Source organism: Methanocalculus alkaliphilus, from assembly GCF_024170505.1.
Classification (GTDB): Archaea; Halobacteriota; Methanomicrobia; order Methanomicrobiales; family Methanocorpusculaceae; genus Methanocalculus; species Methanocalculus alkaliphilus.
This window is the reverse complement of record NZ_JALJYG010000006.1, coordinates 1-55,705: the sequence shown is the minus strand read 5'-3', so window position 1 is coordinate 55,705 and position 55,705 is coordinate 1. Positions and strand designations below refer to the sequence as shown.

The following is a 55,705-nucleotide window of genomic DNA, read 5'->3' as shown; positions in this document are numbered from 1 at the left end:
GATAACGATCATCACCACCGTACTTGCAGTAAGCACCAGCAGGCATACCATCGGATGGATGGCTGAGGTGCCAAGCAGGCCATACCGGATCCCCTCGACACCATGGGTGAGCGGGTTTAGAAGTGTCAGGGGTATCACCCATTCGGGGAGGCTGGTAATAGGAAAGAGTGCGCCGGAGAGGCCGAATATCGGGAAGATCACAAAGTTCATGATCAGCTGGAACCCGTGCATATCCTCCATCTTCGAGGCGATGGCAATCCCAAACGCGGCGAAACAGATGCCGATCAGTGTCATGAAAAGGAATGCGATGAGAAATCCCCGGTATGTAGGAATACCAAGTCCGATGAAGAGCGATAAGACCAGGATCAACGCCCCCTGGATGACAGCGGTCGTCGCCCCGCCGGCGGTCTGGCCGAGCATGATCTCAAGCCGCGATACCGGTGCAACAAGCGTCTCCTTGAGGAATCCAAACTGTTTGTCCCAGATGATCATAATTCCCGAGAAGACGGAGGTGAAGAGTACCGCCATTGCGATGATCCCGGGCACCAGGAACTGGAGATAGTTCTCCCCGGTACTGCCCGGTATCTGCACCACCTCATTCAGCCCGAATCCAAGAGCCACCAGGAAGAAGACCGGCATCCCGAGGCTCCCGACGATCCGGCTCTTTGAACGGAGATAGCGCTTCATGCTCCTGAGCCAGAGGGTATAGACGATATCCATCCTCAGTTCCTCCTCGGCATCATCATCCGCATCCGGTCCACCGCACCCGCCTCTTCCTGCCGCATCTCCCTGCCTGTATAGTGGAGGAAGACATCCTCAAGAGTAGGTTTTCTGATCGAGATGGATGCAATCGTATAGCCATCCCGGCCGATCAGACCAAGGAGGTCAAGGAGGTGATCTTCAGCAGATCGGACCCGGATGATCACCTGCCCGTCATACTGTTCCGCACCCAGAATCCATGGGGCCGTGATATCGTCTGCAATTCTGCCTGCATCGGGGGATGTGATGGAGACGACGTCCTCACCAACCATACTCTTCAGGGTGGCAGGTGAGTCCATCGCAACGATCCTGCCCCGGTCGATGATCGCAACCCGGTCGCAGAGGCGGTCCGCTTCATCCATGTAATGGGTGGTGAGGATGATGGTGATCCCCTTTGTCCGGTTCAGGTTCCGGATATACTCCCAGAGATGGTTTCGGGTCTGGGGATCAAGGCCAAGAGTCGGTTCATCCAGGAAGAGGACAGACGGCTCATGAAGGAGACCTCGCGCTATCTCCAGCCGCCGACGCATACCACCGGAGAAGGTCTTCACCAGACTCTCCTGCCGGTCTTCCAGCTCGACAAGCCGGAGCATGGCACGTATCCGCTCCTCCCTGAGCACCTTTGGGATGCGGTAGAGCCTGCCATGGAAATCCATATTCTCCCACGCGGTCAGCTCCTCATCAAGGCTCTGATCCTGGAAGACAACACCGATGGCTTTCCGGACGCCATCCTGATCGTTTTGGATATCAATACCATTGAGAGATGCCCGGCCCGATGTCGGTTCAAGGAGGGTGGAGAGCATCGAGATGGCTGTCGTCTTCCCGGCGCCATTCGGACCAAGCAGACCAAAGATCTCACCTTTTTCTATCTCAAAGGAGATGGCGTCGACTGCAGTAAAATCCCCGAATCGTTTCGTGAGCCCCTCTACAAGAACTGCCGGCATATTCTATCTCCTCCTATCGATCAGAACCAGAAGGCTGCATCATCAAAACCTGATGAGTATCCTGATCAACAAAAGAACGTGCCAGGCGATATGGCTTGCGGAGTTGCCAACCATCGGAACGTCATGAGAGATGGAACGGCCATATCGGATCGCAGAAATCCCCCCATATACCTTTATTACCCGACCCAACAATCTAAGGGACAGGTATGCCGGATGAATGGAAGGTGACGATCACGGTAACCCTGAAGGTCGGCGGTGCATCAACGAGGAAGGAAGCGGAGAAGGCAGCACTAGAACGGCTCTTTGCCCTTCTGAAGAGTGGCGCGGAGATCCCCTGGGATACAACCGTTGTTCCGTTGAAGGAGCACAGGGGCGATGAGCCGGTATTCGGGGTACGGTGGGAGTAAAACCCCTCCGGCTGATTCGCCACCCCGTTTTTGGATTAATGCACTCCGAGCACCCTTCTTATCTCCTTACCCCGCCAAGATCGATCACCAATGTATGATCTCGTCGTCGTTGGGGGAGGACCAGTCGGGGCAACCGCCGCCCGGTTATCTGCTCAGGCGGGCCTCTCCACACTCCTTATTGAAGAACACGCCACAATAGGCGATCCTGTCCAGTGCGCCGGCCTCCTCAGCTCATCAGCCTTCGCCGAATGCGAGACCTCTGAACAGTCAGTGTGCAACACCGTCTCGGGGGCCCGTATCGTCTCCGGAGCAGGGGATGAGCTCCTCTTTGATGCAGAGGTCACAAAGGCCTGGGTCGTGGACCGATCCGCCCTCGACCGGGAGATGATGATGGCAGCCGGCGATGCCGGTGCTGAGATCCGGGTGAAATCCTATGCACGATGGAGACGGCCGGGACTGATCAGCATCCAGGGATCGGGCGGATATGAGGAGATCCCCCACCGGATCTGTATCGCCGCCGACGGGCCACGAAGCTCCATCGCACGGGCGGCCGGGCTTGGAAGACCCCGATATCTCCTCTCCGGCATCCAGGCGGAGATACCACATCAATCAGATCCACGGTATGTTGAACTTCACCCGGATGCATCCCCTGATTTCTTCGGATGGGTGATCCCGATCTCCCCGACACGTGCCAGAGTGGGGCTTTGCGGAGCTGCGGATGTCGGGGAACGCTTTGCCAGGTTCATCCGAGGATATACCGATACATCCGTACATCTGGCCACCGGGGCGATCCCCCTTGGTCCCCTCGAACAGACCTATTCGGATCGCCTGATGATCTGCGGGGATGCCGCCGGCTTCCCCAAGCCGACCTCGGGCGGGGGTATATATACCGGAATACGGTCTGCCCGCCATGCTGTTGCCACCACCATCAGTGCTCTCGAATCGGATGATGCCGGAGAGACCAGCCTATCTGAATACGAAGATCTCTGGAAGGCGGACTTTGGGCGTGAGCTCTCCCTTGGACTCCGCCTCTTTGAGATGCGGGGGAGAATGTCCGAGAGTGATATCAATATCGCGATCCGGAAGCTCTCCCAGCCCGATATCCTCCGGATCATCGTGGAGGAGGGGGATATGGACAGGCCGGGCCGGCTCATCTGCCGGCTGATGGGCAGGCCCGATCTCCTCACACTCTTTGGGAGGATCGGAATGACGACCATCCTGAGGGGCCTCATCTGATCCCCCCTTCTAACCATATCCTTCATCTCATCAAAGCGCAAGATCCATATCTATGGAGAGTAAATTCGGGCGTGGTTTCGTTGTGAACCTGGTCCTCCTGAGCAAACACTTCGCCCTACCCCCTGAGCAGGCCTTCTATGGCGCATCGGATCACCTCACCGAGATGCAGATGCCACCACGATTGAAAGGCACCGAGGCCGAGGAACTGATGATGCGCCTCAAGAAGATCGTCATCTGGCATAAGATCGGGATCAATGATAAACAGGATGCCGAAGCCGCGCAGAAAATCATCAAACGGCTCGTCATCGCAGTTGATAAGGAGCTTGGAATCGACGATCCGGATATGGGATCATTTGACTGATTCCCGCCCTTTTCCATTGAATAGGGAACTATATCATCCCTGAGAGCCAATATATATGTCAGAGCAGACGGCATCTCCCCGTCTGCAGAGATAACGGCAGTTATACCATTATTCAAAAAAATAAACCCATATCTGCCCTGATCGGAGCCATGCATGAATAGTACATACAACGCAGAACAGATCACCGTTTTAGAAGGTCTCACTCCAGTGCGAGAGAGGCCGGCGATGTATATCGGGAGCACGGACAGCCGGGGTCTGCACCATCTCATCTACGAGGTTGTGGATAACTCCATCGATGAAGCGCTTGCCGGGTATTGCAGCCACATCAGCATCCAGATCAACACCGACGGATCCTGTACCATCGAGGATGACGGGCGTGGAATTCCAATCGATATCATGCCAAAGTATGGGAAGAGCGCCCTCGAAGTGGTGATGACCATCCTTCATGCCGGAGGGAAGTTTGACAAGAACTCCTACCAGGTATCGGGAGGTCTTCATGGCGTTGGTGTATCGGTCGTCAACGCCCTCTCGGAATGGATGACCGCCGAGGTCTTCAGGGGAGGGAAGATCTATTCGATACGGTTTGAACGGGGGGTGGTCATATCACCGATATCATCTGTCGAAGAGTCCGAGGAAGAGCAGAAGCGCCGCCTGAAGGATCGGTATGGATCTGCAGCCTCATCGATGGATCTCAATGATCCCACCCTCCTGAGCGGAACCCGGATCACCTTCAAACCGGATGCCTCAATCTTTGAGACGACCCACTTTGATTTTGATGTCATCAGCTCCCGGCTCAGAGAGCTTGCCTTCTTAAACAGCGGCCTGAAGATCCGAATACTGGACAAGCGTAGCGGTGATGGCGAAACCTTCCATTACGAGGGGGGAATCATCGAGTTTGTCAAATACCTCAATGATGGCAAAGAGGCGATCTACCCTGATGTCATCTACTTTGGAAAGAAGGATGAAGAGAATAAGATCGAGGTGGATGTTGCCATCCAGTATAACACGGGATACAGCGAGTCCGTCTTTGCTTTTGTAAACAGTGTTAACACACGCGAGGGTGGAACACATCTTGAAGGCTTCCGCTCCGCACTGACCCGGGCGATCAACACCTCAGCGAGGAAGAAGAATCTCCTCAAAGGGGATTTCTCCCTCAAAGGTGATGATGTCCGTGAAGGGCTCTGTACGGTTATCAGCCTGAAGATTGCAAATCCCCAGTTCGAGGGGCAGACGAAGATGCGGCTTGGTAACTCCAATGTCAAGGGTATCGTCGACTCTCTCGTCTATAGCTCACTCATCGAGTATTTTGAGGAGCATCCAAAAGTCATCACCATCATTACCGAGAAGGCATCCATGGCTGCACGGGCACGTGAGGCTGCACGAAATGCCCGTGAGCTTGCCAGAAGGAAGAGTACACTTGAGTCCTCCGGACTTCCCGGGAAACTTGCCGACTGTTCAGAACGGGATCCGTCAAAGAGTGAGATCTACATTGTTGAGGGAGATTCGGCAGGCGGATCAGCCAAGCAAGGTCGAAACAGGCGATTCCAGGCGATCCTCCCACTGAAGGGAAAGATCCTCAATGTTGAGAAGGCAACCGAGCACAAGATCCTTAAAAATCTCGAGATTAACGCCCTCATATCTGCAATCGGAACAGGGATCGGGACGAACTTTAATCCTGAAAGGGCACGGTACCATCAGATCATCATCATGACCGATGCGGATGTGGATGGAGCACATATCAGCACTCTCCTGCTCACGTTCTTCTACAGATATATGAAAGAACTGATTGAACTTGGTTACATTTACATCGCCCAGCCTCCCCTCTACCGGATTGCCAGGGGGAAGAACGAGCGCTACGTCTTCCGTGAAGATGAGATGCGAAAGGCCCTCCAGGAGATGGGGGAGACCGGCGTCCATGTTCAGCGATACAAGGGTCTTGGTGAGATGAATGCAGACCAGCTCTGGGAGACGACGATGAATCCTGAAAAGCGTGTCCTTAAGCAGGTGATGATCGAGGATGCCATCCATGCAAACGATATCTTTGAGAAACTCATGGGCGAGAATGTCTCGGCACGAAAGGACTTCATCAAACGCCATGCAGGAGAGGTGAAGAACCTTGACATCTGAGGAAGGAAGAGCACACATCATCCCGGTTGCGATCGAGGATGAGATGAAGAAGAGTTACATCGATTATGCGATGAGTGTCATCATCGGCCGTGCCATCCCTGATGTCCGCGACGGGTTAAAACCGGTCCACCGGAGGACGCTCTATGCGATGTGGGGGACCGGGAACACCTCGGATAAGCCATTCCGGAAATCGGTCAAAGCCGTCGCAGCAACGATGGAGAACTACCATCCCCACGGAGACTCGGCGATCTATGATACCCTCGTCAAGATGGCCCAGCCTTTCAGCTATCGATACACTCTTGTTGAAGGGCAGGGGAACTTCGGATCCATCGACGGTGACTCGGCCGCGGCGATGCGATATACCGAGGCCCGCCTGACAAAGGTCGCAGAGTCGCTCCTCATCGATATCGAGAAGCAGACCGTTGATTTTACGCCGAACTTCGATGGTTCAACGACAGAGCCTGTTGTTCTCCCGTCACGGGTTCCAAACCTCCTCGTCAACGGGACGAGCGGGATCGCAGTCGGGATGGCGACAAACATGCCCCCTCACAATCTCGGCGAGGTCTGTACCCTTGTTGAACGGTTCATCGAGGATAGCAGCCTTCCGCTCAATGAGATCCTCTCGATCCTCCCGGGCCCGGATTTCCCGACCGGCGGGCAGATCATGGGAAGGGACGGTATCGTCAACGCCTATACAACAGGATATGGACGGATTATCGTCCGTGGTGTCGCGGAGATAGAGATTGGGAGACGTGAAACACAGCATATCATCATCACAGAGATCCCCTACCAGGTCAATAAGGCACGACTCATCGAGCACATAGCAGAGCTCGTCCGTGAGAAGAAGATCGAAGGAATCAGCGATCTCCGTGACGAGTCAGACAAGGAAGGCATCCGGATCGTCATCGATCTCAAGAAGGGGATCAACGCAGATGTCATCCTGAATCTGCTGTACAAACATACGCATCTCCAGACGACCTTCGGTGTCATCAACCTTGCAATCGTCGATGGGCAGCCGAAAGTTCTGCCAATCACCGATCTCCTCCGCCACTTCCTTGCCCACCGTGTCGAGGTGATCAGGCGGCGGTCCGAGTTTGAGCTGAAGAAGGCACGTGACCGGAACCATATTCTTACCGGCCTTCTGATCGCCCTGGATCGGATCGATGAGGTGATCGCAACCATCAGGGCATCGCCATCCGTTGAACAGGCGAGTCTTGCCCTCATCGACCGATTCTCCCTCGATGAGATACAGGCAGACGCCATCCTGAAGATGCAGCTCCGCAGGCTGGCGGCACTTGAACGGCAGAAGATCGAGGATGAGAAGAAGGCGCTTGAAGCAGAGATTGCCCGACTTCTTGAGCTCCTCTCAAGCGAGGCGAACATTCTAAGGGTGGTAAAGGAAGAGACAGCCTCAATCCGTGAGCAGTTCTCTGATCCGCGCCGGACGGAGATTGCCGAGAGTGCGGAATTCCTTGATAAGGAAGCACTCATCGAAGAGAAGCAGGTCTTCGTCGCACTCACCGAACAGAACTACATCAAGAGAATGCCCCTTGAGACCTACCGCCAGCAGCGGAGAGGTGGCCGTGGCATCATCGGGATGTCAACGAAGGAAGAAGACTGTATCGCCTCCGTCTTCGTTGCGTCAACCCATGACTATCTCCTCTGCTTCTCTGATAAAGGGAAGGCGTACTGGCTGAAAGTCTATGATATCCCCGAGGGATCACGGACATCACGCGGCAAGGCAATCGTCAACCTCCTCGAACTGAACAACGAGACGATACAGACGGTTATCCCGATCTCCAGCTTCAGAAGCGATCATTTCCTCTTCTTTGCAACGAGGAATGGAACCGTCGTCAAGATCGCTCTTGATCAGTTTAAGAACCCAAGACAGTCCGGAATAAACGCAATCAAGCTCAGGGAGGGGGATGAACTCGTCGATGTCAAATGGACCGACGGGGGGCGCGAACTTATCCTGACGACCCGGCATGGTCAGAGCCTGCGGTTCCATGAAGAGACGGTCCGGGCAGTCGGCAGAGGCGCGATGGGGGTCAAGGGGATATCACTCCGTCATGGCGACCAGCTCCAGGCGGTTACCGTCGTTGACTATGACCATCTCCTGACGATCACCGAGAAGGGATATGGGAAGAGGACAGAGTTTGAAGAGTTCCGTGGACATGGACGTGGAACCCTTGGTGTCCGGAACATCGTCACCGACACCCGTTCCGGAATGGTGGTCGCCTCACGTTCAGTCGCAGATGCTGATGAGATCATCGTGATGACCGCATCAGGGATCGTTATCAGAACCCCGGTCGACGGAATCACCATTCAGAAGCGGAGCACACGAGGTGTCCGGATTATCCGGCTTGAGGATGGCGACCGGGTGACAGGCTTTGCGACCATCACCGCAGACATGCTCCCTCCTGAAGGTGAGGAAGAGTTGGGTGACGAACCCGACGACGACCAGAAAGAATAGATGTATGGGAGGGTATATCCCTCTCCCATGTACCAGACCCGGATACAGATCAGGACCTCCGGTGAAGGAGATATCATCAATATCACCGCTGCTCTTTCTGATGCCGTGTGTACAAGCGGCATCCAGACCGGGGTCCTTCACCTCTTTGTCATCGGATCGACCGCTGCCCTGACGACGATTGAGTATGAACCCGGTGCCCTCGCGGATCTCCGTGATGCCCTTGGGCGGATCGCGCCGGTCAGTGCTCAGTATGCCCATGATGCCAGGTGGGGCGATGGAAACGGGAGATCCCATGTCCGGGCAGCCATCCTCGGCCCCTCGCTCTCTATTCCTGTTTCAGAAGGAAAACTCCTCCTTGGAACATGGCAGCAGGCGATCCTTGTCGAGCTGGATATCCGTCAGTCACGGGAAAGGATGATCGTCATGACGATCATCCCCTGAAAAAAAGTTAGTCGAGTGGTATTGATTCAAGCTGTGAGACGAGCTCCCAGATACGGGTCCGTGCATGCACCGGCATGTTTGGATCATTGCTGACCTCGTCGATCTTGGAGATTGCTGTTGCAGCCCTGAGTCCGGGAGCATCTGATTCATTCAGAAGAATAAGCCGGGTCTCATCTGCAATCCTGCGGATATTCCTCGGAATGGTATTATCCTCCGTCATCATCTGCAAAATCTGTACACAATTTCGTATTGTATTGTCTGTTGGTACCAATGAAAGCCCTCCATATTGCCCTCTACTATTCCCCTCATAGGTTTATATAGTTTCATCACTCATCAGATGATTCTTTATCTCTTCTGCACCATAGTACTCCGGTTCAGATGGCAGAAATTGACGAAATTATGGCAGATTACCTTTTGAAGGGTGCAAAGATGCTTGCGAAGACCTGTCCGGTCTGCCATGCACCTCTCTTTGAGTACAAAGGCGAACGGCTCTGCGTCCTCTGCGCAAACACCCCCCAAAGTGAAGATAATGAGGATCTCCCGCCTGCGCCCCTGCAGGAAGAGAAAAACGATTATAAAGAGCCGGTGATTGAGGAGATTGCAAAACCCCCGGTTCCCCGGACAACCCGGCCGTCATCGGCAGAGGAGGCGATAACGTCCTCGATCAGCATCCTCTGTCAGCGGATGGCAGCAGAACCGGATCCCTCCCGGTGTCTCATCTATATGCAGACGATCAGGGAAGGGGCTGAGTCGATTCGGATTCTCCGGGGAGAGTAGATCCCTCCCCCGGATCCACCTTTTCATCAAAAAGTGTCGTCTGTTCGGACTCCTGCCTTGTTCTATCCCTGAGTCTTTTCACCCCGCTTGCCATCGCCTTCTCCTTCCGGTTGCTCACCCACCGGTTCGCTTCATCTGAGGTCCCTTTGGTGACAAGAACGATAATCCGCCCTGCACTGCTCCTCCCGGTCCTCCCCTTCCGCTGGATACTCCTGATCTCGGATGGTACCGCCTCATAAAAGATGACAAGATCGGTGGATGGGATGTCAAGACCCTCCTCTCCGATTGAGGTGGCAACAAGGACCGGGTACTCCCCCTCACGGAACCTGTGGATCGCCTCAATCTGCTTCTTCTGCGAGAGCCCCTTCTCCTCAGCCCGTGATGCCTGGCCAACGAACCGGCAGGCCGTGATCCCCTCATCTGAGAGATAGTTGACGAGCATCGTGACGGTATCACGGTAGCTGGCAAAGACGATAGACCTGCTCTCCGACTCATTAAGGAGGAGATCATGAATGATATCTGCGGTGATCCCGGCCTTTGGATGGAGTTCACCGGTGAAGCCGGAGACGATCCGCATCACCTCGGAGAATCTGTGATCCTGTATCATCCGCTGGCTCGCCCTGCTCCCCTTCTTTGACCGCCCTTCCGAGTCGAGCTTCCCGATATAGGAGCGGAGTGCGGTTGATCCCTGTGACTCGGCGAGGATGACGGCATGCCGCAGTTTCATAATCTCAGCAGAGAGGGACGCTGCCTGGTATGCGGTCGGATCACCGGCAGCGATCCGCTCCTGAATTGTGGCATTGAGCTGGTTGAGGGCCTTCATCGAGAGATTCTGCCTGCGAGGGAGGGAGTAATTCAGCCCGGTGAGCGTCCCCAGACGGGTATCGATCATCCCTTCAATGAGGGTCACCACCTGTCTGAGGGGTTCGGGGAGAGGTACCGCGATATACTCCACCGTCCGTTCGTGGATATACGGGATGACATCGGCATCATTCTCATCCCGTGTCTCAACTCTCGTGATCCCAAGATGCGTACAGATCTCAGCAACCCGTGCCCTGTCACTCCCGGGGGATGCAGTCATCCCAAGGATGAGGGGATCTCTTCCGGTCTGCATATACTCCTCTGCAAGATAGGTATATGCATACTCACCGGTTGTACGGTGGCACTCATCAACGATGAGAAGAGAGACGTCCGAGAGAGAGTACCTCCCGGAGATGACATCATTTTTGATCACCTGTGGTGTTGCACAGCAGATTCGGCATCGCCTGAATATGTCAGCACGCTTCTCCGGTTTTGTATCCCCGGTGAAGCTGACACAGGCATCATTCTCCGTCTCCTGAAGGGCAAGGGCATTTTGAAAGAACCGCAGGTGCTGATCCACAAGCGGTTTTGTCGGGGCAAGGAGGAGAACCTTCCCATCGGTATTCAGGAGGCGTGAGGCGGCGACGAGGAGGGCGACGACGGTCTTGCCAAGACCGGTCGGAAGGACAACCAGCGTATTCTCCTCGAGTGCCTGCATCGCGATGGCAAGCTGGTACTGCCGTGACTCGACCGTCCCTGGTTTGATGAGAGGGTGCTGGATCGTCTTCATCGATAGAAAAATCAGGGTGCGGGGAAGGTCATCTCCCCACGTACCAGACGCCGGACAGTGACAGGAATTTCCTGGATCGGGATCCGGATCTGCTGCATGCTGTCACGGTCCCGGAGTGTCACCGTGCCATCCTCTTTTGACTCATAGTCAACGGTGATGGCAAATGGTGTCCCGATCTCATCCTGCCTCCGGTAGCGCCGTCCGATTGCTCCGGAGTCATCATATTCTGCGAGGATGCCTTCTGTTTTGATTGCATCGGTTATCTGTCGGGCGATGGTATCAAGGCCGTCGCGGGTCATCAGCGGAAATACCGCCACCTGAATCGGGGCAATCGACGGAGGAAGCCGGAGGACGCTCCGTGCCTCCCCCTCAACCTCGTCCTGGTAGAAAGAATGCTCAAGCACAGCATAGAGGATCCGGTCAATACCATAGGATGGCTCGATGACGTGCGGCCTGACCTCTTCACCACGGACGAGGACCTCTTCGTCGCGGACATCATAGAGTTCGGGATCGATCTGGATAATCTCCTCATCCAGAGTGATCCGCAGACCATCATCCCCGGGTATTCCGGCGGCAATCTTCTCACTGACCTCCTTGGCCCGTCCTTTAAACCTTGGTCCAAGAAGCCCCATCTTCGGAACCACTGCAACCCTCCTCTCCATTCGGGGTTCCGGATACTGGATGAAGACGGTCATCTTCTCACCGCTCACCTTCGCATGGGCAGAGAGATCATAGTCTGTCCGATCAGCAATCCCGACCGCCTCGACCCAGCCAAACCGGGCAGAGAGATACTCGGCATCCCAGCAGTCTGCCGCATAATGGGCCCGCTCATCAGGGAGGTGCTGGCGGAATCTGAGCTTCTCCCTATCGACGCCGATCCTGACCATAAAGTCATGGGTCAATGCGAGATAGTAGGCGACGTACTCATTTGCCACGAGGCCGCACTCGACAGCTTCACGCATTGTGACACTGACCGGATCAAGGCGTTCCACCTGGTGATCCATCCCATAGAGCGGCATCTCATAGTCTGCATACCGATCGAAGTTCGGATGATCCTTCTCCTCGGGATGGACAAAGATCTCTGCTTCAGCCTGGGTAAATTCCCTGAGCCGGATCATCCCCTGCCGGGGTGATATCTCGTTTCGATAGGATCGCCCAATCTGAACAGCTCCGAATGGGAGTGAGTCGCGGTAGAATCTGAGGAGACGCCCAAAATCCGTGAAGATCCCCTGTGCCGTCTCGGGACGGAGATACCCTGTCCGGCTTCCTCCGGGACCAATCGAGGTGGTAAACATCAGGTTGAATGAAAAGACCTCGATATCAACGAGCGGTTTTTTACATGAGACACAGCTCTTCCCCTCGAGTTTCTGCGTCAGCTGCTCTTTGCTCAGTGATGAGGCATTTCGTATCTCGTATTCCTCTGCGACATGATCTGCCCGGAAGAAGTCACGGCAGTGGGGGCACTGGAACATCTTATCTGAGAATCCCTTGACATGGCCAGATGCAAGATAGATAGGCTCAATACCGACGGTCGGGCACTCAATCTCATAGTACCCTTCCATGATGATGTAAAATTCACGCCAGACATCTTCGATCCGCCTCTTCATCATCGCTCCGAGGGGACCATAGTCGATGAAGCCGGCAACAGACCCATAAATCTCTCCCGACGGCCAGACAAAACCCCGGCGACGTGCAAGATCGATCACCTTCTCATATATATCCACCATTGATATCACGACTCTTCCTCATCTATTGGATGACACCGTATTTGATATGATTGCCATTTCAAATAACCAGCAAACTATTTAACCTGTGAGCCCGATGAGATGTGAATACCGATACAACAGGTCGTTACCACATGGCTACCAGCAGTAAACAGAAAGATCTTCTCAAGCTCTTCGCCGATATCACCAATAAAACAACGATTGTTGAGCCGATGAAGAAGATCCACGGAACCCTTCGGGATCAGGACGCAGTTGAACGAGAGATCGCCCTTATCATGAGAGAGATTCTGGAGGCGGGCCATTTCAAGACACGTCTTGAGCCGATTCAGCTCGCGCGTCTTATCGCCCTCTATCATGCCGGGAAGAATGATACGGAGATTGCACGAAGCCTCGGCGATGAGAAGCTCTCAAAGACGGTTGCACGGGCCCGTGTCCGGCTGAAGCTCTTCCGTGATCTCGATTTTAAGATGCCGTTTGATCCGGCCCACCTTGAGGAGCTTGTTGCATCAGGGATCACGATGAAGGAGGTCTCAGAGAAGCTCGGCATCAGCCCTTCAACACTCAGGGAGTACCGGCACGTGATCGATGAACAGAAGGATACAACCCTTGATCCCTATCTCGAAAGAATCCGAGATGTCATGGAGGATCGCGATCTGACCGAGCAGATGACACTTGGTGTCACCAGGGACAGCCTTGGCGATGCCATCGATACAACTGAGGCTGAGATGGCCGATCTCACCTAACCTTTTTTTCGTCACCCCCCTCATCTGAATGCATGTACCTGACCTATCTTGGACATGCATGTATCCTTTGTGAGGGAACCCGCAGGGTTCTCATCGACCCGTTCATCCCCTCCGGAGAGCCGGCACCGGATGCCGATATTATCTGTGTGACCCATGCCCATGCAGATCACCTTGGCCAGACGGTCAGTCTTGGAAAACCGACGGTTGCACCCAATGAGCTGGCAAAATATCTTGCAGAGAAAGGAATTCCAACAGAGGCGCTGAATATCGGCGGTGGAGTTGAGATCGACGGAGTTCGCATTGTGATGGTTCCTGCCCTCCATTCATCATGGATCGAAGATGCCGGCTCCGGATACTATGGTGGGCCGGCCGCCGGATATATCATCACGATGGATGGCATGACGATCTACCATGCAGGTGATACCGCCCTCTTCTCGGATATGAAGCTGATAGCCGATCTCTATCATCCTGATGTCGCACTCCTCCCGATTGGAGGAAGATTTACGATGGGGCCTGAGGAGGCGATGGTCGCCGCACGGTTCATCGGAGCCCCGCTGGTCATTCCTATCCATTATAATACCTGGGAGAAGATTGCCCAGGATCCCGTTCCATTCAAGGAGGCCATCGAAATCACGACAGATATGAAGGTAGCGATCCTCAATCCCGGTGACCGGATAGATCCCTCGAATCCGAAAGATATTTTGCACAGATGACCTACCCTTCAGTATGAAATGGTATCTTATCCTCATCCCCCTCCTCATCCTGACAGCCGGATGTGTCGGGGCTGAACATGGAGAAGACGTACCGCCGCAGGCCCCCGGGGTCTGGGTCCATGACTCGGGATCTCCTGTCTTCCTCTTCCAGTTTCATCCCGAAGGAGGAGCACAGATATGGTTCATGGCACTTGATGACCCGGCCCGGCCCGGCCACCCGGTGATGGTTCAGGGAACCTGGGTTGAGGCATCGTCAGGTATTGACATCGGGTACAAAGCACCACTCTCCGGTGAACATCGGACACTGCAGATGGAATGGAGTGGACGGGACCTGCTCCTGGCCGGTGCGCTGATGGAGGATGGAACAGCTATTGATGTTGCGGATCTTCAGGGAGCCCGGTTTGTCCGGGGCGAGTCATACTCTGCTCCGATTATGGGCTTTGAGGAGATCGATCTCTTTCTGAAGAGGTAAAAATGGGGGCAGATGCCCCTCTCAGACCGACCGCCGGTACTCCTCGAGGAGTGCCGTGCGGTAATCGTCTGCCTTCTTTGTCGGAATATAGTTGAGTTTGCCTGCCCGGAGGAGGAGTTCGTCTGCTATCCTTGCCTCATCGGTGAGTTTCAGCTTTTTCACCTCGCTGATGATCCAGTCGAGCTTGTCGATTCCGGTCTCTTTTCCATCAACGAGGATACGTCTGATCAGAATCTTGTCAGGCGGTGTTCCCCCGCAGATGGTGCAGTAATCACCTTCATCTGCCATCGGAATCACCCCCTTATCATGATGAGAGCCATCGTACATCCTGGTGCAGCCCGAAGGGCATGCTGCTGTACCACCATACAGCCTGCAACAGCCCCATCCTGATACTCTGGACGCTCGTCCAGCCTGATAACCCGTCCTTTGAGGTTGTCACTCATATTCCAAGTTCTCTCCTTTTCGATTCGATATGTGCAGAGATCCCGTCAACTGCCTTCACCGGATCCGGCTCGACCGAGAGGACTCCACCAGTTATATCTTTGAGGTCCTCGGTTAATAGTTTCACCAGATTCGGAGCCCCGGTCACCGTCGGGATGGGATTGACATAAGTGTACAGACCGAATGCCAGGGCGAAGATGGCATCAATCGTCGCCTTCTGCTCCATATACTCGGGTGCCGCCGCCGCTACCGGGAGGGCGGTGACCGGGACATCGAGGGCAGCCGCAATCGCCCCGATGAGATCAGCACACCTGCCCGTGTCGGTGCAGGTCCCAAATGAGAGGACAGGCGGTATCGAGAGTGCCTTACAGAGACCCTTGAGGCCGGGTCCTGCCCGTTCCTTCGCTTCAGGCGAGGCGAGACCTGCGACCTGGAGGGCGGCACTCCCGCAGCCCATCGAGAGGACGAGGATATCACGCTTTATAAGTTCCTCGGCGATGGCGATGGTATGAATATCCTGGCCATGATCCCTGAGAGTGGTGCAGGAGACGAGGCCGCAGACACCCCGTATGGTGCCATCCTTGATGACATTGAGGAGGGGATCAAGTGATCCGCCGAGGGCTTCAAGGATGCTCTCCGGTGAAAAGCCTGCAATTGCCGAACCGATGGGCAGGCCAGTGAGAGGTGCAACAGAACGTTTCCGTTTCGGGAAGTTCTCAATGCCGATACGGATCAGCCGCTCTGCCTGGGCATCTGCGGTTGCCGGGTTGTAGTTCTCCCGGATCGTCTCCCCTTCAAAGGCGACGAGCTCACTGACCGGGATGAGGGAGAAGCAGTACTTCTCTGCATAGAGGGGGTCCATCGGGAGCGAGCAGTTCATATCTGCAACAAACACATCGACTGCTCCGGTCGCAAGAACCGCCTCCTGCATGATCCAGTTCCCGGTAAAGCCGGCAAAGACATCATCCATCTCCCATCGCTGGATCATCTCCTGTCCGGTCTCAATATTTGCGATCACCCGTATCCCTTTTGCACCGGCGGCACGGGCGGCCTCCTGGAGATCAGGGCGGCGTGCCGTCTCGATGAGGGTAAACCCAAGGAAGGGTTCATGCCCGTTTGGAAGAATATTGACATAATCTGGGTCAAGAACACCGAGATCGACCCGCACCTGGTGTGGTCTTGGAGTTCCAAAGAGGGCGTCCTGCAGGGATTCAAGAACTATCTGGCTCTGGTATGCCATCGCCACCCCCAGTCGGAGTGCCTTCTTTGCAAGGGTGACATAATATCCGTCAACATTCGTCAGCGATGAGCCGGTTGAAAGGACCATCTCCCCATAGATACCTCCCGGGAAGATGCCAAGTTCCCGCCAGACCTTCTTCCGGTCTTCGGGTGCGAGCAGATCGACGATCCTGCTCTCTTCATGGGATCTGCGGTGAAAGTCCTCCTGCAGAAAGGCGCAGAGTGCGGGTATATCGCCATCAAGGCCGAGGCGTGCCGAGAAGGCCTTCAGCTTCTCAGGATCCCGGATGGTAAAGGGGCCGGATCCTGCCGCCGCCTCCTTCAGCGTCCGGATCGTCTCTTCGCAATGATACTGGTAGGTTGATGCCCCCATCACGTTACGGAGGAGCATCATTCGCATCGCCATCCCGTCTGCGGAGATGCCGCAGACACCCCGTTTATCGGAGGCGGCATCAGCACGGCAGGGGCCGTTTGAACAGAAGTCGCATCGTACTCCACCCATACAGAATTTACATCTCGTATCCGGGTTTGATCCAAGCCCCTGGGCTTCATATCGGTCCCAGACATTCGACATGCCATCCTCTTTCAGCCGTTCATAGACTTTTTTTACCGAATCATGGTAGGATATTCTGTTTTCATCCATTTCTCTCACCCATTGGGCTATGTATAATCCAAACATTATAATTCTTCGTCCATCCCTTCAGAGATTGGATGACCGTGCATTTCTTTACCCTGAACGGAGAGGGGATAGCTATGCAGTCGATCATCAACTGGGATGAGCTCTGGAAGGCGATCCATGTCAGCTCCCGGATCCGTACTGAGAAAGACAAGGATCCGGGTGCGATATGGGACAAGAAGGCACATGCCTACAACCGGATCACCCGTGACGAGAAGGAGTCAACAAGGCAGGAGCTTGGGATGCTGGATCTCCGGCCTGAGGATACCCTTCTTGACATAGGTGCGGGGACAGGGAGGCTTGCGGTCCCGATTGCAGGAAGGATTTCGCATGTCACCGCTCTTGATGCGTCGGCGGGGATGCTCGATCACCTGAAGGAACGGATGGCAGCGGAGGGGCGGTCGAACTACTCGTGTGTGACGATGCGGTGGGAGGATGCGGTGGTTGGGAGGGACATTCCGGTGCATGATGTCGTCATCGCCGCCTTCTCGCTCGGCTTTTATGATGTTGGTTCTGAGCTCCTGAAGATGGATGCGGCAGCCAGTCGGTCGGTGCATCTCTTCTGGCATGTCGGCCCCTGGCGTGAACCTGAGGAGATGGAACTCTACAGGGCGGTGCATGGAGAAGAAGGTGCCCGGCAGAGCGGGTATCCGGACGCCCTCTTCCTCCTCAATATCCTGCATGATTATGAGATCTATGCCGATATGCAGATCTACCGGGCAGTCTGGGAGACGATCTATGCATCTCCTGAGGAGGCGGCTGAACAGTGGATCACGATGCATGCCCCCGGGTTTGAGGATTTGGATCTCGTCACCAGCCATTATGAAAAGAGGTTGCAGAAGGATGATGACGGGATGTTCCGGGAGACTTCTATACGGACGACGGCGATGATCTCCTGGAGGAAAGGGGAATAAAGAATCCCCCTTTTGGAAGTACTTTCTATGACGGAAACGGTTGCGTATGATGTTGCCCGGACCATCGGGGAGATTGAGGTGCGCAGATATCCGGAACTCATCCTGGCAATTGTCGCTGATGCAGGCGATGAGAGCGGATTTCCCCTTCTCTTCCAGTACATCACCGGGAATAATCGATCCCGGCAAACACTCCCGATGACCTCCCCGGTGATCACCTCCCAAAAAATTCCGATGACCTCTCCCGTCATCTCAGATAAGGGCTCCATCTCATTTGTCCTCCCCGCAGGATTGCGACAGGGTGATGTGCCCGACCCACTGGATGATCGTATCCGGATCACCACGATCCCGCCGAGGGATGTTGGAGTGGTTCGGTTCAGCGGTTTGGCCAGAAAGGAGGATGTCGATGGTGCCACCAGAAGACTGCTGGATGGACTGGATAACGCCGGGATTCCAACCCATGGGGAGGTCTTTCTGATGCGGTACAATCCCCCATGGATACCGGGATTTCTGAGGCGCAATGAGGTTGCCATTGAGGTTCTCATCTGACCTGGCATATTCAGATGAGTGTGGTATGGTAGCAGGGTACGGGAGGGGCATACAAGTGTTGCAAGAGGACACTTTTAGGATGGAAAAAGTGTCACCGAAGTACACTTTTTCAAAGATAACGTGCATTTGTTCCTCTTACACCGTCCATCGAGGTCGATACGGAAAATAGAGGGGTTGCCTGCATCCTCTCCCACTTCCTTTCTTCTATCCCCGTCTCATCTCCTCCGGGAGCGGTCTGACCCGTGCTGGCGACCCAACTGCCATCATCCCGGCCGGAACATCATGGGTGACGACGGAGCCGGCAGCAACCGCCGCCCCTCTGCCGATGGTGACGCCGGGGAGGATGATGGCGGCGGCGCCGATGACGGCATAGTCCTCGATGACCGGCCCTTCAAGCCGGGGTTTGCCTGAGGGCGGATAGCGGTCGTTTGTCAGGGTGACATGCGGGCCGATGAAGACATGATCGCCGATGGTGGTATGGGTCGGGACAAATGCCATGCTCTGGATGCTGACACCTGAGCCGATGGTGCAGTTCCCCTCGATGATCGTTCCGGTGCCGATCGATGTCCCCTCCCCGATCAGTGTCTTCTCCCGGATCATCACATTATGGCCGGTATTGCAGCGATCCCCGAGGGTGACGTCGGCATAGAGGATGGTGCCGGATCGGAGGGTGACGTTGTTGCCGAGGATCGTTCCGGGGTGGTCGGTTCTTCCGATATAGTCACGAGAGGGGAAGCCGATGGTGACCGGGTCAAAGACGGTGAGACCATCGCCGATGGTGTTGATGCCATACTCTATCATCCGAAAGAGAGATGAGCGGTGATTGGAGAAAAAGAATGTGGCTTTGGGTGTGGGTGAGGTGATACAATTGTCAGTTGGTTTGAGTAAAATTATACACTTTTATTCCCTCATTTCATCTCGAATTGTATAACGGATTAACACCAGTTTGCTGAACACTATGACTCCTATCATTGCATAAATTTTGATGAGGAGCGATTGATCGAGTTTACAGCGGCTGATTTCTCACGGCTCATGATCATCCTTCAGAAGTTGGTGAAAGAGTCACGAACCATCTTTATTGATGAGATCCTGAATATCACGGGGTGGGAGCGGTTTATCCGGCGCATTCATGGAGAGGAGGACAAGATCTACCTCACAGGATCAAATGCCCGTTTTGTCTCTTCGGAAATCGGAACACATCTCACAGGCAGATAGGCAAAGATCGAACTCTATCCCTTTTGGTTTCCTGAACTGCTAACATTTTACGGAGTACAAACTACTCCATTGACATCGAAGGTGAAAGCCGGGATCCTCAAGGCCTTTAATCGCTACCTTGAAGAGGGAGGTTTTCCAGAATTCCTGAGATTCGGCGACCCGGAGTACCTGAAGCGGACATATGATGACATCATCTACCGCGATATTGTCTCCAGATTCGGTATACGGGAGGTAAAGGCATTTCAGCAGCTTGTCCAGTTTGTCTTTTCAAATGCAGGAAAGGAAGCAAGTAATAATTCATTGGCAAAAGCAGTCGGAATAAAGAGTCCGATGTCTGTCCGATCATATATCGGCTATCTGGAAGAAGCATATCTTGTCTTTGAACTCTATTGGTTTGACCCCTCCCTGAAACGGCAGTATGCAGGGCAAAAAAAGCTGTATGTGATGATGCTGATCTCCACGGTATAGGTGCCACCCGGGTAGTCCGGTCCATCATCCCCTATCAGTTGAGAGGTCAACGACCTGCTCCTGAAGGATGGGGTATCCCACCTGTTGATACTGAATCTGATTCTGAAATAGTCTGGGAGATTCGTTTTGATATGACTGAAAGATATATGACGGTATGAGGAGGATGAATGTGTATGAGCGTTTCAATCCCAGTTTCAACAGAGATTAAAACCCGACTGGATAAGATAAGGAGGCCGGGGGAGTCGTATCAGGAGGTTATTGAAAAGTTGCTTGATGATCATGATGAGGGAGATTTGGCTCTATGCTCAGGATGGGCAAAAAGGGCAAAAGAAGCAATTTCTGAATTCCGAAAGGGGGAAACCCTGACTGAAGAGGATATTATAAAAAAATATGCCCTTAAATGACCTTCGAAATCCATTATTCAAAGTCAGCAGACAGAGACCTTTCAAGACTGCCCATTGACGTCATCAGAAAAATTGTTTTTGCAATTAGTGCTATCAAGGATGATCCATTTGCCCATATTCAAAAGATGAAAGGAGCAAAGAACCCCCCACAATACAGATTCAGGGTTGGAGAATACCGGGTGATCCTCCTCATGGATAAATCAGAAAAAGTGCTTCTTGTCGATGGAGTCGGGCACAGAAGCACAATCTATCAACGGTACGGAAAATAGAGAGTTTGCCTGCATCCTCTTCCACTTCCTTTCTTCTATCCCTGTCTCATCTCCTCCGGGAGCGGCCTGATCCGTGCTGGCGACCCAACTGCCATCATCCCGGCCGGAACACCATGGGTAACGACAGAGCCGGCAGCAACCGTCGCCCCTTCCAATTTTGACGCCGGGGAGGATGATGGCGGCGGCCCCGGTGGCGGCATAATCCTCAATGATCGTCCCGGTGTCGATGGATGTCCCTCCACGATCGGTACCTTCTCCCGGATCATCACGATCGAACAGGCAGGATTCCGACGGCTTCTCTCCTGTGAAGTTGACTCAGAAAGTGACCCGGGGTGCTTCTGCCTCCCGCTGATTGTATTCCATCGTCCAGAAATATGCCTCGCCGTGGGCAACCCTGAAGACGACAAGTTTCGGATCAGCTGCACCGGTGATGCCTATCTCAAGCAGCCATGGCCTCTCCTCAATCAGTCTCTTTCTGAGCGTAATATCACTGACCGGCTCGATTAACCCGGCAACCCGCATCATCGTTCCGGCCCCCTCACCGGGTGAATAGAAGCAGAGCTCAACCTTTGCGTTTCGTGTCAGCTGTTTCCAGACACTCTTTCCAATACCAGTATGGTAATAGAACCCGGTTTCATCGGCAAACCACATAGCAAATGCCCGGACCCGTGGCTGGTCACCGTCCATTGTGGCGATATAGGTCAGCGGGTTCTCATTTGCGAATTTCACGCATTCGGAAAAGTCCATCTCGGCACCTCATAGTTCAATAGAGAAATGTGGGGATAAAGATTGTGAGGCATGATGTCAGGTCTTCCTCTCCATCTCTTCTTTATGAAAAAAGAGGGGCTGAATCATATCTCTGCATACTCCCGGGCGGATTCGAACCGCCGTCGCCGGATCCAAAGTCCTGCATGATTGACCCCTACACTACGGGAGTGGGAAGATTCTCTAATATATTGATTGTAAAAAGATATAGCGGTTTGGGGAGAGATCGAGATCCTGCATATCCTCCACCACAGCGTCGACCTGACACCTGAAGATCTCTTTATCTCGTGCAGCTTCAGAACAGTACAATAAGATGTGCTCCCATGACGACCATCATCTATTCCTTCACCGGCACCGGCAATACCCTCGCCGCTGCCCGCCAGCTTGCCGACGCTCTTGGCGATACAACAATCATCCCCATCACACGGGTGACGGGGAATGGGCCCCTCCCGCATGATGTAGAATCGGCAGATGCCATCGGTATTGCGTTCCCGGTGTACTACATGGACATGCCCCGGATTGTGCAGGAATTTGTCAGCAGCCTCCGGTTCAACGGCAGCCCCTACATATTCGGGATCGCTTCCTGCGGCGGGAATGCCGGGGCTGCCCTGCACAATCTCGATACACTCCTCAAAGAGAAGGGCACCCGACTCTCCCTTGGCGTTGCGATAACCATGCCCGAGAACTTCATCGGGCCGATCAGCCTGATGGAACCGGAAGAGAAGGTTGAAGGGATACTGACATCTGCCCGGGATCGGATTCCGGAGATTGCAGCAGCTATCCGCGAGAGGCGGGAGTCTCTGCCGGAAGGATCCAATTCCCTCCCCTTCCGGATCGGAGGCTCATTCTTCCGTCTCCTGACAACATCGATCTATCCGACGCACAAAAAACTCCATGCTACCGAACGCTGCAACGGGTGCGGGATATGCGGCCGGATCTGCCCGACACGAAATATCACCGTCTCGGACAGTGCCGTCACCTGGGAGAGCGACTGCACCTGGTGCTATGCCTGCATCCACTGGTGCCCGCAGGAGGCAGTCGAGATAGGAGGACGGACAAAAGGAAAACGACGGTACCATCACCCGGATGTGACGGTGAAGGATATGGTGGAGCAGAGGGGAGGATAACGCCGCTCTCCCCCCGTACGCTATGTTGATCAACCGGGAAAGAGCACCCTTATGACGCTCCCTTCCTGCGGTGCCTTTGGAAGAGGAAGAAAACCACTGCGAGAAGAGCCACAATCCCCAATTGATGCCATATGTATGCGGGATTATAGAAGATGCTGAACGCACTGGTGGATCCGTGATATGCGACTACCTGTACATCTTCTTCCAACTGTTCTGATGCATGAGCGATGCCGCACCCAGGAAGGATGAAAAGAAACAGAGAGAGGCAGGCGAGCCTTCTGTAATTCATATTGTAGAGTAATGGCCGCATCCCTTTCTCTCCGAATATTGCCACACGCAGGAATAAGAGCATACTTCTCTACTGCTCTATATCCTTAATCGCCGCCTCGGTCCTCTTTGCCAGATCATGCTGCCCCTCAAGCTCTGCCACCGACCGGATCGCTTCCAGCCGGTGGACTGACTCTTCAAGAAATGAGAGGATATCGGCGGGGAAGAGGTCGATCCCGTACTCGTCCAGAAGGTGTGCATGGATCTCCCGGTGATCAAGGCCCTGCATCCGGAGCTCAATGATCATCAGGACGAACTTCTCCTCAGGGCATCCGCAGAGGGGCGTTCCCCTGCATCTGCAGTCAAGGAAATCCTTCTGGAACCGGAGAAGCTGGTCTCGGAGCGTCGGATCCAGCTGCTCATAGTTGAGGGATCCGGCGATCATCTCCAGGTTTGCACCATGAAAAGCGAAGTCAGGGAGGCGGTACCCTGCTATCCGCTGAATCTTCCGGGCTGCACGAAGGCGGGCCTTCTGTGCAATCACTACACGTCACCGGGTTCTTCATCGAACTTCTTTAAGGACTTCATCGCCTCGCCCATCTTCTCGATGAGTGCCAGCCACTCATCAAAGATGGTTGGTTCATCTGTCTCCTTCACATATCGGCCACAGCATGCAGCACCGGCGATGACAGACGATCCAATCTCTGAGGCGATCCGGAGGGCCTCCTCGGGATCATCATCACCGATCTTCTTCCCTTCCTTGACGAGGGTCTTGATATCCGCATCCGTGCTCTCACCAGCAAGGAAGAGCCGGGCCGAGGCGAAGAGGGCCATCATCGCAATCTGGACCGAGCCGATGATCTCGCCAAGATCCCCTTCAGGTACCGGCCCCATCACGATCTCAGAGACCTCATCAAGTTTCTTGACGGCATCTTCGTGTGATATCCGTTCATTCTGCCATAATTTGAGGATCTTCAGGACCGCAAGGACGATATCCTCGCTGAAGTTCTCAAGGGTCCGGAAGCCCTCCGGCATATCCTCATCATCCTCTGAACCTTCAAAGTCGGCCTCCGAAAGCCGAAAAAGCCAGTTCTCCCACCGTTCCTGGTTATAGAATATATAGAACAGTTTTGGTGCATCCTCTTTCTTTGCGTCACTCTTCTTCCGCGCCATCTACTGTACCATGACTCCCGCTCATTAATGAGGTTACCGCTCTCCTCATCTGCGATGAGTACCCATAGGTATCCATGGAGCGGTTGGTCATGGTGCGGTACGGGGAACTCTTTTTAAAGAGTGCCCCGGTGATGCACCACTATATCGGAATATTAAAGCGAAACCTCACCTGGGCGCTCAAAGCCTCAGGGATTGACCATACCATAGAGGATCACCGGGGCCGCCTCTATATTCATGGCGATACACCGGAACAGATTGCAACACTCGCGGCCAGGTGTTTTGGTGTCGTCGATACGAGCATCGTTACCCGGACTGAACCGACGATGGAGGCACTCGCAGAAGCAGCCGTTGCACGGGTGGCCGAATCAGGGAGGCGATCAGGGAGTTTTGCAGTCCGGGCACGCCGTGATCGCGTGCCAGGCTTCTCAAGCCAGGAGCTTGGCGCGTATGTCGGTTCAGCTATCCTTGATCAGTACCCGGAATTTTCCGTCAACCTCAGCAACCCCGAGTACGAGATCAGCGTTGAAGCCCGGACCTTCGGAGGATATGTCACCGATCACTTCATTCCGGGTCCCGGCGGTCTCCCGCTTGGAACACAGGGCCGGGCTGTCTGCCTCCTCTCCGCAGGGATCGACTCCCCGGTAGCCGCCTGGCTGATGATGCGCCGGGGCACAGAACTCATCCTCCTCCACTTCGACGGCGGTCGGTTTGCCGGATCTGCAACAAAGGAAGATGCATACCGGCATGCAGAAACCCTCTCAACATACTGCATGGGAGCTGAAATCCGGATCGTTGAGATTCCTATGGAGCCTTTCTTCAACGCGCTGGCAGGACTCCCCGAGCCCAGATCCCGGTGTGTCCTCTGCAAGCGGTTCATGCACCGTGTTGCCTCCCTGGTGGGGGAAGAGTTCCAGTGCTCTGCCATTGTCAATGGCGATAACCTCGGCCAGGTCGCCTCGCAGACCCTCGAAAACCTCGCCGTCGTCTCTGCAGCTGCGACCCTCCCGATCCTCAGGCCGCTCATCACCTATGACAAGGTCGAGGTGATCGATCTCGCCAAAGAGATCGGGACGTTCATCGCTACACCAGGCGATCATGCCTGCCGGGCTGTTCCGAAGAAGCCTGCAACAGGTGCCATCATTGAGGAGATTGAAAAAGAGGAGGGAATGCTCCCGATGGATATCCTCATCCGGGAGGCGATGGCGGGCGCCGTCCACCGGGTAGCCCTCTCAGGATCAGTCAGAGAGAGATAACCTGTTTTCAGTTGCTATCTCACGGAAGGCATCGGCGGTATATTCCGCCTGTGCCATCGTCATTCCAAAGGTATTGAACTTCCATATCTTCGTTGCTCCCGGGATAACCCCGGTTATTCCCATCTTTGAGAGGGCACTGGAGAGGAAGAAGCCCCGTTTCTTATGGGTTGCAGCCACACGATCAAATGAGTCGCGGGTATCGATCCGGGTGAGTGTATGGCGGCGCGGCATCTCCGAGAGGATCGTCGTCCCCTCTATTGAGAGGAGGGCATCGGTGATGATCCGGCTCTTTGCAAGCTCTTCATCCCACCGGAGGACCCGTTCCTTCACATGCGGGAATGAGGCCATCATTCCCATCACCGTCACCCCCATCAGGGTACAGCCCATCATGGCGACCTCCTTAATCCCAAAAGTCCGTCCCGTCTGATCTCCTTTGACAGCAGTCGTTGCAAAGACCGTCTCCGCATATTCATCGGTTGTTGCAACCAGCCCGGAGGGGGCGGGTGCTGCCATCGACTTATGCCCGGACCCGATGACGAAATCGACACCGAGCGCCTTCCCGTCCACCGGGAGGATCCCGACGGTATAGGCACCATTATAGAGGACCGGGATGTCGTAGCTGTGGGCAACGCGACTGATCTCTTTGATCTCATGGTGGTTGCCATACTGGTAGTCGACCCCCTCCACAAAGAGGAGCGAGGGGGTCTTCCCATCATCCCGGATCACCCGCTCAATCGTCTCCGCCGCCGCATCCGCTGTGATCCTGTTCTCTGTATTCTTCGGGATCTCGCGCGGGAGGCCGCCGGCGGATTCGACACCGAGGAACTCGGTATAATGGGAGAGTGCTGTCAGGATGACCGGATCTCCCTTCGAGACAAGTCCCTGGCAGACCGCCTGGAACCCCCGGCGTGCACCCGGAACAAGGCGGCATGCATCCATCGAGAGCCAGGAGGCAAGATCGGCATGAAAATCCGCAATCGGTGGGCTCTTGATGTAATCAAGCCGGAACGGCTTCCTGCAGTTATCACAGACAGAATATCCGTCCCCATAGGCGATGACCGCCTTCATCGCATCTGCAGTAAGCCGTCCCCCGACCTGGATGGGATCGATGTTGATCGCCATCTCATCGACCTGGCGGGCCTCGATATCGCCTGCGCATTTCATCGGATCAGCTCCTCTTCGAGGATCTCGACCTGCCGTCTCACCTTTGAGAGGATCTTCTCAGCCTTCGCCTTCTCCCCGGTATCAAGTTCATGCAGGGGAGCGGTCTCCCGGAGCATCACCCTGATATCGGTGAGGAGAAAGAGTGACTGGAAGAGGGCGTCTGTGGCACGTTGTGACATGATACAGGATCATTATGCCGCCACCATCTTTTAGTTTCACCCTTCGCACCCATCGCTTAATTCCGTAGAGGTTGAAGATACAAAGAATGAAGATCATCCATATCGCCGATACCCATCTCGGGGCGACGGCCTTCTCCCGGATCGATCAGGAGACGGGCATGAACCTCCGGGAGAAGCAGATTTATGATAACTTTCTTGCATCCATCCATGAGATCTGCAGGCAGAGGCCGGATGTGCTGCTCCATGCAGGGGATCTCTTCGACTCGGTGAAGCCCAGGACCCAGGCATATGTGACTGCATTTGAGGCACTTGAGATCCTCTCTGAGGCAGGAATCCCGCTTGTAGCAATCGCAGGCAACCACAGTATTCCAAAGACCCGGTATACACGCGCACCGTTCGCCCTCTTTGAATATTACCCCGGAACGGTGCATATGGCATACCAGTTCCGGTACGAGGCGGTCGAGATTGGAGATGCAGTCTTTCACCTGATCCCCAATATGCTCAGGCCGGAGGCATACAGAGCCGCATATGACGAGATCGAGCGACGTCCGGGCCATCACAATATCCTCGTCACCCATGGACTGGCCAGTGATATCCGGGATCGCCGTCTGGCAACCGTCGCCGAACATGAGATCGATCCGACGATGACGACCGGCGACTTCGACTATATTGCCCTTGGCCATTATCATCACCAGAGCCGGATCGGCCCTCGCGCATGGTACTCGGGATCATCCGAGTATCTGACCTATGGTGAGATCCATGAGACGAAAGGGGGGCTCATCGTCGATCCCGGGCGTCAGTCCGTCACCCCCCTCCCCCTCCCAAAGACCCCGATGATCGATCTCGGATCGATATCTGCTGAGGATCTCAGTGCTGCGGAGGTGATTGAGGCTATCGAGGATCGAATCGGGGCGATCACCACCAGTCCGATGCCGATGGCGCAGATCAGCCTCCTCGGGATTCGGAAGGAGACGGCACGTGCCATCGCAGGCAGGGAGCTCGCACGCCTCCGTGAGCCGCTCCTCGATCTCAGGATCAGGACACTGACGGCAGAGGATCTCGTCACCGGGGAGCGGCATGATACCGCCGCGTTCAATATACAGGAAGAGTTTGCCACCTTTGTAAAAGAGAGGGGACTCCCGGAGAAGACCGAGGCATTCGTCCTGCAGAAAGGAACAGCGGTCCTCTCTTCGGTCATCGAGGAGGCGGATACGGAATGATCCTCGAAGGGCTGCATCTGAAGAACTTCAAGCGATACAGAGACGAGAAATTCTTCTTCAGGGATGGAATAACCGCGATCGTCGGGAGTAATGGTGCAGGTAAGAGCAGTATCATGGAGGGGATCGTCTTTGCCCTCTATGGGATCTCAGGATCGGGGATCGATGCCGACTTCGTCGTCAGTGCAGGAGCCGGGCCGAAGGAGTCATGCGAGGTCCGCCTCGACTTCTCCACCGGGGGTGAGCGGTACTCGGTCCTTCGGACATTCCGGAAGACGAAGACCACGAGCCATGATGCCTCCCTCCACTTCGGGGATGGACGGCTCATCGCCCAGGGGGTCAGTCCGGTACGGGATGCACTCATTGGCATCCTCAGAATGGGGCCTTCTGACTTCAGGACAACGATCTATGCTCCCCAGAAGGATCTCCTGGCACTGCTTGATAAGAATCCGGTTGAGCGGAAACGATGGTTTATGCGGGCACTTGGGATCGAGCGGATCCGCGATGGCGCATGGGAGCAGATCAGATCCGAGATCCGGGAGCTCGAGGGAACAATCACCCTGGTATCCGGACGGCTTGAGGAGATCGATCCAGACCGCCTCACTGCCGAAGATGAGGAGGAGAGGGTGCGTGAGGAGGAGTACATTGCTCACCTTGCGGCTCTGAACCGTCAGGAGGAGGAGATTACCTCTCTTGAAACAGAACATGCAAAAAAATCACAAGAGCTTCAGCAGAAGATGATGATAAGGACTGAGCTTGGATCAAAGCATGGACATAAGCAGGAGAGGCTCAACGAGCTGACCATAGCCATCAGGAGGGCTGAAGCTGAATGTGCTGCTCTTGAAGAGGAGATGGCTGAGTATGCGATCTGTGCAGAGAAGGAACTTCTCTACCCGGAGATTCGGGATCATGCCGAACAGCTGAGAGAGGCGCGTGACACCCACCAGGAGGCGGCCCTCCGCCTGAGAGAGTCAGAGAGGAGGCTCGATGATCTGAAGAAGGTTCATGGCCGGCTTGCTGAGCAAAGAGACCGCATCCGGAAGGCAGAAGAGGTGATGACCAGCCTCAAAGATGTTCCTGCACGAAGGGAACAGCTGCTGGCGGACCGGAGGCATATGGAGGCCGCGAGGGGGATCTATCATGCCGCAAGACAGGAGGCGGCCACCATCGAGGCTGAGATCAGGATTCTTGGTGAGCGGGGCCAGGCACTCCGCCGCGAACGGGAGGGGCTCATTGAGCGTCTCAAGGCACTTGAGACGGTAGAGAAAGAGCTCACCTCCTATGAAGGAATCCTTGAAGAGAAGGAACGGTATGCTGAGGCCAAACGCTTATCCGCTGAGCGGGAGCGGGTGAGAAGAGAGATTGAGGAGAACGAGGCGGACATCCGGAAGCTGACACTCGCTGCCGAACCTCTGGCTGCCGAAGTACTCAAGAGAGAGGTGGCACATGGTACGCTCACTGCCGTTCAGAAGAACCTCGATCAATCCAGAAGACGGATCGCCACCATCCAGGCAGAACTGAGCCGAGGAAGAGAGGTGCAGGCTGAAGCAGAGCGGCATCTCCTTGAACTTGAGGCGGCGGGGGAAGAGAGCCTCTGCCCGACCTGCAGCCAGCCACTTCGGGAGAGCTATGAGGAGGCACGGAGACGCCTTCTGGATCAGATCAGTGCAACCCGTGCCGATGATCTGAGACTCACCCGGGAAGAGGGATCTCTTCAGAAACAAATCAAGGAGGAGGAAGCTGCCATTCGCCAGGCTGAGGAGAAGATTCAACTGGCAAATGAGGCAGAGCGGAAACTTGCCGGATTCGAGGCGAGGATCGGGGAGCGGACGAGAGAGTGTGAGAGGGCTGCCACTCACCATGCGGATCTGGACGAGAAGATCACCCTGCTCTCAGGCAAGGGGATCGACTCTGACGATCTTGCACGCCGGCTGGAGGAGTACGCCCGGCTCACCGGAGAGAGGGACACCGCCCGGTATGAGATCCGTCGTCTCCCAATGATAGAGGCTGAGCAGCAGACCCTCACCGGGCGGGCAGAGGCACTCTTTGGCCGTCTTGAAGAGGCAGAGACCAAAACCGCTTCATCGGGATATTCAGAAGAGGGAATGGCAGCCATTGAAAGAAATATATCTGCAATTGAGCCCCTCTATGAGGAGTACCGGACGCAGGGAGCCATCATCGCCGGGAAGGATACGGTCGAGGAGGAGCTGCGAAAAACTGAATCAGAAAGGGAACTCCTTACCAGGAGAAGGGCCTCCATTCATGAAGAGATTGACCGTATCGGATTTGATCCAGGTGCCTATACACAGGCAGAAGAGGCGTACAGGGAAGCAGTCACGTTCCACGACAGGTACCTCTCGCTCAAGGGAAGAGTAGAGCGTATTCCGGAGGTGAAGGCGGGGCTTGAGGCTCTCAACACAGAGAAGGAGAGTTTTTCAGCAGATATCCTTAGACTGGAGGAGGAACTCGCTCATCTCGCCCATATTCCATCGGAGGTCGAAGAGGCCCGAAGTGAGGGGGAGGCGCTCCGGATACAGAGAAAACAGTCAGATACGGAGATCCGTACCTGCACCGTCCTCCTTGAAAAAGCCCGCCAGAATCGGACCCGCATCAGGGAGTCGATAGCAAAGGCCTGGGAGCTGGCACGACTCCGCAAAGAGATCCTCTCCGAGAAGGCCCTCCTCGAATCGACAGGAACAATCCTGAAGCAGTTTTCCGAGCACCTCATCGGATCGGTCCGGGGACGGATCGAAGGGGAGGTGGGAGCCATCCTCTCGCTCATCACCGACGGTCGGTATGAGCATGTCACCATCGATGATGACTTCTCCATCAGGGTGCATGAGGCAGGCGCAGACTACCCTGCCTCCCGGTTCTCGGGTGGCGAGCAGGATGATATTGCAGTCGCTCTCAGAATCGCCCTCTCACGGCATATCGCCGCCACACACCGGATCCGTGATGCAACGGTGCTGATCTTTGATGAGATCTTCGGGAGCCAGGATGATGAACGGAGAAAACACCTGATCCGCGCCCTCAGAAGACAGGAGGCACACTTCCCCCAGATCCTCCTGATATCTCATATCGAGGGCGTCCAGGAGGAGTGCCAGACGACGATACGGGTGGAGGAGCAGCCGGATCTGACCAGCACCGCCACCGAGGTGGGAGCGTGAACGGCGCCTATATCCAGGACCTCATCAGGATCATCTCGGATATCAGGCGACGAAGGGGGGATGAACCCGGAGCCGGCCTCCCCGAAGGGATGGGTATCCGGCCGGATGATTTCATCCCTGTTCAGACAGGTCCCGAACGCCCGGTGTCAGCAGTAGATGGGAGTAATGCAACGGTCTATCAGACCCCGTTCTTCTCCATCATCGCCTGCCGTGGTGCCCTCACCCGGTACCTGGATCAGGACCGGGATCGGCTCAGCCTCACTCCATGGCGGCTCTGCCGGGTTGGTGAGGGGCAGGACGAGGATTTTGCCGAGTTATATCTGGAGTTCTTCGAAAGAAGCCCTGATACAGAGCTCCAGAAGGGCGACACCCTTGCGGCAGAGGCTGCGTTTCGGGATACCATCGAGTACGGCCTCACCCTCATCGCTGCACGTGAGGCATCCCCCGGCAGCCTTCTGCTGCTTGACGGTGCCCTGTACGCCGAACACCCTGCCCACCGTGAGGTGCTGAGGGAGATTATCTCAACCTGCCGGGATCGGGGTCTTCTCCTTGCCGCCGTCACAAAAAACGCCTCTGCCACATGGGATGAGACCCATCCGCTCGTCCCTGCGGTGATGAAATGTGCGGGGCTGCTCGGAGTCAGGGGGCCATGGTACCTGAGATTCGGGGAGGTCTTCGTCACCTGCCTGCATCACGCCGCGAAGCGTGCGTTTATGGTCACCGTTCCATCCGGCTATTCCGATGAGGAGACCGCTGCTGTCTTCTCAGCCCTCGCCTCCTATGCGGGAGATGGCAGGGTGACGGGCTATCCCTATCCCCTGATGGATGCCCACCGGCAGGTTGCGATCCGATCTGATCAGGTACAGCGGATCCGGCATGATATCATAGCGGGATGTGCCACCCAGTCGATCAGATATGACGAGTTTGAAGAGATTACCGGAGATTACCATGACGAACTTAATCGATATTGATACAGGCGATTCTGCAAAGTTTCGCCTCATCGGTCAGAATGTGCTGAACTACAGGTGTGCTGTCCCGTACACAAGCGAGATCCACCTCGGCGATCTCCTCGTCGTCCGGGATACCAGGAAGGAGATCACCTTCTATGCGAAGGTGACCGGGATGCAGCATGCAAGCAACTTTGCCGATGCAAACTGGGATACCCGGCCTCATACCGGTCATTTCTATAATCTTGGTGAGGATGTCTTTCTTCTCCTTGAAGCAACACCGCTTGGCTATCTGGACGAGAAGGGGAGATTCAGGAAGCCGAAGACGATACCGACGAAGTTCTCCCTGATCCGGCCTGCAGAGGAGGAGGATTTTGTCTTTTTGAACGAGTATATGGGGGAGATCGAGGTCGGTCTTGTCCGGAACGGAACCGGAACGATACAATCCGCAGCAGTCGGCCTCCATCCACATGATCTCACCCAGCATATGGGTGTCTTTGCGACCACCGGTATGGGGAAGAGTAACTTCATGAAGGTCTTCTCCGCATCCTGTATGAAGACACGGCCATTCGGCCTCCTGATGGTCGATCCCCATGGCGAATATCTGAAAGGGCGCCCGAGCCCGGGTGGGGGAAAGAATCCCGGCCTCACCCATTACAAAGCGGCCAGGGACGGTCTTGCCATCTTCTCGACACGAAATGAGAAGGAGATCAGGGATTACGGCGCATCCACTCTCAGCATTGCCTATGATGATTTCCGCCCATCTGATCTCTATCCGATATTTGAATTCTCAGAGGCACAGACAGAGATCCTTGAGACGATCGGTGATCTCTCCGGTTCCCGGATGATCGACTTCTTCGGATCAACCGACTTCACCGAGGACTGGTACGAGAGCTACTCCGGAGCCCATCAGGATACCGCCCGAAGACTGAAGGAGTTTCACGAAACATCCCTCCGATCAGTCAAGAGGAAGCTGGAGATCCTCACCAGGCAGAACCCCTTCTTCAGGAGAACGGGCTCATCGATCCAGGCGATCCGTTCCGCCCTTGCGAAGTCGCAGGTCGTCTTAATCGACATACCGGGTATGCGGGAGCAGTCTGAGCTCTTCATCCTCTCCCTCCTCACACGGACATTCCTCAATGAAAGGAGGAACGACGGGTTCGGAGCAGATGATGATACACCACCGGAACAGATCCTCATCGCCATTGAGGAGGCGCAACGGGTCCTCGGTCCGGGGCGGGGAACGGCAGTCTTCCGGGAGTGTGCGATGGAGGGAAGAAAGTTCGGTATCGGGCTCTGTGTCATCACCCAGCAGCCGAAGAATATCGATCCCAGAATCCTTGCCCAGATCAATACATACGTCGTCCTCGGCCTCTCAGACAAATCTGATCGTGCAATGATCGCATCGAGTGCAAAACAGGATCTCACCCCTCTTGACGGCGAGATACAGACCCTTGAGCGGGGAGAGGCAGTGATCAGCACCCTCTCGGTTCCGTTTCCGATCAGCTGCAGAATCCATGCATTTGATACGTTTATTACAAGGCCTGCGATGCAGAAGACGGACCCGATTAGGGATGGTTTAAGGAATAGTTTTTGAAAAGGGCGTTACTTCCGCCTCTTCTCTTTCTTCTCATTCTGTTCTGTCTCTACCGGCTTCTCTTTCACCTTTCTCCGGATGGAGACTCCATTGACGACCGGGTCGCCGGTGATTATGTATCGCCGGATAACAGATCCGAGAACGATAACCACATCACCCACTTCCACATCCTCTTCAGGATTGGTGAACATCTTCACCGATACCTCCCCGGTACGATCTCCGAGAAGATACTGTGGCCTGTTGAGGAATTTGAAGTGGACACGTTCGATGACGCCTTCAAGACGAACCGGTTTGCCGATCAACGCCTCTGAGATCTGATTCGTCTTAATCGTCTTTGCTTCTGACTCATACATCGGCCTGAGATCGCGATACTGGCTCTGGCTCATATAGTTCATGGCAAGCGGGATCGTCAGAATGAGGAGCAGTGTCGGAATTCCCCAGACAAAGAGGGAATAATCCATTCCGGAATCAAAAAAAGCGAAGAGGAGAACACCGGTGAAGAAGAGGAAGACGCCCAGATGGGCGATCGACAACCTCACCGTAATGTTTCCTATCTTCATGTGTTAACACTACCAGACTTACTTCAGTGCAGCGATCTCCTTGCGGAACGCTACCCAGTAGATGACACCAACGAAGAACAATCCACCGATGGTGTTTCCAATTGTCACCAGAATGACGTTGTTTGTCCACATTGTCATCCAGTTTAAGTCAACAACCTTGTCCGCATGAACAGCGAGCTGCTCCGGGGTCAGGAATCCTTTCACCATGATTCCTGCAGGGATGAAGTAGATATTTGCAATACTGTGTTCAAGTCCACTTGAAACGAAAGCCATGATCGGGAACCAGATACCGAAGAATTTACCAACGGCATCATCTGCACATATACCGAGAAGCACAGCAAGGTTAACGAGCCAGTTACAGCCGATAGCCTTGAGGAAGAGCGACCACATCGCCATTCCACCGGCATAATTCACTTTGCCCCACGCTATACTGACCGCAGTCACCCCGAATACACTGGCTGAACCGGCTCCTGTGGCATCCCAGTTTGTCAGGGGACCATAGGCCATCAGATATGCATAAAGGAGCGAACCGATGACGTTTCCAACATAGACCCATATCCAGAGATTAAAGACACTTGCCCAGCTGATCTTATGGATAAAAGCAGCCATTGGAGCGAGCATCGCATCGCCTGTAAACAGTTCGGCACCGGTAAGCACGGTGATAATAAGACCGACAGGGAACACAGCACCACGAATAAGGGCTGCGAAACCAGGACCGAGGAAGTCAGCAACGCCTGTACCACAGACGGTTGCGAGGCCGGCACCCATGGCGATGTATGCGCCGGACATAAATCCACGCATAATCATGTTCCACCATGGCAGGCCTACCTTATACTTGCCTGCATCTCCCGCCTTTGCAACAATCTGCACTGGAGGATGAAATACCATATTTCTACACACCTCTTTGTAATGTCCCACCTATCACCCGAATGTTTGAGCACTTCGGAGTAGGCACAAGAGATGATTTTAAAAGCAAATATTAAAACATTTCTAAATAGTTTCTGGTGAGGAGATACACTGATGAATATGCAGGGTTTACTTTATATAGATCTTGTAATTTATCTTAAAAAGTTAACGAATACCTCCTCAATCACCCCGGTCATCCATCGAGATTATTATGATATCTACCTAATAATCCCGTATATGCCCGCTTGCGCGCAGATAATCCATCATCCGAACAGCCCTTCCCTGATACCCTGCCACATCTACAGGAGATGAGTAAGAATTGGCACGAAAAATCCTGATACCCCCCTTTCTCTCAGAGATGATCAGCTCATCGGTCACAGTCTTCGACGGAGTGGGCTTCTCGGAGATACATCGATATTGTACCTCCTGCAAAGGCCCCCTCCGGAGACATGATGTCAGAATGAAACGGTTTGCCCGGCTCATATGGGGGGATTCCACCAGGGATATCAATGTCTATATTACACGCTACCGGTGCAGGGAGTGCAATCGGCTCTGGTACGCAGATGAGCCGTTCTATCCAGGTACACGCCATGGCGTTCCGGTCGTCGATCTTACCGTCGCACTCTCCGCCAGATACCCCTTCCATAAGACGGCACGGATACTCTCCGAAATTGGAATAAAGATTGATCGGGGTACAGTCCGCTTATACCAAAGACTTCCACAACCGGGTACGACAGATATGTATGGAATACCGGTTCCAGACTGCATCATTGCCCTCTCAGGACTCGTCGCTGAGGGGAGATCCGTCGAAGGGGCAGAACTGCTCGCCGCCCTTGCCCTCCCACCCACAGAGCGGACAGCGCCGGAGAGACGCCCTGCTTCGGAAGAGGAACGGGATGAATAGAAGAAGAAAGAAGAACGGATATCCAAGGATAAATGAGAGGGCGGTTACCAGAACCGACCCTGTAATAAGGGCGATGGCAATCAGATACCGTCTCGTATCGCCACCTCCCTCACCGCATATGCCGGAAGTGCATCAGCAAACCTGCCCAGCTCCCGATTGAGGTTGATCCCTCCAAAGGTCGTGTGGATGAGATCTGCACCGATCCCTGCGGCAAGTATCGTCTCCCTTCCGGTTCGGGCAACAGCGTCGCCAATGATGGCTTTCTGGGCATCCCAGAAGGCCTCTGCGATGGCTACAGCCCCCTCCTCCCCGATCTCATCAAGATCCGCACAGGCCATCCGGCCGAGACGCCGGAGGCTCATCTCCCTGTTTACTTCCTTCCCATCAGGAGTGGCTACGGTATACTCACCAGGAGTGATATGCCCAAGGACGAGATGGGCATCCCCGGCTGAGGCAAAGTACTCCGTCGAGAGCGGGGTGTCATACCAGTTGATGCATGCCGACCGGACGAGTGAGGAGACGGGGGTCCTGAGCATCCCACAATAGACGAGGTATCCTGCCCGGAGGCGTGAAAGATCGGTCTGTCCCCGAAGCTCCCGAAAAGGCTGCAGCGGAATGATATCAGCGGTTGTGCTTCCAAGATCAAGAAGGAGGGCATCCTGGTACCGGTCCTTGAGGAGATCCGCCGAGGCAAGCCAGTTTGCAGCAGCAAGATCCAAAACCGCCTCTGTATGGAATGCGGCATCTGTGCCATAAAACTGTGCCTTCGGCAATGCGCCCCTGACGGCATCAACAATGAAACGAATACCCTCGGTTTTATTGTTGAAACAGTCGGCAAGCTCTCCGCTCATCACGACGGCGGCATCATCATCAAACTCTGAAAGAATATCTCCAAGCGGCGCCTTCTCCCAGAGCGGGCAGTACCGGATGACCACCTCGTCCCCGGTGACGATCTTGATGTTCGCCCCGCCGATGTCAATGCCGATCATTCCGGATAGATCCCTCCATGAGTATCAAAAGAGACGGTCCCCTTCAGATGAACAGGGGGAAGCGCAAGTCCTTCGGACGCCTTGATGAGGAGATCACCGATCTCCTCTTCCATCAGATGGGCAATCCCAATCAGGCTTGTTGTAATCCGTGGGTTGACATCGACGACGACGATCCGATCCCCGACGATCATATCAATCCCGATATAGCCCTGGCATCCAAGAATCTTCACAACCTTCTCTGCAATCGCGGTAATCTCTTCCGAGCGGGGGTGGTCAATTGGCGTCGTACCGCCATGATAGATCATCTTTCCATCCCTTATCTCGACATTCTGCCGATTGATGGCAAGGATGCATGGTGCTGCACCACTATACCAGAGGCATGCCTCCCCAACGACCCGTGAAGCGATCAGGGAGACGGATATGGCATCCCCTTCAATAAACTCCTGACCAAACTCGCCATCACCCGGCTCTTCATCAGCGATCCGGACATTTTTTGCACCGACCCCCTTGATCGGCTTGATCACCCTTGGACCGGATGTAACCTCACGGGGAACATCGATGCCATGATCGGAGAGAAGGCGTGCGGTAAGCCTTTTATTTGCACAGAGGGCGGCATTTGTACTGTTTGTCCCAACCGAGTGGACGATACACTCCATCTCCTGGGTGAAGCCTGCAAGGAGATCATCCGGGGCGATGACGAGGCCATAATCACAGATCCCGGCAAGACGACGTACCTCGCTCTTAAAGTCACCCTTCTCAGGCGAGAGGACCTCGTATCCAAGACGTTCAAAGCTGGCCTTCAGCGTTTTGACCATAGCCTCACCCTCAGAGGCGAGTTCTGGTTCATGCAGGGTTGTATACTCTGCAAGGAGCACCTTCATACATAGTGATAGAACCACAACGATGATGAGGCTTTTCCGATACAAGGATATTTCTTCCTGTGGGGAGGACTCATATTCATGAAACCGAGAATCCTGCTGACAAATGATGATGGCGTCTCTTCAGGGGGTCTCTGGGCTGCCTATACGGCCCTCTCCGAGATCGCTGATGTGACGGTCGTCGCCCCATCCACGCAGCAGAGCGCGGTGGGGAGATCCATATCGATCTTTGAACCCATCCGGTTGCATAAGGTGGTCATCAACGGGTTTGATGCATATGCTGTCGATGGAAAGCCGACCGATGCGGTGATCATCGGATTATATGCCCTGAAACTCCAACCGGATCTCGTCGTCTCCGGGATCAACATCGGTGAGAACCTCAGTTTCGAATCGATCATGACCTCAGGCACAGTCGGAGCCGCACTGGAGGCTGCGAATCAGGGGACGCCGGCGATCGCATTCTCTCTTGAAGTAAGCGATCAGGGGATGAAATTTGATGATCCCCGATCCGGGATCATCCATGATGATGAGATAGGGCACGTCGTCGCCGATGTCTGTACCCGTATCCTTGAATCAGGATTCCCGCAAGGGGCAGATGTTCTCAATGTCAATATACCCTCAACGATCAGAGGAGGGTATGAGGTGACCCGTCTTGCAGACAAACTCTTCCATACCGGCGTAGAGGAGAGGTTCGACCCCAGGGGACGGCCCTACTACTGGATCAACGGTCCGCTCGTCGATGATGCAGAGGAAGGAACTGATGTCCATGCCGTCCGGCAGGGAAGGATCTCGCTCACCCCGGTGACCCTTGACTGTACAGCACCTGATGCATTCGATGAGATCAGGAAGCAGTTCTGTTGATAACAACGTAGATAGCCCCCTCCATCATATCTGATCCCATGGATACAGCAAAGCAGGAGGCGGGATATCGGGCAGCCGAATACGTCGGTGACGGGATGATCATCGGGATCGGAACCGGATCAACAGTCCTCTATGCAATGGAGCGGATCATCCACAGAATGAGAGAGGAGAACCTCTCCATCCTCGGGGTTCCGACCTCCTATCAGGCGGCGTTCAGGGCCGCTGAGATGGGCATTCCCCTTACATCACTGGACGCCCATCCATCGCTTGATCTTGCAATTGATGGTGCCGATCAGGTCGATCCCGCAAAACTGATGATCAAAGGACGGGGAGCTGCACACCTGCGCGAGAAGTGCGTTGCCGATGCAGCGAACCGGTTCATCGTTGTTGCCGACGAATCAAAGTGCGTGGATGAACTCAACGGGAAGATACCAGTTGAGGTACTCCCCTTCGCCTGCATGCCGGTCATCAGGAGGGTAGCCGAACACGGAGGCACTGCCGGGATCAGGACAGGCTCCGGCAAAGACGGCCCGGTCATGTCAGACAACGGGAATATCATCATGGACTGTCAGTTCGAGAGAATAGATGATCCGAAGTCTCTTGAGAGGGAGCTGGCGATGATACCGGGTATCGTGGCCTCAGGCCTCTTTACACAATATGCAGATAAGACGACGGTTATCGTCGGAAAAAAATAGGATTATGATTCGATGCACTTACGCATTCGGTTGATCATCGATATCTGAGACTCGGCTTCCTGCCGCTTCTTCTGCTCAAGGATATTGGTGATCTCAGCGAGTCCAAGCGCGATTGAGTAGATCTTCACAGGCCTCCCCTTATTTTCCGTCTTGCTCTCACGAAATGTGACCCATTCCTGCTCTTTAAGTTCTCGCATTGCAATACTTACCTCAGGCTGGCGCAGGTCCGTGCCTCGCTCGATTTCACGTGAGCTCGCCTCAGGCAGTTCTGAGAGGAAGACCAGTACTTTCGCGACATTTCTCTTCAGCCCTACACCAACCAGGAGATTTACCATCTCATCCTGTAGTGGTGTAAGCGTTCCATATACTCCTGATTCCATATTGCATCTCCTTGTATACCATTATTTATACACCATAATATATAAAATCTTTCATCCCATCCGATAAATTGAAACATACAATGAAAGATTGTATCCGCTCTTTATTGGAATCCAGCTCTCTTTATTAATATTCTTTTTTAACAATAGCCCGGTAAATATAGGTAGTTGCCATTAGGTATAAAAAAAGATAATTATCCCTTCTTTTCAAGATTGCCGGCCTTTTATCTGAATATACTGAAGATCTCCAATTCTCCGGAGATCCCGGGATTGAGAAGGCTGACTGGATCCTACCATCCCACACGTCAGCAGAGTGCTTCAATTGGTGGAAATAAGGTCTTCTCTTTGTCTGTATCCAGTTATCGGACCACATATTGCATAAAGAGCAATTATTACTGCAATGAATATGACACCCGGAATAGGGCTGATTTCCCGTACCAATCCACGTAGGAATGGATTTGATCCCCTGAATACCCATATTAAATTTGTGAAATAACCTGCAACGAAACCGAGGGGTTTCCATCATTGTAGAAGTTATGCGAAGAACACCATATGGAATACAAGTGCAAATCCTTCGATGTATTGTACCCATGTAGAACAGAAGAAGGCAGTCGTAAGAAAAAGTTTTTTAAGATTATTACCAGTACTTTTCCGGCATGTATTGATATAAAGAAGGGGATCTTCCGATCAGATCATCCCAAGATTCGAGAGGTCGCTCAGGATCTTCTGAACCGCACCCCGGGCATCCTCAGGCTGTTTTCCGCCAGTGATGATCAGCTTCCCAGAACCAAAGAGGAGGACGACGACCTTCGGCTCTTCCAGCCGGTAGACAAGGCCCGGGAACTGTTCCGGTTCATACTCAATCCGATCCAGGTTGAAACCGACGGCAATCTTGTTGAGATTGATTGGTGTTCCAAGATCTGCTGATGTAACAATATTCTGGATCTTGTAGGTGAGATCATCAGGAATATCAATCTTCAGATCCCGCAGGAGACCTCCAAGGATCTCAAGTCCACGGTTTAAGGCCTCAATACTCTTTGCACCTGTCAGCACTACTTTTCCTGACCCGAAGACGAGGGCTGCGATCTTCGGATCTGTCATACGTAGTACAACGCCGGGAAAACGCTTCTTATTATACTCGGCACCTTTTATCTCGGCGGCAAGGGTAGGAAGATCAAGCGAATCACAGACTTTGGCCGATGCAACAATATTTTCAATCTTGAGAGAATCCTCGGGATTGAATGACATATTTATAAATACCACCATACAGTATATAAACGCTTCCGAGGAGGGGATGATCCCCTCACTCATCTATTGTCGAGAGATCCCCTGGATCCTCACCCATCTCAATCGCCTTAAGCACTCTCCGCATGATCTTCCCGCTCCTCGTCTTGGGGAGTTGATCAACCACCCGGATATCCGAAGGAACAGCAATTGGTCCGAGGGTGATCCTGACATGATAGAGGAGATCCTGCTTCAGCTTTGCAGTCTCAGTAAAGCCATCCCTTAAAAGGACGAAGGCAAGTATACGGTTGCCCTTCATCTCATCGGGAATTCCGACAACAGCAGCCTCTGCAACAGCCTTGTGAGCAACGAGGGCACTCTCGACTTCAGCAGTGCCGATATTGTGGCCAGAGACGATGATCAGATCATCAGAGCGCCCGAGAATCATGATATAGCCCTCTTCATCCCGAACGGCGAGATCACTGGCATTATAGCTGTTATCCGGTCCGCTCCAGTACTGGCGGTACCGCTCCTCATTCTGATTGACCATACGCATCATCGAAGGCCACGGCTCTTTGATGATAAGCTGGCCGGAGACACCCGGAGGCACTGGTTTTCCTTCTTTGTCAACGATATCAACGAGGACACCGGGGATAGGGCGCCCTGCAAAGCCCGGCTTCATCGGTTCGCCGATCATCGTCGTAATCATATGCATACCGGTCTCGGTCTGCCACCAGGTGTCCAGGATCGGAAGCTTCTCCTTGCCTATGATATGATAATACCACTCAAAGGCCTCCGGGTTCAGGGGTTCACCGACAGATCCGAGGATACGAAGGCTTGAAAGGTCATACCTGTTCGGATACTCATCTCCATAGCGCATGAACATCCGGATCGCAGTCGGAGCTGTGTAGAAGATCGAGACCCCGTACTTTTCGATATACTTCCACCAGATCCCGGCATCCGGATAGTCGGGGGTTGACTCGGTGATGAAGATCGTTGCGCCGGCAAGAAGGGGTCCATAAACGATGTATGAGTGGCCGGTGATCCACCCTGGATCTGCTGTGCACCAGAAGACATCCGAGTCCTTGATGTCAAGGACATACTTGGCCGTATAGTACGTTCCGACCATATAGCCGCCGGTTGTATGGATGATGCCCTTCGGCTGACCTGTTGTCCCTGATGTATAGAGGATGAAGAGAGGGTCTTCTGCATCCATCTTCTCGGGCGGACAGTCTTTTTCTGCCGACTCCATCAGTTCATAGAAGTCCTTCTCAAATTCTGGAAGAAGATCGATCTTGGGATCCTGTGTTCTGAGGACGACGATATAGTCCACTGTCGTCGCATTGATCAGTGCCTCCTCAAGGATCGGCTTGAGCGGGATCGTCTTTCCGCGCCTGATGCTTGCGTCGGCAGTTATGACTATCTTCGCTCCGGCACCGGTAATTCTTGCATGGAGGGCATCAGATCCAAAGCCGGCGAAGACCACAGAGTGGATCGCACCAATCCGTGCACAGGCGAGCATGGCGACGACCTGTTCGGGGATATTGGGCATATAGATGCAGACACAGTCGCCTTTTGTAACACCAAGGCTTTTTAAACCGTTTGCAAATCTCTCGACCTCACGGAGAAGCTGCCAGTAGGTGTAGCTTCGCTCCCTGCCGTCATCTCCCTGCCAGAAGAGGGCGACTTTATTTCTGCGTGGTCCTGCTGCATTGCGGTCAAGGCAGTTATAGCTCATATTGCTTTTGCCATTGATGAACCAGCGGGCAAACGGGTGCTCCCACTCCTTCACCTTCTCCCAGGGTTCAAACCATTCGAGTTCATGACTGATTCGGCCCCAGAAACCATCAGGATCAGTCAGAAAACCATGGTACGCATGTTCTGCATCCTTGCACCAGGCTTCTTTGCGGTACTCCGGATCAGGAAGATACTTCTTTTTACTAAGTGTTACTTGTTTTTCTGACATTCACAACCTCCTATCTGACATGATTAATGGTGTAAAATACCAGATTGAGTTTATCAGCATCATATAAAAACATGGTATCGAGGAGAGAAGTCCGATGGAGAGGGATAGTGCAAGAGAGAGGTCTGAAGACCGGGAATGGGGGGAGAATCAACAAAGGTGGAATATCATCCCCTGATACCACAATACGCCAAAATCAGGCGTAGTAAAAAGTATTATTGGATTTTATTAATAATATAAATAAAATTAGTCATATTCGCGCCATGTATGGCTGCATTCCACGCATCTGAAGAAACGGACTTCGCTCTCATCTGCGGATCGAAGCTGCCGAAGCCACCAGAAGGCAAGGTTATGCTCACAATTGGGACATTTTACCGCGCATGTCGGAAGTGTTGCCATCTTCTCTTCATCATCGACGATAGTGATCTCTTTCTCTGTCCGGACACTGGTCATTTTGAGTGATTCCGAATCGGTGATCTCTTCAGAGTAGTCACATCGCCTGCAATGCATCCTTCCGGATCGTGCAATCATAACACTCTTACATTCTGGACAAAACCGCATACATACTATTGGGCATGAAGACTATAACCTCTATGGATCGAAGATACGGCATTTCTCAATTGTCATCCGGGGGATAGAGCCTTGATAAAAGCGGCATAGCCACCTTCCTCTGCCTTTTTGTCTACGGACGATCAATAGTTCTATAATGAGCGAATATCTGGTTCTCATCTCATGCATCGGATTTCTTCTCTTCCTGATTCCAAACCGGTATCGCTGGTACGCAGGGATCGTCGGATGGGGAGCGATATCACTCCTCCTCCTCGTCTTATTGCCGGACTTCCTTGCAATCAATAACTTCCTCTACCCGACACTCGGAGTACTCTCGGTTCCGTTCCTGTACCTGACGGCACGCCGCCTCCTGATGCGGGATGAGACGGTCGGCGGACTGACGAGAGCGGCAGGTATTGCTTTTCTCATCTATGCGCCATTTGGGTTCATCCAGCCCCTGGGGGACTGGCTCATCGGAGTTGTGGTCAATCAGCTTGTCTGGCTGTTGCATCTTCTGAACTATCCTGTTGAGCTGATTGCCTGGAATATGCTGATGGGGGGATCTATTCCGGGCAGTGATTTGGGATTCCGCCTTGAGATCATCCTCGGCTGCACCGGCATCCAGAGTATCGCAATCATGCTCGGAGTTGCCATGATGGTACCCACAACCCTCCGGCAGAAGGTACTCGCCTTCCTCATCATCGCACCGGTTATCTACGTCCTCAACCTCTTCAGGAACGCCTATGTCTTTATGGCATATACCGGCCAGTGGTATCCGTGGTTCCCTGATCTCGTCGGTAACGGCAATTACGGATATGAAAGCTTCTTCTGGGCACACAATGTCTTCTGTGAGCTCCTGGCACTGGGGATCCTCATCGCCATCGCATACGGACTCTTCCGTATTATTCCGGATCTTGCAGTGATGGCAGAGCGGCTGGTGACCATCTATATCGGGGATATCAGGCAAGTCTTCCTGAGAGATAGATGATCCGCTGGATGGCAGAGAGATTTGTGCAGATTGCAATGATAATGACCGAGACCCAGATATATCCGGTCACCCCGCCGAGGATCAGCACAAGGATCGTCTCCGGTCTGCCGAAGAAGCCGACCCCTTCAAGGGGATCGTCAATCTTCCCACAAACCCGCTCTGAAAAACCGGCCTCTGCGTAAACAACCGGTTTTATGAAGGTATTCATCATCGATCCGATGATGGCAAATGCGACAAGGCCGAAGTCGGCAATCGGGGGGAGATCAGAGAACCGTGATATGATGGCTATCCCTGAGAGTCCGACACCAAGGATAGCAAGAGTATCCACATACTTGTCGACGATCCAGTCGAAGACCGCACCGAAGCTGCTGTGGTGGTCGGTCTTGCGTGCAACGCTCCCATCGATGAGATCAAGGATCGCGGAGATGAAGAGGAGGAGCGCACCGATGAGGAACGCCTGATATGCAAATGAAACGGCGCATCCAATACCAAAGAGAAGGGAGAGGACGGTGATCTTGTTTGGAGATATGCCCAGGCGGACAAAAATATCTGCCAGAGGTTCAAGGTACCTCATACAATAGGGCCGAAGTCCGGTAATATTCATATTCTGCCTCCAAACACAGATCATCCGATCTGCTTGAACCTATACTGTTAAGATATTCGATGTGATATAACAATCGAGAGGATCGTTATGACGCAACAGAAGAACAGACCCCATGTACTCATGATGTCCGAGATCACTGCCGATGGCAAACTGACCCTGAAGAAGGGGGCGTCGAGTAAGATCCTGATGAAGCATATGGCACACGAGACTGAGATTCTCCTCCATACAACCAGGGCAGCATGCGACGCCATCATGGTCGGATCAGAGACGATCAGAATAGACAACTCCTTCCTGACGGTCAGGATGGTTCCCGGGAAGAGCCCTCTCCGGGTCATCCCAAACAGGAAAGGTGATCTACCGCTATCATCCAATATCTTCAAGCATGATGCAGAGACGGTCATCGCAGTCTCTGAGACCGCCCCGGCAGAGCGGATCGAGGCGATCCGGGCGGCCGGCGCGGAGGTGATCATCTGCGGATCCGATCATGTCGATCTCCCGCATCTTCTCTCCGTCCTGTATGAGCGGTTTGGGGTCAGGAAGATGATGGTCGAAGGGGGGCCGACATTGAACTGGCATATGCTCCATCACCGTCTCGTCGATGAGATACGACTCATCCACCTCCCCTTCATCGTCGGTGGTGATGATACACCCTCACTTGTCGGAGGGATGCATAGTGAGAGCGAGGATGATATGATCCGGCTTGAGCTGAGATCAAACTACCTTTGTGGAACAAATCTCGTAACAGAATACGAGGTTCTCTATCCGGATGAAGCATGAATTTTATCGAGCAGGAGATAGCTAAGACAAAGAGGCGAAGAACTCTTAAAAAAGGGGCAGTCATACTTCTGCTCGTCATTCTTGGAGGGCTGGCGGTTGTTGGAATCCTCAGCCTGACCGGTCAGTATGCCGTACCTTCTGATGTCGCAGTCATCCGGATTGAGGGGACGGTCGTCTCAGGGCCGGGGCAGTCCGGGGGATATACAGGGAGCGAGCATATCGGCTCCCAGATTCGGCGCGCAGCAGACGACCCGCTGACACGGGCGATCGTCCTCAGGATCGATTCAGGAGGAGGCACACCAGCAGCCTCCCAGGAGATTGTCCGCGACATCATCTATGCCAGGCAGAAGAAACCCGTCGTCGTCTCAATGGGAGATATTGCGACGTCGGGTGCATATTACATCGCGGCATATGCTGACCGCATCTACTCAAGCCCGGACACGGTCACCGGAGGGATCGGTGTCATCTGGCTCTTCTATGACATCAGCAGGCAGCTTGATGAGGAGGGAATTGAGATTGACGCGATTAAATCGGGGGATAAGAAGGATATGACCTCCCCGTACCGAACACTTTCGCCCGATGAGGAAGAGTACGCACAGGAGTATGTCGATGCGGCCTTCAACCGTTTTTATCAAGATATCAGCAGCCAGCGAAATATCAGCCGTGAATCCATTCAGGATGGACGGATGATCCGTGGGGAGGATGCGATCAATCTCGGGCTTGTTGATGAGTTTGGGAATCTCCACGATGCCATCGCAGGTGCGCGGATTATGGCGCGCAGCCGCTGATATCAGACAAGGGTGAGAGGATCCCCCTTCATAAACTCCCTGCAGACGGAGGTCGCATACTGACCCGGAGGGAGGGAGAAACGGAGTGTGACGGCATCACCCGTTATCTCGGACGTAATCTCTGTCCTGATTGCAATCGGGCGTGACGCGCCATCAAAGGCGCATCCGACAAACGCCGCGGCATCCCTGAAGGCTGACGGGCCGATCCCCGCCTCTGCTGATCGACGGATCATGCACTCTTCCATCGGACCCGGACTTTCGGGGGGACTGCTTCCTGGAACGAATGCCGCGATGACGGCACGGCCCCGTGTCAGATGATGGCGGGCTACCGGGAGGTTCTTCCCGGTGACCCGATCCGTCCTTCCATTTGTATAGAGGAGTGTATCACCAGCCTCAGGCTCATCGAGATTGATTCCACGGTCAAATCTCTCAGAGAGAGCGGCGTTGAAGAGATACGACTGCCATGCCGAGACGAACATTGAAAGGAGCTTCGGCGGGAGAGCCCTGAGTGCGCCCTCATAGTCATCCTGTTTTTTTGAGAGGTGGTCGAGCATCGCCCGTTCAAACCCAAGCCTGACGGGGAGGGCATGGAGGGCTTCGCGTGCATCACCGGTACTCACGAATGCCCGGCGTGCCTCCTTCACCTCGTCACTCTCGTTTGGAAATGCCTCTCCGATATAGAGATCAACGGCTTCTTTATAGCCGCCCTTCAGGATAGAGAGGCCAACGGTATGAGTAACAGGCTTCTGGGCCCCGAACCGCTGGAGACCGTAGAAATTTGGAATTCCATGCTGAACGGTCTGGCAGATCGCAGGGACGAAACCGAGGTTTTCTTCCTGACAGTCGCGAATGGTGATGACAAATCTGTTCCCCTTGAGATCGCCCAGCCCGAGCCCGAACTGGTGCTGGCCGATCGGCTCGATGGTGATATCTTTGAGGGATACCCGATCAACCGCTTCGGCATCGATCTTATAGAGAGAGATATAATGGCTCGCAACTGCATTGCGGTCCTTCGTCCCTGCCCAGCCTATCCGCTTTCGGCTGATCCCAAGCCTTTTTGATATCTCGTGGATGGCGTGCTGGTGCTCCCAGGAGCGCCGGGTTACTTTACAGATGAGGTACGGACCGCTCCCGGTGAAGTCAATCGGGATCTCATCGACGATAAAATCTTCAGGAGTAGTCCTGAGCGCTCCTCCGATACCCGGATGATCATCGGCATAGTAGCGCATCTCCAGGTCCCGTTCCAGGGGATAGGGGCTTGGTCTCATAAGAGCTTCAGATCTGAGGTGATGCGGTCGAGGAGTTCAGACTTTGCAGGGCCGAGGCCAAGGGCGGTCACGGTTCCCGGCGGGATCTCGGTGAGACCTGCATCCTGGATGATGCATGCGGGGACGCCGTTTGCTTCCGCAATCACCTTGAGTTCAAAGAGTGCCCTCTCCCCGGTCAGTTTCAGCGTCACCTTCTTCTGCCCTTCATCAAGCCAGGAACGCTTCGCCGCTGCACCAGCCTTTTCATAGGCTCCGATGGCGGCATGGGCAATCTGTGCGCACTTCTTTCCGCAACTCATCTTCACATCGTCCCGAATGATCAGGCACTGTTTCCAGGTAAACTCAGGTGGGGCTCTCATCGTGGTGTATCTATGGTGTGGTACAGGAGAAATACATGATCTGTTGGGGAATTGTTATCCCTTATGGCTCCTATCATCCTGTATGACCGATCTGACTATCGGGATGGTCGCTCCTGAGTTCTGTCTCCCTGATGCAGACGAGGAGATGGCATGCCTTGAGGAGATGCGTGGATACTATGTCATTGTCTACTTCTATCCCCGTGACAACACATCAGCCTGTACCCTTGAAGCCCGCACATTCTCAGATGAGATGGAGGCGTTTGCCGCACTCAACACCCCGGTCCTTGGAATCAGTCCGGATACGATATCAAGCCACAGAAAATTCGCCGAGAAGCACAGCCTCACCGTCCGGCTTCTTTCAGATCCCGAGCATCAGGTGATCGAGCGTTACGGTGTCTGGGTCAGCAAGAAGATGTACGGGAAGGAGTATATGGGTGTTGAGCGAAGCACCTTCATCATCGATCCGGACGGGAAGATTGCAGCGATCTGGCGAAAGGTGAAGGTGAAAGGGCATATCGATGAGGTGATGACACGCCTGAGGGATCTGAAGGGGGAGGAGAAGTAAGCCCCTGGAAACCACCTTATTCCGGGCCCCGCCAGGCAGGGCAGGAGAGTTCACAGGCGCGGCAGTGATAGGCTAATCCGCCCCCCTTCTCCTTATCTGCATCCATCCGTTCCATACATCTGCTCCGGCTGTACCTGCCGGTGGAGAAAGAATCCATCGGGCAGGCATGATGACAGATTATTTCACAATCATCACAGGGAAGGACCAGGGGCGGCGGATCCTGATCATGAGATATGAGATCCACCCATACCGCCCGAAACCGGATTCTGGGACCAAAGCCGGGAACAAGAACGAGATTATTCGTCCCGATTCTTCCAATACCTGCCATACAGGCCGCATCCTTGAGATAAATACCGCCATCCCCAAGCTGATACGGGATGGTGTACGCCTCTCTTCCGAAGGTCTCAACGAGCCAGATGCTGAGGGATCTGCCGATCTCTCCGAGGATACGGTCTCCCGGAGTTCCTCTCCCTTCTTCCCAGAGATCGAGGACCGGATCCGCAGGATCATGAAAGAGTCCAAGGATGATGTATGTGCCCCGGTCCCTCCTGGATCCCTGGTGGCCATCGGCAACTGCAGATGGGCAGTTGATGAGCTTCGCCGCAGGGACTGCACCGGCAACATCCGCACCAAGCTCAAGCGCATGCTCAAGAGCTGCGCAGATCATCTTCTGTTCACCATTCATGGCGAAGGGAAGGTTATCGGTAGTAATCAATACTCTGTTCTTAGGGAGGCCCATCTCCGGACATCATCGAGGGTCATTTTCCACATTCGCCCGTGAAAAAGTTATTCTGGAGAGTCCAGGTGGACATCCATCTGTGGGAAGGGGATCTCAATGCCGGCTTCCCTGAACGCTGTGACGATCTTTTTGGTCAGATCAAATTTCACCGCCCATAGATCCGGTGTTGCTGTCCATGCCCGCATTGAGAGGTTGATTGACGAGTCAGCAAGTTCGGTGACAACCACCGATGGAGGAGGGGTCGGGAGTACCATGTCATGGCTCTCCATAAGACTGGTAGCGACCCTGATAGCACGGTCGAGGTCACTGGCATATGCAACTCCAACCGTGACATCGGCACGGCGTGTCTCCATTCTGGTCGAGTTGATCACCGGACTTCCCCAGACGAGTGAGTTTGGAATGGTAACATAGGTATTATCCGGCTTTAACAGCTCAGTTGCCATGATACCAACAGTCACAACGGTACCGGTGATGCCATTGACCTCCACAAACTCACTCTTATCAATTGGGCGGAGGGCAGCAATCCATACGCCAGCGGCAAGGTTTGAGATGGTACTCTGAAGACCAAAGCCGAGGATGAGGCCAATTACAGCAGAGAGTCCAAGCACAAGAGAAGATATGTCAGCGCCGAGTATTGCAAGAATAAGAAGAAGAAGGAGGACATACAGCAGAATCGAGAAGAAACTGATGAGAAACTCGACGACAAGTTCGGGGAGGCGCGAGGCTCTCACGAGGGAGCGCCTGAATATCAGACCAAGGATTTTTACCACGACAAAACCCAGAACAGCAATAATTACCGCGAAGAGTATCGTATCAAATGTAATCCCGACAAGAGGGATTGTCGTATTGGAAAAGCTATCCGGAATCTCCATACTGAGTGGCAGTGAGCGGGAACCCATATAAGAGTATCCTTCATATGAAATCTTTAATAGTTAAAAAATTTGAATAAAATTTCAGGCAAATGCACATTTCAAGCGATGGAACTATCTGAAGAAGACCTTGTATCATTTTTCCGGAGGGGAGGATGGGTGCAATCGCAAAGAAAAATACCATTCAGACGAGATGATGAGTATGACCGGGAGACCACGATTTGTTATTCAGAAGCACGATGCAACAACGCTCCACTATGATCTCCGCCTTGAGGTCGGGGGAGTCCTCAAATCCTGGGTGCTTCCAAAGGGGCCATCTGTTAATCCAAAGACGAAGCGCCTTGCGATGCCGACCGAGGATCATCCGCTCGAATATGCGGATTTTGAAGGGGTGATCCCGGAAGGAGAGTATGGTGCCGGGATCGTCATGGTATGGGATACCGGGACGTATGAGAATATACGGGCAGAAAAGGACGGTACGGATATGGCGACCTCCATCACTGAAGGGAAGGTCGAGGTCAGAATTGATGGAGAGAAGATGAAAGGGGGCTGGGTATTTATCAGGACAGGCGCGGGAGATAAAGCCCGCTGGCTCGTTATCAAGATGGATGATGAGTATGCAGATCGAGCCACGGAGCTGGTCGATGCGGCACCAGACTCTGTACTTACCAGACGAAGTATCGAAGAGATTGCCCAGGCTGAATGAGGGAGTCATGGAGGCACCGTTTTCATCCGAAAGATCCCAGATACTCCTGATGGATAGCAGAGTGGTAGCGATGCAGGAGTACGTCAGGGGAGCCTTTGCAGATTCAGGAGCGCATGGATTTGATCATACGCTGCGTGTCATGATGCTCTGCAGGGTTCTTGGAACCCGGGAAGGGGCAGATATGCAGATACTGATACCAGCGGCCCTCTTTCATGATATAGCACGTCCGATTGAGGAGGAAACCGGGATACCGCATGAGATAAAGGGAGCAGAGCTTGCCGAAGCCTACCTCCTATCGATCGATTATCCCGGTGATCTAACACCTGGTATCCTCCATGCCATCCTTGCTCACAGGTACCGATCATCGAAAGTGATACCTGAGACGCTTGAAGCGAAAATCCTCTCCGATGCCGATAAACTGGATGCGATGGGTGCGGTTGGGATTGCCCGGACCTTTATGCAGGCAGGTGAGGAGGGAGGGGGGATCCCCGATGCGGTGGAGCACATCAATGAGAAACTGCTTAATCTGAAGGATCGGATGCACACAGAGTCTGCACGAAAGATTGCCACAGAGAGGCACTCGTTTCTTCTGAGTTTTCTTGAGAGACTGGAGATTGAGAGGGGAGCAGACTCGTACAAGGGGTGCTGACCATCTGTATACTGGTGATTTCCGGTTAAGAATCAACTAAAATTCCTCACTTTGAACGATATCTGCATCAGATCTGTTTTTCAACAATTATTAAAATTAAAATGATAATATTTATTAGCTATTATGTTAATGAATCAGTATGCGTGCCTCCGTGATCGATCAAACTCACCCCTCTACCTCGATACCGAGCCCGTCTGCATCGATATCTCAACAACCCTTCATCAGTGGAAATTCTATACGTGTGACGAGATCATCGATATCCAATGATTGGATAGACAAAAACCGGATAGGATCCGGGGGGCGCATCATACTTTTTTCATCAGATAACGACTTTCAAAACACCTGGAGAAGATCACAAGAAGACAGGATTTTGGGATTTGATGATATAACCAGCCTGCCAGATGTTTTGACGCGGTTCAGAGACATAGAAAAATATTTACAAATAAATATAAAAATGGGGAGGTTGAAGAGTCTCCATGGTACGGTCAAGATCATATATGATATACCAATCAGTCAGGATCCGATGACTGCCTTTCCGGGCTCTCCTTTTCAAGCCCGGTATGTAATCAAGGACATTCGCCATAACGCTCATCAGTATGGCATCTCCCGGCATCTTACCAGCCAGACTTCTGTAATCAGCCCTGCAGGAAGGAGAGTAAAACACGATGACAGGTGAGGATAACTATCCTGATTCAGCCCAGGATTTACGACGGAAAGCAGAGGAGATTGCAGATGAGAGGGAAAGAACCCTCACTGAGAAGAAGACCCATCTGACACCCGCCGAAACGCGATGGACCCTTCACGAACTCCTTGTGCAGCAGATCGAGCTTGAGATGCAGAACGAGGTTCTCCTCCGTATTCAGAAGGAACTGGAGGTTTCAAGAGCGCGCTACTTCGAGCTCTACGATATGGCACCAGTGGGCTATATCACCGTCACCAAAAACGGGCAGATCCAGGAAGCGAATGTAACTGCAGCCACCATGCTTGGGCTGAGGCAGGAGGCCCTCTTCAATCAAAATCTCGCCGGTTTTATCCTTGAAGAGGATCGGGAGATTTACCAGCAGTACCGCCATGATTTTTTTATGACCACCCGGCCAAACGGGCGGGATCTCCGGATGATCCGGATGGACGGAACCATATTCTGGGTGCATCTGCAGGCAGCCTCAGCAGAGGATGAGCTTGGGGAAACGGTCTGCAGGATCGTAATCAGTGATATAACCGATAGAGTACGGGCTGAAGAGGCACTCAGGGAGAGCGAAGCATCACTCGCCAGTATCTTTCGTGTCGCACCGATTGGAATCGGACTTGTACAGAATCATATCATTCTCAAAGCCAATGACTACCTCTGCAGGATGACCGGCTATACCCGGGAGGAGATGGTCGGAAAGGACTCACGATTCCTCTATCCATCGGATGAGGAGTATAAGAATGTCCATCAGAATAAATACGCTCAGATAGAAAGAAAGGGCTTTGGATCTATTGAGACCCGGTGGCAGCGAAAAGATGGAGAGATTCGGGATATCCACCTCAGCTCAACCTATCTCAATCCAGAGGAGAGACCGGCGGGAGTGACATTTACTGCCATTGATATTACGAAACGGAGGCGGGCTGAAAATGAGTTGAAAAAGAGCGAGAAGAAGTTTCGTACACTCTTTGAAACGATGACAACCGGAGTCTTCTATCAGCGTTCTGATGGCATGCTGGTCGATGTAAATCCGGCAGCACTCAGGATGTTTGGACTGACCCGGGACCAGTTTATGGGGAGAACAGCCACGGATCCCCGCTGGAAGATCATATCTGAGAATGGAGAGACACTCCCTCCGGAAAAGTTCCCGTCGATGATCTCCATTACAACAGGTCAAAGGGTAATGAATATGATTGTCGGTGTCTTGAATCCAGAGGTCCATGATATAACATGGATGAGCGTGGATGCAACCCCCCAGTTCAGGAATGGAGATGTACGACCGTTTCAGGTCTTTGTCACCATGTCCGAGATTACCGAACAGAAACGTGCAACCGAGGCCCTCAATAATGCAAATAAGAAACTTCAGATTCTCTCAGGCATCACCCGGCATGATATTCTCAATCATATCATGATACTCCAGGCATATCTCGATCTCGTCCGGGCAGAAAGCACCAGCCCGGAGCAGGCCAGATATCTTGAAGAAGTTGAGAAGGCATCAAATGCCATACAGCAACAGATCGAATTTACCAGGCTGTATGAGGAGTTGGGGGTAAAGAAACCTGCCTGGATCCCTATTAACAGGTTAATCTGGTCGATCGATGATGGGAGAATGCCAATTCTTCATGACGCCTGCCATTACCAGATCCTTGCTGATCCGATGCTTGAGAAGGTCTTTGCAAATCTCCTGGAAAATACCATCTGGCATGGCGAGGGTGCAACCCATGTGGAGATTCATTGCATGGAACGTGATGGGAGCCTCTGGATCACCTGGCAGGATGATGGCCCGGGTGTTCCTGACGAGCAGAAAGAACGGATCTTTGAGCGGGGTGTCGGAAGGCGCACCGGTTTTGGACTCTTCCTCACACGCGAGATCCTCGCAATCACCGATATCACTATTGAAGAGACGGGGGTCTACGGGGAGGGGGCCCGATTTTCTATCACAGTGCCGAAGGGAGGATGGCAGGCCATCGATGATAGAGGAGAGTCCTGCGCAGAATAGCCACCATCAATACCCCCGCCATACGATCAAATAGTCGAAAAACCTGCTTTTTCTGCCCAAATCAAGCCATAGCCCTGTTCTTCCCGGCTTTCGCGCAAAAAGTCATTCATAACCTCAGAGCAGAGGCGTATCAGATGATGCTCCGTATGGTATGAAAAAAGAGACGACCTGAAACAGAAAAAGTTCATGTAACGAAATGCGAGAGGCCGGATTCGAACCGGCGGACCCCTGCGGGATCGGATCTTAAGTCCGACGCCGTTGGCCGGGCTTGGCTACTCTCGCGCTGAATATTATATGTCGTTCATCCAGAAAAGGATTGGCAGATCAACAAAACAAACTATTCAGTTACCACTCCACCCTCAACCCTGAAATTTATAAAGTCATATAAAAAATAATATATATGTATTATATTATATACATAACAGTATGAACACTACGACGACCATCAGGATCTCCCGCCGAACGAAAGGGGTTCTTGACACACTGAAGAAAGATCCGAAAGAGAGTTATGATCTTCTCATCTCACGCCTGGCAACCAGTACCCAGAAAAAGGAGCCGGCCTCAGATGAAAGAAGTACTGGAAGCAGATCAGACCGTGAGGAGACAGGTAAAAAACAGCGTAAACCCCCTGAGATGATACCACGATAATACGAAAAACGTACAGGTATCATTACGAGCACTGCCAGACACAGTTGAACGACAATATCCCGGAGAATCAAATCAGAAACGGATCTGGTGATTCCGGAGTATCTGCCGGGACCGGAATCTCATCGATCTGATCTCCAAAAAAAGGTGACGCATGCGGGGATCATCGATGACACCGATCTGAACCAATGATGGTCGTGCCATACATCCTATCCATTTTCTATCTCTTCCAGGAATCTGTTAAAGATGGAATAGTAAAGAGCATCCATCTCACTTTGCGAACCCTTTGTAAAAGTACCACCTAATTATATTGAAAAACCATAAAGTACAATTATATGTACAAACAAATATAATGCCAGTAT

Annotated in this window: 61 protein-coding genes, 2 tRNA genes and 1 pseudogene (1 of these 64 cut by a window edge); 34 read left to right on the top strand and 30 right to left on the bottom strand. The window is 53.5% G+C overall.

The annotated features are described in order from the left end of the window. Positions 1-720, bottom strand: partial view of an ABC transporter permease gene (locus J2T58_RS05970; protein WP_253488202.1) — the 5' portion only. Its footprint begins 33 nt before the window's first position; only the first 720 of its 753 coding nucleotides appear in the window; it begins with the start codon at positions 718-720; the stop codon falls past the left edge of the window. Between the two features lie 2 nt (positions 721-722). Continuing rightward, complete coding sequence (locus J2T58_RS05965; RefSeq protein ID WP_253488201.1) at positions 723-1,703, bottom strand: ATP-binding cassette domain-containing protein; 981 nt, start codon at positions 1,701-1,703, stop codon at positions 723-725. A 206-nt stretch (positions 1,704-1,909) separates the two neighbouring features. Between J2T58_RS05965 and J2T58_RS05960 the strand changes: the two genes are divergently transcribed. From J2T58_RS05960 to J2T58_RS05935, 6 genes are all read left to right on the top strand, one after another. Then, a complete protein-coding gene (locus tag J2T58_RS05960) occupies positions 1,910-2,110 on the top strand; it encodes a hypothetical protein (RefSeq protein ID WP_211531637.1) in 201 nt (66 codons plus the stop codon). Positions 2,111-2,200: 90 nt separating this feature from the next. After that, the gene (locus J2T58_RS05955; protein WP_253488200.1) at positions 2,201-3,346 is read left to right on the top strand and encodes an NAD(P)/FAD-dependent oxidoreductase; all 1,146 of its coding nucleotides are present in this window, start codon (positions 2,201-2,203) and stop codon (positions 3,344-3,346) included. Positions 3,347-3,398: 52 nt separating this feature from the next. Then, the gene (locus tag J2T58_RS05950; RefSeq protein ID WP_253488199.1) at positions 3,399-3,707 is read left to right on the top strand and encodes a hypothetical protein; all 309 of its coding nucleotides are present in this window, start codon (positions 3,399-3,401) and stop codon (positions 3,705-3,707) included. Positions 3,708-3,860: 153 nt separating this feature from the next. Continuing rightward, on the top strand, positions 3,861-5,834 hold the full coding sequence (locus tag J2T58_RS05945) for a DNA topoisomerase subunit B (protein WP_253488198.1): 1,974 nt from the start codon (positions 3,861-3,863) through the stop codon (positions 5,832-5,834). Continuing rightward, complete coding sequence (gene gyrA / locus J2T58_RS05940) at positions 5,824-8,307, top strand: DNA gyrase subunit A (RefSeq protein WP_301287489.1); 2,484 nt, start codon at positions 5,824-5,826, stop codon at positions 8,305-8,307. Before J2T58_RS05945 ends, gyrA begins: the two co-directional genes overlap by 11 nt. 27 nt (positions 8,308-8,334) lie before the next feature. Beyond that, positions 8,335-8,748, top strand: a complete 414-nt coding sequence (locus tag J2T58_RS05935) for a secondary thiamine-phosphate synthase enzyme YjbQ (RefSeq protein ID WP_253488197.1) — start codon at positions 8,335-8,337, stop codon at positions 8,746-8,748. Positions 8,749-8,755: 7 nt separating this feature from the next. Here J2T58_RS05935 and J2T58_RS05930 read toward each other — a convergent pair whose 3' ends face one another. Next, on the bottom strand, positions 8,756-9,019 hold the full coding sequence (locus tag J2T58_RS05930; protein ID WP_211531643.1) for a stationary phase-response protein: 264 nt from the start codon (positions 9,017-9,019) through the stop codon (positions 8,756-8,758). 107 nt (positions 9,020-9,126) lie between these two features. On the opposite strand from J2T58_RS05930, the gene J2T58_RS05925 reads away from it, so the two are divergent. After that, entirely contained in the window at positions 9,127-9,525 is a 399-nt protein-coding gene (locus J2T58_RS05925; RefSeq protein WP_253488196.1) for an Sjogren's syndrome/scleroderma autoantigen 1 family protein, read from the top strand. Here J2T58_RS05925 and J2T58_RS05920 read toward each other — a convergent pair. Beyond that, positions 9,482-11,116: a helicase-related protein gene (locus J2T58_RS05920; RefSeq protein WP_253488195.1), complete on the bottom strand. Its 1,635-nt coding sequence runs from the start codon at positions 11,114-11,116 to the stop codon at positions 9,482-9,484. The genes J2T58_RS05925 and J2T58_RS05920 overlap by 44 nt on opposite strands. A gap of 11 nt (positions 11,117-11,127) precedes the next feature. Then, complete coding sequence (glyS, locus tag J2T58_RS05915; protein WP_253488194.1) at positions 11,128-12,843, bottom strand: glycine--tRNA ligase; 1,716 nt, start codon at positions 12,841-12,843, stop codon at positions 11,128-11,130. Between the two features lie 131 nt (positions 12,844-12,974). On the opposite strand from glyS, the gene J2T58_RS05910 reads away from it, so the two are divergent. Genes J2T58_RS05910 through J2T58_RS05900 form a run of 3 tightly spaced genes read left to right on the top strand, consistent with a single transcriptional unit; the run spans position 12,975 to position 14,768 of the window. Continuing rightward, on the top strand, positions 12,975-13,583 hold the full coding sequence (locus J2T58_RS05910) for a helix-turn-helix domain-containing protein (RefSeq protein ID WP_253488193.1): 609 nt from the start codon (positions 12,975-12,977) through the stop codon (positions 13,581-13,583). A gap of 32 nt (positions 13,584-13,615) precedes the next feature. Beyond that, positions 13,616-14,296 carry a metal-dependent hydrolase gene (locus J2T58_RS05905; protein WP_253488192.1) on the top strand — a complete coding sequence of 227 codons (681 nt, stop codon included), beginning with the start codon at positions 13,616-13,618 and terminating at the stop codon, positions 14,294-14,296. A gap of 13 nt (positions 14,297-14,309) precedes the next feature. Beyond that, positions 14,310-14,768, top strand: coding sequence for a hypothetical protein (locus J2T58_RS05900; protein ID WP_253488191.1), 459 nt, complete (start codon positions 14,310-14,312; stop codon positions 14,766-14,768). 21 nt (positions 14,769-14,789) lie between these two features. Here J2T58_RS05900 and J2T58_RS05895 read toward each other — a convergent pair whose 3' ends face one another. Genes J2T58_RS05895 through cooS form a run of 3 tightly spaced genes read right to left on the bottom strand, consistent with a single transcriptional unit; the run spans position 14,790 to position 17,091 of the window. Then, entirely contained in the window at positions 14,790-15,056 is a 267-nt protein-coding gene (locus J2T58_RS05895; protein ID WP_253488190.1) for an NAC family transcription factor, read from the bottom strand. Positions 15,057-15,061: 5 nt separating this feature from the next. Further along, on the bottom strand, positions 15,062-15,211 hold the full coding sequence (locus J2T58_RS05890; protein WP_253488189.1) for a hypothetical protein: 150 nt from the start codon (positions 15,209-15,211) through the stop codon (positions 15,062-15,064). Next, a complete protein-coding gene (cooS, locus tag J2T58_RS05885) occupies positions 15,208-17,091 on the bottom strand; it encodes an anaerobic carbon-monoxide dehydrogenase catalytic subunit (RefSeq protein ID WP_253488188.1) in 1,884 nt (627 codons plus the stop codon). Before cooS ends, J2T58_RS05890 begins: the two co-directional genes overlap by 4 nt. A gap of 68 nt (positions 17,092-17,159) precedes the next feature. Between cooS and J2T58_RS05880 the strand changes: the two genes are divergently transcribed. Together J2T58_RS05880 and J2T58_RS05875 are read left to right on the top strand one after the other, a co-directional pair. After that, positions 17,160-18,038 (top strand): class I SAM-dependent methyltransferase, encoded by an 879-nt coding sequence (locus J2T58_RS05880; RefSeq protein WP_253488187.1) that lies wholly within the window; start codon positions 17,160-17,162, stop codon positions 18,036-18,038. A gap of 27 nt (positions 18,039-18,065) precedes the next feature. Further along, positions 18,066-18,584, top strand: a complete 519-nt coding sequence (locus J2T58_RS05875) for an SOUL family heme-binding protein (RefSeq protein ID WP_253488186.1) — start codon at positions 18,066-18,068, stop codon at positions 18,582-18,584. A gap of 204 nt (positions 18,585-18,788) precedes the next feature. Here the strand turns inward: J2T58_RS05875 and J2T58_RS05870 are convergent, their stop codons facing one another. Continuing rightward, positions 18,789-19,385 carry an acyltransferase gene (locus tag J2T58_RS05870; protein WP_253488185.1) on the bottom strand — a complete coding sequence of 199 codons (597 nt, stop codon included), beginning with the start codon at positions 19,383-19,385 and terminating at the stop codon, positions 18,789-18,791. 153 nt (positions 19,386-19,538) lie between these two features. On the opposite strand from J2T58_RS05870, the pseudogene J2T58_RS05865 reads away from it, so the two are divergent. The 4 genes and pseudogenes from J2T58_RS05865 to J2T58_RS05850 all read left to right on the top strand — a co-directional run. After that, positions 19,539-19,799, top strand: a pseudogene (locus J2T58_RS05865) (AAA family ATPase); the annotation flags it as partial. A 69-nt stretch (positions 19,800-19,868) separates the two neighbouring features. After that, complete coding sequence (locus tag J2T58_RS05860) at positions 19,869-20,267, top strand: DUF8612 domain-containing protein (RefSeq protein ID WP_253488183.1); 399 nt, start codon at positions 19,869-19,871, stop codon at positions 20,265-20,267. A 173-nt stretch (positions 20,268-20,440) separates the two neighbouring features. Further along, on the top strand, positions 20,441-20,671 hold the full coding sequence (locus J2T58_RS05855; protein WP_253488182.1) for a DUF7557 family protein: 231 nt from the start codon (positions 20,441-20,443) through the stop codon (positions 20,669-20,671). Continuing rightward, a complete protein-coding gene (locus J2T58_RS05850; protein WP_253488181.1) occupies positions 20,668-20,940 on the top strand; it encodes a type II toxin-antitoxin system RelE family toxin in 273 nt (90 codons plus the stop codon). The genes J2T58_RS05855 and J2T58_RS05850 overlap by 4 nt, the downstream gene beginning before the upstream one ends. A 35-nt stretch (positions 20,941-20,975) precedes the next feature. Here the strand turns inward: J2T58_RS05850 and J2T58_RS05845 are convergent, their stop codons facing one another. From J2T58_RS05845 to J2T58_RS05835, 3 genes are all read right to left on the bottom strand, one after another. Then, on the bottom strand, positions 20,976-21,182 hold the full coding sequence (locus J2T58_RS05845; protein WP_366518449.1) for an acyltransferase: 207 nt from the start codon (positions 21,180-21,182) through the stop codon (positions 20,976-20,978). Positions 21,183-21,255: 73 nt separating this feature from the next. Beyond that, positions 21,256-21,687, bottom strand: coding sequence for a pyridoxamine 5'-phosphate oxidase family protein (locus tag J2T58_RS05840; RefSeq protein WP_253488180.1), 432 nt, complete (start codon positions 21,685-21,687; stop codon positions 21,256-21,258). Between the two features lie 117 nt (positions 21,688-21,804). Then, positions 21,805-21,877 (bottom strand) — tRNA-Gln (locus J2T58_RS05835). A gap of 151 nt (positions 21,878-22,028) precedes the next feature. Here J2T58_RS05835 and J2T58_RS05830 point away from each other — a divergent pair. Then, the gene (locus tag J2T58_RS05830) at positions 22,029-22,832 is read left to right on the top strand and encodes an EFR1 family ferrodoxin (protein WP_253488179.1); all 804 of its coding nucleotides are present in this window, start codon (positions 22,029-22,031) and stop codon (positions 22,830-22,832) included. 358 nt (positions 22,833-23,190) lie between these two features. Here J2T58_RS05830 and J2T58_RS05825 read toward each other — a convergent pair whose 3' ends face one another. Together J2T58_RS05825 and J2T58_RS05820 are read right to left on the bottom strand one after the other, a co-directional pair. Beyond that, positions 23,191-23,643, bottom strand: coding sequence for a DUF5814 domain-containing protein (locus J2T58_RS05825; RefSeq protein WP_253488178.1), 453 nt, complete (start codon positions 23,641-23,643; stop codon positions 23,191-23,193). Beyond that, positions 23,643-24,272: a DUF2150 family protein gene (locus J2T58_RS05820; protein WP_253488177.1), complete on the bottom strand. Its 630-nt coding sequence runs from the start codon at positions 24,270-24,272 to the stop codon at positions 23,643-23,645. Before J2T58_RS05820 ends, J2T58_RS05825 begins: the two co-directional genes overlap by 1 nt. A gap of 74 nt (positions 24,273-24,346) precedes the next feature. Here J2T58_RS05820 and thiI point away from each other — a divergent pair, with 74 nt between their 5' ends. Next, positions 24,347-25,525 carry a tRNA uracil 4-sulfurtransferase ThiI gene (gene thiI, locus J2T58_RS05815; protein ID WP_253488176.1) on the top strand — a complete coding sequence of 393 codons (1,179 nt, stop codon included), beginning with the start codon at positions 24,347-24,349 and terminating at the stop codon, positions 25,523-25,525. Here thiI and J2T58_RS05810 read toward each other — a convergent pair. Next, on the bottom strand, positions 25,508-26,689 hold the full coding sequence (locus tag J2T58_RS05810) for an aminotransferase class V-fold PLP-dependent enzyme (protein ID WP_253488175.1): 1,182 nt from the start codon (positions 26,687-26,689) through the stop codon (positions 25,508-25,510). The two genes, thiI and J2T58_RS05810, sit on opposite strands and share 18 nt — an antisense overlap. Further along, entirely contained in the window at positions 26,686-26,868 is a 183-nt protein-coding gene (locus tag J2T58_RS05805) for a hypothetical protein (protein ID WP_253488174.1), read from the bottom strand. The genes J2T58_RS05810 and J2T58_RS05805 overlap by 4 nt, the downstream gene beginning before the upstream one ends. 86 nt (positions 26,869-26,954) lie before the next feature. On the opposite strand from J2T58_RS05805, the gene J2T58_RS05800 reads away from it, so the two are divergent. The 4 genes from J2T58_RS05800 to J2T58_RS05785 are packed head-to-tail and all read left to right on the top strand — an operon-like array spanning position 26,955 to position 33,796. Further along, positions 26,955-28,088 (top strand): metallophosphoesterase family protein, encoded by a 1,134-nt coding sequence (locus J2T58_RS05800; RefSeq protein WP_253488173.1) that lies wholly within the window; start codon positions 26,955-26,957, stop codon positions 28,086-28,088. Continuing rightward, complete coding sequence (locus tag J2T58_RS05795) at positions 28,085-31,252, top strand: AAA family ATPase (RefSeq protein ID WP_253488172.1); 3,168 nt, start codon at positions 28,085-28,087, stop codon at positions 31,250-31,252. Before J2T58_RS05800 ends, J2T58_RS05795 begins: the two co-directional genes overlap by 4 nt. Continuing rightward, on the top strand, positions 31,183-32,223 hold the full coding sequence (locus tag J2T58_RS05790) for a DNA double-strand break repair nuclease NurA (protein ID WP_253488171.1): 1,041 nt from the start codon (positions 31,183-31,185) through the stop codon (positions 32,221-32,223). Before J2T58_RS05795 ends, J2T58_RS05790 begins: the two co-directional genes overlap by 70 nt. After that, the gene (locus J2T58_RS05785; RefSeq protein ID WP_253488170.1) at positions 32,201-33,796 is read left to right on the top strand and encodes an ATP-binding protein; all 1,596 of its coding nucleotides are present in this window, start codon (positions 32,201-32,203) and stop codon (positions 33,794-33,796) included. The genes J2T58_RS05790 and J2T58_RS05785 overlap by 23 nt, the downstream gene beginning before the upstream one ends. A gap of 8 nt (positions 33,797-33,804) precedes the next feature. Here J2T58_RS05785 and J2T58_RS05780 read toward each other — a convergent pair whose 3' ends face one another. Further along, the gene (locus tag J2T58_RS05780; protein ID WP_253488168.1) at positions 33,805-34,356 is read right to left on the bottom strand and encodes a nucleotide-binding protein; all 552 of its coding nucleotides are present in this window, start codon (positions 34,354-34,356) and stop codon (positions 33,805-33,807) included. A gap of 18 nt (positions 34,357-34,374) precedes the next feature. Then, positions 34,375-35,244: a formate/nitrite transporter family protein gene (locus tag J2T58_RS05775; protein ID WP_253488166.1), complete on the bottom strand. Its 870-nt coding sequence runs from the start codon at positions 35,242-35,244 to the stop codon at positions 34,375-34,377. Positions 35,245-35,581: 337 nt separating this feature from the next. Here J2T58_RS05775 and J2T58_RS05770 point away from each other — a divergent pair, with 337 nt between their 5' ends. Next, positions 35,582-36,166: a hypothetical protein gene (locus J2T58_RS05770; protein ID WP_253488149.1), complete on the top strand. Its 585-nt coding sequence runs from the start codon at positions 35,582-35,584 to the stop codon at positions 36,164-36,166. Positions 36,167-36,246: 80 nt separating this feature from the next. Here the strand turns inward: J2T58_RS05770 and J2T58_RS05765 are convergent, their stop codons facing one another. Both J2T58_RS05765 and J2T58_RS05760 read right to left on the bottom strand, forming a co-directional pair. After that, entirely contained in the window at positions 36,247-37,155 is a 909-nt protein-coding gene (locus J2T58_RS05765) for a hydantoinase/oxoprolinase family protein (RefSeq protein ID WP_253488147.1), read from the bottom strand. Next, positions 37,152-38,036 carry an ATP-grasp domain-containing protein gene (locus J2T58_RS05760; protein ID WP_253488145.1) on the bottom strand — a complete coding sequence of 295 codons (885 nt, stop codon included), beginning with the start codon at positions 38,034-38,036 and terminating at the stop codon, positions 37,152-37,154. Before J2T58_RS05760 ends, J2T58_RS05765 begins: the two co-directional genes overlap by 4 nt. Positions 38,037-38,114: 78 nt before the next feature. On the opposite strand from J2T58_RS05760, the gene surE reads away from it, so the two are divergent. Next, positions 38,115-38,894, top strand: a complete 780-nt coding sequence (surE, locus tag J2T58_RS05755) for a 5'/3'-nucleotidase SurE (RefSeq protein ID WP_253488144.1) — start codon at positions 38,115-38,117, stop codon at positions 38,892-38,894. 38 nt (positions 38,895-38,932) lie between these two features. After that, a complete protein-coding gene (gene rpiA / locus J2T58_RS05750; protein WP_253488143.1) occupies positions 38,933-39,589 on the top strand; it encodes a ribose 5-phosphate isomerase A in 657 nt (218 codons plus the stop codon). A 2-nt stretch (positions 39,590-39,591) separates the two neighbouring features. Here the strand turns inward: rpiA and mreA are convergent, their stop codons facing one another. From mreA to J2T58_RS05730, 4 genes are all read right to left on the bottom strand, one after another. Next, entirely contained in the window at positions 39,592-39,969 is a 378-nt protein-coding gene (gene mreA, locus J2T58_RS05745; RefSeq protein ID WP_253488142.1) for an MreA family transcriptional regulator, read from the bottom strand. Between the two features lie 684 nt (positions 39,970-40,653). Further along, positions 40,654-41,214 carry a TATA-box-binding protein gene (locus J2T58_RS05740; RefSeq protein ID WP_253488141.1) on the bottom strand — a complete coding sequence of 187 codons (561 nt, stop codon included), beginning with the start codon at positions 41,212-41,214 and terminating at the stop codon, positions 40,654-40,656. Positions 41,215-41,269: 55 nt separating this feature from the next. Continuing rightward, entirely contained in the window at positions 41,270-43,156 is a 1,887-nt protein-coding gene (gene acs / locus J2T58_RS05735) for an acetate--CoA ligase (RefSeq protein ID WP_253488140.1), read from the bottom strand. A 243-nt stretch (positions 43,157-43,399) separates the two neighbouring features. Beyond that, complete coding sequence (locus J2T58_RS05730) at positions 43,400-43,714, bottom strand: transcription factor S (protein WP_253488139.1); 315 nt, start codon at positions 43,712-43,714, stop codon at positions 43,400-43,402. Positions 43,715-43,859: 145 nt separating this feature from the next. Here J2T58_RS05730 and artA point away from each other — a divergent pair, with 145 nt between their 5' ends. Then, complete coding sequence (gene artA / locus J2T58_RS05725) at positions 43,860-44,690, top strand: archaeosortase A (RefSeq protein WP_253488138.1); 831 nt, start codon at positions 43,860-43,862, stop codon at positions 44,688-44,690. Here the strand turns inward: artA and J2T58_RS05720 are convergent. Next, positions 44,662-45,294, bottom strand: a complete 633-nt coding sequence (locus tag J2T58_RS05720; RefSeq protein WP_253488135.1) for a CDP-alcohol phosphatidyltransferase family protein — start codon at positions 45,292-45,294, stop codon at positions 44,662-44,664. The genes artA and J2T58_RS05720 overlap by 29 nt on opposite strands. An 87-nt stretch (positions 45,295-45,381) precedes the next feature. Between J2T58_RS05720 and J2T58_RS05715 the strand changes: the two genes are divergently transcribed. Both J2T58_RS05715 and sppA read left to right on the top strand, forming a co-directional pair. Next, a complete protein-coding gene (locus J2T58_RS05715) occupies positions 45,382-46,071 on the top strand; it encodes a RibD family protein (RefSeq protein ID WP_253488132.1) in 690 nt (229 codons plus the stop codon). Continuing rightward, complete coding sequence (sppA, locus tag J2T58_RS05710) at positions 46,068-46,859, top strand: signal peptide peptidase SppA (RefSeq protein ID WP_253488130.1); 792 nt, start codon at positions 46,068-46,070, stop codon at positions 46,857-46,859. Before J2T58_RS05715 ends, sppA begins: the two co-directional genes overlap by 4 nt. A 2-nt stretch (positions 46,860-46,861) precedes the next feature. On the opposite strand, the gene truD is transcribed toward sppA, so the two are convergent. Together truD and pth2 are read right to left on the bottom strand one after the other, a co-directional pair. Continuing rightward, a complete protein-coding gene (gene truD, locus J2T58_RS05705) occupies positions 46,862-48,127 on the bottom strand; it encodes a tRNA pseudouridine(13) synthase TruD (RefSeq protein WP_253488128.1) in 1,266 nt (421 codons plus the stop codon). Next, positions 48,124-48,486: a peptidyl-tRNA hydrolase Pth2 gene (pth2, locus tag J2T58_RS05700; protein ID WP_253488126.1), complete on the bottom strand. Its 363-nt coding sequence runs from the start codon at positions 48,484-48,486 to the stop codon at positions 48,124-48,126. Before pth2 ends, truD begins: the two co-directional genes overlap by 4 nt. Before the next feature lie 82 nt (positions 48,487-48,568). On the opposite strand from pth2, the gene bcp reads away from it, so the two are divergent. Further along, positions 48,569-49,051 carry a thioredoxin-dependent thiol peroxidase gene (gene bcp, locus J2T58_RS05695; RefSeq protein ID WP_253488123.1) on the top strand — a complete coding sequence of 161 codons (483 nt, stop codon included), beginning with the start codon at positions 48,569-48,571 and terminating at the stop codon, positions 49,049-49,051. Between the two features lie 16 nt (positions 49,052-49,067). Here bcp and J2T58_RS05690 read toward each other — a convergent pair whose 3' ends face one another. Next, positions 49,068-49,718 (bottom strand): hypothetical protein, encoded by a 651-nt coding sequence (locus J2T58_RS05690; RefSeq protein WP_253488120.1) that lies wholly within the window; start codon positions 49,716-49,718, stop codon positions 49,068-49,070. A 119-nt stretch (positions 49,719-49,837) separates the two neighbouring features. Then, positions 49,838-50,662, bottom strand: coding sequence for a mechanosensitive ion channel family protein (locus J2T58_RS05685; protein WP_253488118.1), 825 nt, complete (start codon positions 50,660-50,662; stop codon positions 49,838-49,840). A 199-nt stretch (positions 50,663-50,861) separates the two neighbouring features. Here J2T58_RS05685 and J2T58_RS05680 point away from each other — a divergent pair, with 199 nt between their 5' ends. From J2T58_RS05680 to J2T58_RS05665, 4 genes are all read left to right on the top strand, one after another. Further along, positions 50,862-51,365 (top strand): DNA polymerase ligase N-terminal domain-containing protein, encoded by a 504-nt coding sequence (locus tag J2T58_RS05680; RefSeq protein WP_253488116.1) that lies wholly within the window; start codon positions 50,862-50,864, stop codon positions 51,363-51,365. Positions 51,366-51,414: 49 nt separating this feature from the next. Continuing rightward, entirely contained in the window at positions 51,415-52,014 is a 600-nt protein-coding gene (locus J2T58_RS05675; RefSeq protein WP_253488114.1) for an HD domain-containing protein, read from the top strand. Between the two features lie 139 nt (positions 52,015-52,153). Beyond that, positions 52,154-52,690: a hypothetical protein gene (locus tag J2T58_RS05670; protein ID WP_253488112.1), complete on the top strand. Its 537-nt coding sequence runs from the start codon at positions 52,154-52,156 to the stop codon at positions 52,688-52,690. Further along, positions 52,680-54,698: a PAS domain S-box protein gene (locus J2T58_RS05665; protein WP_253488110.1), complete on the top strand. Its 2,019-nt coding sequence runs from the start codon at positions 52,680-52,682 to the stop codon at positions 54,696-54,698. The genes J2T58_RS05670 and J2T58_RS05665 overlap by 11 nt, the downstream gene beginning before the upstream one ends. 197 nt (positions 54,699-54,895) lie before the next feature. On the opposite strand, the gene J2T58_RS05660 is transcribed toward J2T58_RS05665, so the two are convergent. Beyond that, positions 54,896-54,980, bottom strand: a tRNA-Leu gene (locus J2T58_RS05660). Positions 54,981-55,124: 144 nt separating this feature from the next. Here J2T58_RS05660 and J2T58_RS05655 point away from each other — a divergent pair. Continuing rightward, positions 55,125-55,346 (top strand): hypothetical protein, encoded by a 222-nt coding sequence (locus J2T58_RS05655; protein WP_253488108.1) that lies wholly within the window; start codon positions 55,125-55,127, stop codon positions 55,344-55,346. The last annotated feature ends 359 nt before the right edge of the window (positions 55,347-55,705 follow it).

Coding starts and splice junctions, on each gene's coding strand:
- J2T58_RS05920 (WP_253488195.1), bottom strand. CDS start 11,116: ATGAAGACGATCCAGCACCCTCTCATCAAACCAGGGACGGTCGAGTCA.
- bcp (WP_253488123.1), top strand. CDS start 48,569: ATGACCGATCTGACTATCGGGATGGTCGCTCCTGAGTTCTGTCTCCCT.
- J2T58_RS05890 (WP_253488189.1), bottom strand. CDS start 15,211: ATGAGTGACAACCTCAAAGGACGGGTTATCAGGCTGGACGAGCGTCCA.
- mreA (WP_253488142.1), bottom strand. CDS start 39,969: ATGGAATCAGGAGTATATGGAACGCTTACACCACTACAGGATGAGATG.
- rpiA (WP_253488143.1), top strand. CDS start 38,933: ATGGATACAGCAAAGCAGGAGGCGGGATATCGGGCAGCCGAATACGTC.
- J2T58_RS05855 (WP_253488182.1), top strand. CDS start 20,441: ATGAGCGTTTCAATCCCAGTTTCAACAGAGATTAAAACCCGACTGGAT.
- J2T58_RS05690 (WP_253488120.1), bottom strand. CDS start 49,718: ATGATCTGCGCAGCTCTTGAGCATGCGCTTGAGCTTGGTGCGGATGTT.
- J2T58_RS05665 (WP_253488110.1), top strand. CDS start 52,680: ATGACAGGTGAGGATAACTATCCTGATTCAGCCCAGGATTTACGACGG.
- J2T58_RS05685 (WP_253488118.1), bottom strand. CDS start 50,662: ATGGAGATTCCGGATAGCTTTTCCAATACGACAATCCCTCTTGTCGGG.
- J2T58_RS05870 (WP_253488185.1), bottom strand. CDS start 19,385: ATGATAGAGTATGGCATCAACACCATCGGCGATGGTCTCACCGTCTTT.
- J2T58_RS05715 (WP_253488132.1), top strand. CDS start 45,382: ATGACGCAACAGAAGAACAGACCCCATGTACTCATGATGTCCGAGATC.
- J2T58_RS05740 (WP_253488141.1), bottom strand. CDS start 41,214: ATGTCATTCAATCCCGAGGATTCTCTCAAGATTGAAAATATTGTTGCA.
- J2T58_RS05850 (WP_253488181.1), top strand. CDS start 20,668: ATGACCTTCGAAATCCATTATTCAAAGTCAGCAGACAGAGACCTTTCA.
- J2T58_RS05895 (WP_253488190.1), bottom strand. CDS start 15,056: ATGGCAGATGAAGGTGATTACTGCACCATCTGCGGGGGAACACCGCCT.
- J2T58_RS05730 (WP_253488139.1), bottom strand. CDS start 43,714: ATGCGGTTTTGTCCAGAATGTAAGAGTGTTATGATTGCACGATCCGGA.
- J2T58_RS05910 (WP_253488193.1), top strand. CDS start 12,975: ATGGCTACCAGCAGTAAACAGAAAGATCTTCTCAAGCTCTTCGCCGAT.
- J2T58_RS05905 (WP_253488192.1), top strand. CDS start 13,616: ATGTACCTGACCTATCTTGGACATGCATGTATCCTTTGTGAGGGAACC.
- J2T58_RS05795 (WP_253488172.1), top strand. CDS start 28,085: ATGATCCTCGAAGGGCTGCATCTGAAGAACTTCAAGCGATACAGAGAC.
- J2T58_RS05760 (WP_253488145.1), bottom strand. CDS start 38,036: ATGAAGGTGCTCCTTGCAGAGTATACAACCCTGCATGAACCAGAACTC.
- J2T58_RS05680 (WP_253488116.1), top strand. CDS start 50,862: ATGACCGGGAGACCACGATTTGTTATTCAGAAGCACGATGCAACAACG.
- J2T58_RS05810 (WP_253488175.1), bottom strand. CDS start 26,689: ATGAAATGCGCAGGCGATATCGAGGCCCGCCAGGTCGATGAGATGGCG.
- J2T58_RS05900 (WP_253488191.1), top strand. CDS start 14,310: ATGAAATGGTATCTTATCCTCATCCCCCTCCTCATCCTGACAGCCGGA.
- J2T58_RS05945 (WP_253488198.1), top strand. CDS start 3,861: ATGAATAGTACATACAACGCAGAACAGATCACCGTTTTAGAAGGTCTC.
- surE (WP_253488144.1), top strand. CDS start 38,115: ATGAAACCGAGAATCCTGCTGACAAATGATGATGGCGTCTCTTCAGGG.
- J2T58_RS05880 (WP_253488187.1), top strand. CDS start 17,160: ATGACCGTGCATTTCTTTACCCTGAACGGAGAGGGGATAGCTATGCAG.
- J2T58_RS05840 (WP_253488180.1), bottom strand. CDS start 21,687: ATGGACTTTTCCGAATGCGTGAAATTCGCAAATGAGAACCCGCTGACC.
- truD (WP_253488128.1), bottom strand. CDS start 48,127: ATGAGACCAAGCCCCTATCCCCTGGAACGGGACCTGGAGATGCGCTAC.
- J2T58_RS05655 (WP_253488108.1), top strand. CDS start 55,125: ATGAACACTACGACGACCATCAGGATCTCCCGCCGAACGAAAGGGGTT.
- J2T58_RS05955 (WP_253488200.1), top strand. CDS start 2,201: ATGTATGATCTCGTCGTCGTTGGGGGAGGACCAGTCGGGGCAACCGCC.
- J2T58_RS05780 (WP_253488168.1), bottom strand. CDS start 34,356: ATGAAGATAGGAAACATTACGGTGAGGTTGTCGATCGCCCATCTGGGC.
- sppA (WP_253488130.1), top strand. CDS start 46,068: ATGAATTTTATCGAGCAGGAGATAGCTAAGACAAAGAGGCGAAGAACT.
- J2T58_RS05785 (WP_253488170.1), top strand. CDS start 32,201: ATGACGAACTTAATCGATATTGATACAGGCGATTCTGCAAAGTTTCGC.
- glyS (WP_253488194.1), bottom strand. CDS start 12,843: ATGGTGGATATATATGAGAAGGTGATCGATCTTGCACGTCGCCGGGGT.
- J2T58_RS05765 (WP_253488147.1), bottom strand. CDS start 37,155: ATGATCGGCATTGACATCGGCGGGGCGAACATCAAGATCGTCACCGGG.
- J2T58_RS05960 (WP_211531637.1), top strand. CDS start 1,910: ATGCCGGATGAATGGAAGGTGACGATCACGGTAACCCTGAAGGTCGGC.
- J2T58_RS05925 (WP_253488196.1), top strand. CDS start 9,127: ATGGCAGAAATTGACGAAATTATGGCAGATTACCTTTTGAAGGGTGCA.
- J2T58_RS05965 (WP_253488201.1), bottom strand. CDS start 1,703: ATGCCGGCAGTTCTTGTAGAGGGGCTCACGAAACGATTCGGGGATTTT.
- J2T58_RS05950 (WP_253488199.1), top strand. CDS start 3,399: ATGGAGAGTAAATTCGGGCGTGGTTTCGTTGTGAACCTGGTCCTCCTG.
- J2T58_RS05800 (WP_253488173.1), top strand. CDS start 26,955: ATGAAGATCATCCATATCGCCGATACCCATCTCGGGGCGACGGCCTTC.
- artA (WP_253488138.1), top strand. CDS start 43,860: ATGAGCGAATATCTGGTTCTCATCTCATGCATCGGATTTCTTCTCTTC.
- acs (WP_253488140.1), bottom strand. CDS start 43,156: ATGTCAGAAAAACAAGTAACACTTAGTAAAAAGAAGTATCTTCCTGAT.
- J2T58_RS05805 (WP_253488174.1), bottom strand. CDS start 26,868: ATGTCACAACGTGCCACAGACGCCCTCTTCCAGTCACTCTTTCTCCTC.
- J2T58_RS05875 (WP_253488186.1), top strand. CDS start 18,066: ATGACGGAAACGGTTGCGTATGATGTTGCCCGGACCATCGGGGAGATT.
- thiI (WP_253488176.1), top strand. CDS start 24,347: ATGGAGCGGTTGGTCATGGTGCGGTACGGGGAACTCTTTTTAAAGAGT.
- J2T58_RS05675 (WP_253488114.1), top strand. CDS start 51,415: ATGGATAGCAGAGTGGTAGCGATGCAGGAGTACGTCAGGGGAGCCTTT.
- cooS (WP_253488188.1), bottom strand. CDS start 17,091: ATGGATGAAAACAGAATATCCTACCATGATTCGGTAAAAAAAGTCTAT.
- pth2 (WP_253488126.1), bottom strand. CDS start 48,486: ATGAGAGCCCCACCTGAGTTTACCTGGAAACAGTGCCTGATCATTCGG.
- J2T58_RS05775 (WP_253488166.1), bottom strand. CDS start 35,244: ATGGTATTTCATCCTCCAGTGCAGATTGTTGCAAAGGCGGGAGATGCA.
- J2T58_RS05935 (WP_253488197.1), top strand. CDS start 8,335: ATGTACCAGACCCGGATACAGATCAGGACCTCCGGTGAAGGAGATATC.
- J2T58_RS05720 (WP_253488135.1), bottom strand. CDS start 45,294: ATGAATATTACCGGACTTCGGCCCTATTGTATGAGGTACCTTGAACCT.
- J2T58_RS05670 (WP_253488112.1), top strand. CDS start 52,154: ATGCGTGCCTCCGTGATCGATCAAACTCACCCCTCTACCTCGATACCG.
- J2T58_RS05820 (WP_253488177.1), bottom strand. CDS start 24,272: ATGGCGCGGAAGAAGAGTGACGCAAAGAAAGAGGATGCACCAAAACTG.
- J2T58_RS05830 (WP_253488179.1), top strand. CDS start 22,029: ATGACGACCATCATCTATTCCTTCACCGGCACCGGCAATACCCTCGCC.